This window comes from Paenibacillus sp. CECT 9249 (assembly GCF_918697855.1).
Classification (GTDB): Bacteria; Bacillota; Bacilli; order Paenibacillales; family Paenibacillaceae; genus MSJ-34.
In genome coordinates this window covers 1-57204 of sequence record NZ_CAKKLI010000030.1, presented here as the reverse complement: position 1 = coordinate 57204, position 57204 = coordinate 1, and the positions used below count along the sequence as shown (strand labels likewise).

Genomic DNA, 57204 nt, shown 5'->3' with positions numbered 1-57204 from the left:
TCCACACAGGTTTCCAGTAGACGCCTGTGCTTTCCATGGCGACATGGACACATTCCCGGTCTTGAAGCCAGTCCAACAGGCGAATCAGTTCATCGGTTGTTGTTCCAAATGTTTCGATTTCTTTCGATGGCTTCTTATCCAATGAGCCGTATAGAAAGCAAGCCACGACGTTATCCTGGTGGATATCCAATCCAGCACACCGTTCCAAAATCGCATCCAAAACAAACAGCTCCTTCTGAGGTATTGAAGGGAGATCATGCAACCTTGTACAAATGATACTTTGTACTCGTACTCGTAGTGACAATCGGCGATTCTCGTGGTTGCAGTTGGTCCGATTTGTGTACGGTATTGATACACCAAAAAGCTTTCGACCTATGATCTGCCCATATTAATTACCCCAAAAACGGATACAGTTTGCAACTCTATTTTCATTTATGGCGATGGTCGTCAGGCCATGGGGGATTTGTGTGAAAATCCTCTAAAAGAATTAGCTAGTCCGAATTACGTTGGATTTGTCCTTGGACTTGGCTTTACGCTACTCAAGGAACTCTTTTATCTTGGTGCTCATTTCTCATCTTGTTCTATGAGGAGGGCGCCTATGAGACGAATCACAGAGTCTCGATTTCGAAAAGATGCGAATGACGCGTCCACAATGTCGGATTTCGGCGTTTAAACGTTCTATAGCGTTTGTCGTCCGTGTACGAGTTCTGATCAGATGGAGGGCAAGCACACTGGTAGCGTCTTCAAATGCTTCCTCCAGATGTTCATTACCTTTGGAACTTGTTCTTGAAATTTCTCGATCGTTTGCTTTAATAACGTGCGTGCTGTTTGTGGATTTGCTGCTCCAAAGATTGTACGAACGTGTGCTTGATTTCGCTGCGATTTCCTTTCGAAGAAGTATCCAGTATGTTCTTCATCAAGTGGATTTGACATCTTTGCTAGGTCACGCCTTGAAAATGTTGACGAACAGCACAAGACTAAACCGCCATGGTGGTCGCTTTTAATCTCTACCCTATGTAACCCACGTTGCTTCAGATGGCTGAAGAACTCCCCCCTCAGTTAGATTGTGACTCGGTGTCCCCGATGAAAAGTCCGAGAAGTTCCCGATTCCTTCTAGATTGATACCGGTCGAGATCGCCTCGTGAGCGCACTCACCCGTCTTCACGGGCTTTTGTGTAAAGAGCACCAACGATGACGAAAGGTACTCCCCTCATCGCAAGCACAAGGGCCTGCTCACCTCGTTGATAACGAGCAAACAACTCCGTAGAGAATTTTCCATCTATAAAGACCGGAACATGCAGCGTCAGGTTGCCTACACGAGTCATGAGGGTAAGTTCCATTTCGATAAGCAAGACGTTCTTCCGTACGCTCATAACGTTCCGCTTGAAGTTTTTCTGTTGCCTGTGCTTGTAATATTTGATTGAATACAGATTAAAGTAACGCCCCTACCCCGGTAACTTGAGAATTTTCTAAAAACAATTGATGCAAAAGTTTTGAATCTACGGTAACCCGAATTGAGCCATACTCAATAACTCCTCCCTGGAAAGTAAGGGGGCGATTGGGTCATGCCCCGGAAGGCGGGAACCTCAAGATCGCGCCATGGAGGCAGGCGCTATGAAGCCGCCGTCGCCCGCCATAGCTTCCATGCTTGCGGGGCCTGCTCTCCATCGCGCCGCCAACGAACCGCAACGCGACCACCGCAGCACTGTCACAGGCAACGCCACCCCGGACCGCCGCCTATTCAAAAGCTCGATACCTGCGCCCCGCCAAGCCCGACAGAAGGCGTTTATACCGATGTCGATTCGCGGATGATCAGCTCATGCGGCATGATGAGCGTTTGCATCTCGCTTTTTTTGTTCTTGAGCTTGTTGATCAGAATACGGGCCGCTTCGCAGCCCATTTCGTACATCGGCTGCGCTACCGTCGTTAAGGTCGGATTCATCATGCTGGCGAACGGGATGTTGTCGAAGCCGACTACCGCCACGTCTTCGGGACAGCGGAGGCCCGCATCGCGGATCGCTTTCAGCGCGCCGATCGCGAGCACGTCGCCGACGGCGAATACGGCGGTCGGAGGCACGTCAAGATGAAGCAGCGTTCTCATCGTCTGCAGCCCGTGATCGTAGTTGAGGTCGCTGTAGCAAATATATTGCCGCCGGACCGGTATGCCGGCTTCCTCCAATGCTTGCGTATAGCCTTGGCGGCGGTCGACCGCGTACTTGTATTGTTCGCTCGAGCTGATCAGCGCTATTCGCTCGTGGCCGATCGCGATCAAATATTTGACCGCCTTGTACGCGGCGCTGACATTGTCGATCCCGACAAAAGGAATTCGCTCATCCAGCGTCTTGTCGCCGCATTGTATGACGGGGTAGCTCCGGTCCAACTCCGCAGTCAGAACCTGCTCCACGGTAGGGTCGAGCGAAATGATTCCGTCGGCGATCCGCTGTTTGGCCATGTTTAAATAAAAGCTTTGAATCTCTGAAGACGAGTCTGTCTCGCATACGAGAATGTAGTAATTTTCTTTGCGCGCCGTATCTTCAATTCCTTGCAGCACTTTCGAATAGAACGGATTGGAGATGCTCGGCAAAATGGTCAAGATCATATGGGTGCTGGAAGTCCGTAAATTTCGGCCCAAAATGTTCGGCTCGTAATTCAGTTTGCGGATCGCGTCTTCCACGGCTTTTTTGGCGCGGGCGGAAACGGCCGAATGGCGGTTGATCACGCGCGAGACGGTGGCGACGGAAACCCCGGCTTCCTTAGCGACGTCTTGAATGGTAACCATAGGTACATGCGCCCTTCTTTTTTAAATAATAATATTTTATCAAATTTTGGTTCATTTTTCCTCTGCGCTTATTGCAATTTATCCTCTACGAGCATAGGCGATATTACATTTCCCGGTTGGGATGGTGCCATTAAATACAACGGATTTTTGTACAAAACTTGAAATCTGCGAGAGTGCGCAAAATGTATAGGGAAAATCATACGCTTTGTGCGGCACACGCATCAAATCAGTCGATTTCATTCGAAAATTCGTACACAATGCGCGATTTGAGCCCGGATCCTGTAAAATGTATGCGAAAAATCATACAAAACGAGCGGCACACGCATCGAATCAGTCGATTTCATTCGAAAATTCATACACAAACCGCGATTCGAGTCAGGATCCTGTAATTATGTACGAAAATTCATACATAATGCGCGATCCACGCTTATACCTCATCGACAACCTCATACAGGTCCGTTAGCGAGACGAAAAGTGAAAATTCGGGAAGGCAGGGACAAATTTTGTCCGTTGCTGCTCCCTCCCAGATCGATAGCGCCCTCAAAATCCGTTAACTCGTAATAGCATTCTCGGACAAAATAGGGTCTCCAAAATCCGTTAATCTTGGCAAAATTGTAATCGTTTACGGAATTATATATGAAAAACAAATATGATGTCAAACGAAAGGATAAGCCGGAAACGGGCGTCACGCAAACAATGTAAGAAAATCTGCAATGGGCAGTTGACAGAAAAATGAAATGGTAATAGAATACAAATTAAATTTATAGAAAACGATTACATAAGGTATTTATGACGGAACAGCAGGGTTGATAAAAACGGAAATAAAAAGGCTTAATCAGTACCAGTTTTATTTTATGCGTCGCCAATGCAGAAAAATGTAATGGATTACATTTCAACTTGAAAGGAAGGTTGGCATGAAAAACTTGCTATGCCTCAACAGCAATACGTATCACGGATTTTCGCTGGACGAAGCGATCCGGGGGACGGCGAAGGCCGGTTTCCGTTATATCGAGCTTGCCGCCGTTCGCGGGTATACGGAGCATGTCAGATGGGAGATGAGCGGCGACGAAATCCGGGATGTCAAGGCGAAATTGGCGAATCACGGCCTGGAGTGCATCGCGCTTGGAGCGCACAGCAATTTAAACAGCGCAGAGGGAGTATCCAATTTTGAACAAAGCATTCGTTTGGCGAGCAGGCTTGGGTGCAAATATATCGTGACATCGACAGGCGACGCGCATGACGACCATGATGTCATCGAGGATGAAAGCGAGCTGCTCCGCGTTTTGAAACCGCTTGCCAAGATGTGCGAAAGTGCCGGCATCACCCTAACGATCGAAACGCACGGCAACAACTATGCAACCGGCAAGGCGGTCAAGGCGTTGGTGGAACAATGCGATTCGCGGTTTATCGGGGTCAATTACGATACGGCCAACGTTATTTTCTACGGGCGGACCGTTCCTTACGAAGATTTGCAGCAGTCGTCCGACCGCGTGGAATTCATCCATTTGAAGGATAAAATCGGGTTCGAACAAATTTGGAATTTCCCCGCGATCGGCGAGGGGGATATCGATTTTGCGAAAGTGTTCCGCATTTTGCAAACGACGAACTGCACCGCTCCGCTCAGCGTCGAAATCGAATTTACGTCGGCAGGACCTTCCGGCTTGGAAGAAGTGGATCAAGCGGTCGCGGACTCGTACCGGGCGATTCAAACGGTCATGTTGCAAATGAACCGCTAGCTCCCGCTAGCGTTCAGATAAATCAAATAACAGGAGGATTCACAAGCATGAAAAAGAGAACGTCACAATGGTTGGGGTTATTGCTGGTATTGACGATGTCGATCGCTTTATTCGGCTGCGGCGCAAAAACAGAGAGCAACGAAACGCCGTCCGCCGAAAACAACAAACCGGCGGAAACGTCGCAAGACAAAAAGCTGAAATTCGGCTACATCGCTTACAACATGAAAGATATGTGGAATATGTACGGCGCCGAGGCGTTCGAGTATGCCGGCAAGCAGACTGGGGTCGAGACGGTTATATTGGATGCGGAAAATAATCTGGAAAAATCGGTATCGCTCATGGAAGAATTGATCTCGAAAAAAGTCGACGGCATTTCCATCTATCCGATCTCGCCCGAACAAGCGGCTACGCTGAGCAAAATGGCCAACGACGCGGGCATTCCGGTCACGTTCGAAAACTTGAAGCCGGGCGATAATGCGGGCGACTATATTTCCACGGTTGCCGCGGAATACGATGTGATCGGGGCGAAAGCGATCGAATTCATCGCCGCGACTTGGCCGGGCTCCAAAGTGCTGTTTGTAGCCGGCGCCAAAGGCTCGGGCGTATATGAAACGTACCAGGAAGGCGTCGACCGCGCCTTGCAGGAAGCCGAAGACAAAGTGACGCTTGTGGACGTCGTTCACGGCGATTGGGAAACGGAAAAATCGATGAATGTAACGCAAAACTTTATTCAAACGGGCAAAGAATTCGATGTCGTATTCGCCAACAATGAAATGCAAGCGAAAGGCGTCATGAACGCTTTGAAAGAAGCCGGTTTGCAAGACAAAGTGAAAGTCGTATCCACCGGCGGAGGCCCGGACGGACTGAAAATGATCGAGGACGGCGAATTGACCGCGACGATGTCCGCGCCGGTATCGCTGCAAGGACTCATTACGTTCAAAAACTTGTACCAGCATGCCCACGGCAAAACGCCGGATAAATTCATCACATTGCCGATTATTCCGGTGACGAAGGAATCGTTGCAAAGCGCAATCAGTTGGCAAGTGAACGACTTGGCGGTTGAATATATCGGCGGATTCGAATAAGGTCGATACGGCATGAACAGCATTTACGAAAGCAAGCAACCCTTTATTGAAATGAAGCGTATCGTAAAAAGCTTTTCCGGCGTACGGGCTTTGTCGGACATTACGCTCGACGTCTACGCCGGGGAAGTGCATTGCCTCGTCGGCGAGAACGGCGCAGGCAAATCCACGCTGATGAAGGTGCTGTCGGGAGCGTATATTCCCGACAGCGGCAAGATTGCGGTAGGAGGAGAAGAATATTCGACGTTAACGCCGCAGCTTGCCCGTCAGTGCGGGATCAACATCATTTATCAAGAGAATTTGCTCGTGCCGACGATGAACATCGTGGAGAATATTTTCGTCGGACACGAAAAAACGAATCGGTTCGGTTTCGTCGACCGGAAGGCGATGCTGGCGAAAACGATGGAAGATATGAAGTTTCTTGGCATCGAGCTCGATCCGTATCGGAGAATCGAACATCTCAGCGTGGCGGAGCAGCAGTTCGTGAAAATATTAAAAGCGCTGGTGATGGAGCCGAAGCTGCTTATTATGGACGAACCGACATCCATGTTCAACGTGGAGGATGCGGGCCGCGTGTTGAAGCTGGTCCGGAAAATCGCCGGCAAAGGAATCAGCATTATCTACATCTCCCACTTCCTGAAAGAGGTCGCGCAAATCGCGGACCGCGTTACCGTCATTCGCGACGGCGCCGTAGTCAATACCTACTTCAACGAGAACAAGGACATCGATTTGGGATTAATTACGAAAGATATGGTCGGGCGTCCCGTCGATATGTTCTATTCCAAAGAAGAGCATCCGATCGGCGATGTCGTTCTGGAGGTTAGAGACTTGAAGCTCCGCAAAGATTCTCCGCCCATTCATTTTACGCTAAGGGAAGGGGAAATTTTGGGCATCGCCGGCATGGTCGGTTCGGGACGCACGGAAATCGTGCGCGCTCTTTCGGGTGCGGATAAACATTACAGCGGCGAAATGGTTTTCAAAGGGAAGAAGCTGAGCGTCAAAAATCCGAAAGACGGAATCGAGGCGGGCATCGCGCATATTACGGAGGACCGGCAAAGGCTCGGACTCATGCTCGGCCACAGCATCGTCGAGAATATGACGGTCGTCGGGATGGATAAACGGGTACCGGGATGGTTCGTCAATGTGAAACAGCATGCTCCGCTGATCGAGCCGATCGCCCGGGACTTGAATGTGAAAACATCGTCTTTGTTTAAAGAGGTGAAATATTTAAGCGGCGGCAACCAGCAGAAGGTCGTGCTGGGCAAATGGCTGTTTGCCGGCGCCGACATATTCATTTTCGACGAACCGACACGCGGCATCGACGTCAATTCCAAGACGGAATTCTACAAAGTGATGTCCGCGCTGACCAAAGAGGGGAAATCCATCATAATGATCTCTTCCGATATGCCGGAGCTGATTTCGATGAGCGACCGGATTCTCGTCGTCCGGCAAGGGCGAATCGCGAAGGAATTGACGAAGGACATGATTTCGGAGGAAGCGATCATTAAAAGCGCATTAGAGGTGACTGCAGATGAGTGAGATTCTGGCCGGATTGAAGAGCAAAGAGACGCTGATGAAAAACCAGAAATTTATTTTGCTCTGCGTAATTGTGCTCGTGTCGGCGGCGGTCGGCAGCATTAACAGCAATTTTTTTAGTTTAACGAATATTTTTGCGATTTTTCAGCAAGTTTCGGTACTGGGCATTTTAACGATGGCGATGGCGCTATTGCTTATTTCCGGCGGAATCGATCTGTCGATCGGAAGCATTATGGCTTTGAGCGGAGTCGTCATCTCGAAAATCATGATGAGCGGCGGCTCCGTCGGAGTTGCGGTTGCGGCCGGCCTTGCCGTCGGCTTGGCATGCGGCCTCATCAACGGATTGATCGTCAGCAAGAGCAAAGTGATGCCGCTGATCATTACGCTCGGAATGGGAAGCGTCTATTTCGGCATCGCGCTCATTGTGTCGGAAGGCAAATTCATGAATTTCGGCGGGCAGTTTGAATTTATCGGGCGCACAAAGTTTTTCGGCATTTTCCCGTTCACGCTTGTATTTTTGTTCGTTACGGTTGTGCTCGCTTTCATCTTGCTGAACTATACGAAGTTCGGCCGCAGAATCGTGTCGATCGGGGGCAATGAAGAGAACGCCTACTTGTCCGGCATTCCCGTCGACCGTTATAAAATCGTCACGTACGGCATTAGCGGCGGCATCGCGGGCCTGGCTTCGATCGTGCTCGTTTCCCGCCTCGATTCGATCGTGGCGACTGCGGGACAAGGATACGAGTTGTCCGCTTTGACCGCGGCCATTATCGGCGGAGTTACGTTCGAGGGCGGACGCGGCACGATCGGCGGCGCCTTCCTCGGCGTCGTCATGATCGGCCTGATCTCCAATGCGATGACGATTTTGTCGGTCAACTCTTACCTGCAGACGGCGATTACGGGAGGCATTATCGTCGTGGCGGTCATATTGAGCAATTTGAGCAAATTACGCAAAAAATAGTGCCTCTGATACTCACGGAGGTCCCGTCCGCGTCAGATCGGAGGTGAACATATGTTGAAAGTCGGCATCATCGGCGCGGGGTTTATGGCAAAAACGCATGCCGATGTATACGAACGAATGGCTAACGTTGAAATCGCAGCGTTCGCCGAGGGGAACGAAGCGGCGGGGCAAGAGACGGCGAAACGATACCGGTGCCGGTATTATTCTACAGCGGAAGAAATGTTGCGGGCCGAAGAGATTCAATGGGTCGATATTTGCGTCCCTACGTTTCTGCATGAGAAATTTGCGGTGATGGCCGCTCGAGCGGGAAAACATATCATGTGCGAAAAACCGTTGACATTGACATTGGAAGCGGCCGGCCGAATATACGAAGAGGCCGATAAGGCGGGAGTAAAGCTGCTCGTGGGGCAAGTGCTCCGCTTCTGGCCGGAATATCAAGCGATGAAGCGGATTTGCGACGAAGGACGGATCGGAAACGTCGAGGTTGTTCGAGCGGAACGATTGGCCCAGACGCCGAACTGGAGCGGGTGGTTTCAAGACGTGTCCAAGAGCGGGGGCGCGCTGTTCGATCTCCACTTGCACGACATCGATTTTATGCGGCATTTGCTCGGTCCGGTCGAATCGGTGTATGCGATCGGCCGGCAAAGCGCGAACGGCGCTTGGGATCAGATCGCCACCAGCTTGTCGTTCCGGAACGGCAGCAAGGCAAGTATCGAATGTTCGAACCAAATGGCGGAAGGGTTTCCGTTTACGATGGCGCTGCGTGCCAACGGAACCGGAGGGACGCTCGATTTCCGCTACGCCGCGGGTCATAATCTGGAAACGCGCGACTCCGCCGCTGTCCGATTTATGCTGTATCGCGACGGAAGGGAAACCGAGGTGACCGTGGAACGGCAAGACGCGTTTCAGCTTGAGTTGGAGCATTTTATAGACTGCATCGGCAAGAACCGCATGTCCGAGATCGTACCGCCTGCCGAAGTCCGCGAAGTGCTCGGCATCATGGAGTCCATCCGGACCTCGCTCGAAACGGGTCGGGTGCAGATGCTGTAAGAAAAGAATCGTTCGATTCGAACTTTTTATGCGAAGGATGTGCCGCATCATGATGATGTTGCTGGCGCATCCTTTTGTTTTGCCGCGTTTGCGGCGGCCGAACATCGCGCTATACCGGGATAAAATACCGATTTCCTAATTTAGACATTTATTTATTTTTTGCGGGGCAGAAACTTTTGGCGGGGTTGGAGCGTTTAGATAACAAAGGGAAGAACACATGAAGTTGAATTCAAACAGGAGGATGAAGGTGTGAGAAAAATATTGTCAGCGCTCGTGGCAGTGGCGATGGTGCTTACGCTATCGCTGCAATCGCAAGTACACGCAGCTCAACCGATCAGCATTTATATCGACGGCGTCAAACTGTCGACGGACCAGGCTCCGGTTTCGGTTGGAGGCAGAGTCTTGCTGCCGATGCGAGCCATATTCGAAGCTTTAAATGCTTATGTAGATTGGGAACCGAAGTCGAAGACGGTAACGGCCGTGAAAGACGGAACGACCGTTCAACTGAGAATGGGTTCGAAAACGGCGACCATCAATAATGCGACCGTTTCGCTGGATGTTCCCGCGCAAGCGATCAAAGGAAGAACGATGGTTCCGGTCCGCTTTGTCAGCGAAGCGCTCGGTGAAACTGTCGATTGGAATTCCAGCGCCAAGACCGTATATATTACGACTTCGGGCGATGTCGGCGCAGCTTATAATGTGAATGCGCGCATCGTCGGAGAGAAAGGCGACGGGCGGGATCTGGAAGCCAGCTTCACGAAAGCGTCCAGCGACGCCTATGTCGATCATTACCGCGTCATGGTCGTTAAAGCGGATAGGGTGTCAAACTTTACGCTTGCCAAGGCGCAATCCGTTTCTTCCCGAGATTATACAGTTGTGAAGGGGCAGGGCATTAACCAGACCGTTTCGTTCAATTCGCAAACCCGGGATACGGACGGCGATCTGCTGCGTGCGGACCGCGATTATGCCGTATTCGTCTTGTCGGTCGGCAAAGCGTCGAACAAATACGCGCTTTCCCATCCTTCCCGGACCGTGACGATTTCCGGCGATTCGGCGGTGAAGGCGGCAACGGATATCAAAGTTAGCGATGTGAACGACTACGGCGACGGCCGCGATTTGCGGGTCAGCTTCACGAAGCCGGGCAATGACGCGAATATCGCAAACTATCGGATTATGGTCGTGAAAACGAAGGATGCGAGCGAGTTCACGCTGGCGAAAGCCAACGCGGTGCCGAGCTCTTATTCCACCGTCGTCAACAGAACGGGCTCTTCGACAACGACGTTAAGCTCGTCTTCCAGAGACGTATCGGGCGATCTGATCCGCAACGGCGTGCCGTACACGGTCTTCGTCCTGTCGGTGAGCAGCCAGCCGAATTCGGCTCCAAGCAAGCTGTCGTCAGGATCTTCCTCGATTACGTTGAACAGTTCGATGGCAGTGCCTGTCATTACGAAAGTAGAAGATGTGAGCAACTACGGCGACGGCCGCGATTTGCAAATCAGCTTCACGAAATCGTCCGAAGAATGGAAAGTAGGCTATTACCGCATTTTTGCCGTAAAACTGAAAGACGCTTCCAACTTTAACTTGGAGGCTGCGAATAAAGTATCGTACGGCAGATATTACGATGTATCCAAGACGGGCAACAACATTAGCGTCACGCTGCCTTCTTACGCGAACGACGTAGACGGCCATTCCATCCGCAACGGCGAAACGTACCGCTTGTTCGTCATGGCAGTCTCGAGCGATTCGAAATCGTACGATAACGTACTGTCGGCGCCTTCTCAAGCGATTGCGCTGTCGAACAGCGCGGTTGTCGGCACGGCGACCAACGTCACCGTGAACGATGTCAGCAATTATAATGACGGCCGCGACATGAAAGTAGAGTTTTATCGCGCGTCCGACGAATCCGTGATTCATCATTACCGCGTCATGGTTGTGAAAACGGCAGACGCGCATCGATTCAACTTATCGGCGGCCAACAACGTTTCAAGCTCAAACTATACGTCGGTGAACAAAACGGGAAGAGATCTCAGCTTGACGCTGAGCTCCAGCGCGAGAGACGTGGACGGATCGCTGATTCGCAACGGCACGAGCTATACCGTATTCGTCCTGTCGGTCGGGAACAATTATAACGGCAATGCGTTATCCAGCCCGTCCGCATCGATTACGTTGTCGAACAGCTCTACCGTATATCCCGTCAATTATGTCTCGGCAAGCGATGTCAGCGACTATAACGACGGCCGCGATTTGCTGGTTACGTTCAATAAAGCCGCCGACGAATCGAGCATTAGCCATTATCGCATTATGGTAGTCAAATCGGCGAATGCCGGCCGGTTTAACCTGTCGGCCGCGAATAACGTATCGAGCGCAAACTACACGCTGGTGAACAAAACCGGCTGGAATATTAGCCAAACGCTGTCTTCCGGAGCGAGAGACGTGGACGGATCGGCGATTAAAAACGGAGTCAGCTACCGGATCTTCGTCTTGTCGGTAGGAACAGGAAACAACGGCAATGCGCTTTCGTCTCCGTCGACGGACATTACGCTGACGAGCAATTATGCCGTACCGGCCGTGACCGGACTGAACGCTTATGCGATTCCGAATTACGGCGACGGCCGCGATATCGAAGTCAGCTTTGTGAAAGCTTCCCATGAAGCGAATGTGGCCGAATATCGCATCATGGTCGTTCCTTCGGATCAATCCGGCGGATTCCGTCTCGGAGAGGCGAACGCCGTTGGCTCCGCCAACTATACGAAAGTGGCGAAGCAAGGCAGAGATATTAGCCTGCGATTGTCCGATTCCACCCGCGATGTGAATGGAAACGGCTTGGCGCGCGGCGTGAAGTACAAAGTATTCGTCTTGACCGTGGCGGATGCAAGAAGCGGTTCCGCCAACGCGTTGTCGGCTCCGTCCGTCGATGTGCAGTTGACGGACTTGGCCGTACCGGCCGTCACGAATGTGACCGCCATTGCGGACGGCACCAATATGCAAGTAAGCTTTACGAAAGCAAGCAACGAATCTAGCATTGCGTATTACGCTGTCATGGTCGTACCGTCCGGTTCCGCCGGAAGCTTCAATCTGGCGGAGGCGAACCGCATCGGTTCGTACGGATACAAGTCGGTCGGCACCGGCAACAGCTCCGTCACGTTAACGACTTCCGACACGGATATTACGGGCGCGTCGCTCCGTACGGGCGTCTCGTACCACGTATTCGTCCTTTCCATCGCGGACGGACGGATCGCTACCGTAAACGCGTTGTCCGGCGCTTCGGGCGAGGTCGTTCTGCAGGAGCCTCCCGTTCCTGCGAATAACGGCGTCACACCTCAGGATCAGGTAACGCCGGAGATTTAAGCACAATAATAAACGTATCTGGAAACGACAGGGCTGCCCCGAAATTTTGGGGCAGCCCTTTGTTTGCCACAATATCGAAACCCCTCGATAGAGGTTTTCTCATCGCAGCCTTATTTTTTTGCCGTCCGCGGTCGTCGTATAATCCTCCGGTTTCCGTTCTTCTCTGCTCCGCATATCGATAGATGCGCCCGCTTCGATCAGAAGCTGCAGCATGTCGCGATTGTAGGTGATTTCCGCCAATTGGACCCCGGCGTTCGGGTCGGCTCCTTGTTCCAGCAGATAGGACGCGATCTCGATTTGATCGGACATTACGGCGGATTGCAGCCCTTGATTGGGATCCCCGCCATGCTTGATTAACAGCTTGACGACGTTCAACTCGCCTTTCTCGATCGCCGTCTCCAAAGCCCATCCGTCCTCCTCGGGATTGGCACCTGCGCCGATCAACAAACGGACGAAAGGCTCGGAGTGCCTGTTATGGTTAATCGCCAACGATAACGGATGCATCAGGATTTGTTCCCCGCTTCCGTAATTGGCCGATAGATTGGGATCGGCGCCATGTTCCAACAGCAAGCGAACCATCACCAATTCGCCGTCGCGAATCGCAACGTGAAGCGGATTGAGGGAAACGCCGGCGTTCGGATCGGCGCCCATCTTCAGCAGCCGTTCCGTCTTCCGGTAGTCCTGCGATTTCACGGCGGCGGCCAGCATGAGATCTTTCGGGTACACGAGCAAGACCAACAAGACGATCGTTAAAACGACGGCGATGCCCGATAATGCGATTAAGCTCCAACCTCTGGGTTTCATGTTAAGTTCATCCTATTCGTTATGTAGTAGAGCGCACTTCTCTACTATACAATGGATAGGACAATTATTCCAAGTTATTTTCCGGCCGTTCCGCCCCCATGGCCGCTTGATCGCCGATGATATAAGCTTCCGGTATGCGGATCGTCTCCTCCGGAACGGCTTGATCGTTCCGCCGCATTTCGTTGCGGATCCACGAACGGATCATTTGATTCGTTTTATCCGCCGCTAACGTAGGAAGCCGGTGATTTTCCTCGCGGAACGTAATCAGTTTGAATTTGCGCAGCCCTTTCTGGAGCAGATGGCAATAACGTTTGAAGCTTTTGTCCTTGCCGCCGAACATCAGCAGGATGGGAGCGTCGATTTCATGGAGACGGTTGGTGCAGTTATAGTTCAAGCTGTACTTGTAATATTGGCGAATATTGCGCCAGTCTCCTTTCAAGGCGTCCTTCATCAAGCGGCGAAACGTTGCCATACTGTCCGAGTTGCCCCATGTTACGCCGAGCGTAAGCAGGCGAATGGCTGCTTTCCATGACGATAACCCGATCGCGGCGTGAATTCGGCCCCGCAGGTAGAAATCGCTTGCCTCCGACATCGCGCTGATCAATATGCCGCCGCGAAAGCGGTCGGGATAGGACAGCATCGCTTCCAAGGCGATCGACCCTCCCGTTGAGTAGCCGCATAGGAATGCCTTCTCAATGTTCAGGCGATCCATTAGACGCAAGATGTCTTCGCAAATGAGCGGATAGGTGACCGGCGTTTGGGACGGTTCGCTTCGGCCATGTCCCCGAATATCGAATGTAATCACTTGAAATTCGTCGGATAACTGCATCTGTTGGTAACGAAAATTGGCGCTTGAAATCAGCGGGGGATGAATAAAGACGATCGGGACGCCTTCGCCATACGTTTCATAATACAGCATCGTTCCGTTGATCCGTTCCAGCGGCATAGCTTTCCATCTCCTTCGGTTGTTCTTGCGTTGACGGCAGCGACAGACCATGCCGACTGCGTTATTTTTCCATTAATATCCCCCGGTACTCTATAAAGTATCCCTGTCATATTGTTTTCAGTTGCGTTTTCGCTTTGGCGATGATGTCGCTCACCTTCTGCTCCAGATCGGCGTTTCGCTGCCTCTGGTCAACTAACTGGCGCGATACCGCAACGAGAGAGGAGAGCGAATCGGCCGCGTTTTTCGCCGTTCCTTTCGTCGCTTGATTCGCGTTTTTGACCGCGGAGGCAACGAGTTTCTTAGTCGAGGCGACCTTGCTGCGCTGCGCTTTCAGCTGCACTTTAACCGGATGGACGCCGGCCAACGTATCGTTCATCTTCTTTTTCTTTTTCGCCGCTTGATCTTTGGCGTTTTTGAGCGATTGTTCCTTGTTGCGAATGTCTTGACGGGCCGCTTGAACGGCGATCTTCATAGCATCCGCCTGCGTTCGGAGCAGCGCGTTCAATGTTTTGTTGTTGAGCCGCCTTGCCGCGGCGATTTGCTTGTTCAGGGCGGTATACGAGTCGAACAGCGGTTGGTAGCGGCCTTTGGCTTGTTTGACTTGCTGCTGCAGCTTGTTTACCTTATCGGCGTCGATCTCTTTGATTTGTTTCCGCAATACGACTAATTCTTCCTCGTTCTTGTAATGAATTGCTTTTATTTTCGCGTCCAAGCTTTGATCTTGCTTCCGCAATGACTGAAGATCGCCGTTCAGCTTGGTTAACCGGCTTGCTTGCGTCTTGTCCGCGCCTGCGATTAGTTTGGCGAGATTGGATTTGGCGGTGGCGGACAATTCGAACGATGCGGCCGCAACGGCGGGCGCCAGGGCGGCGAAAGCGAGGGTTAGCGTCGCGAGGAACGCCGTCATTCGTTGAAACAGCATAAGTTGATCCTCCTTTAATATAACGATTCGGAACGGGTACAGCGGCGCAACAACAAAAAAAGCACCTGCAAGAAAGGCGGCTGCCTCTCTTACGGGTGCTTCCCGTTGTTAGAAGATGGAATGTTATTCGTCTTAAGACCAATATATAATGCATCGGCGCAAGTGTCAAGCTTCCTCCGGGCCCTCCTCCAGCAACGCTTTCACTTGATCCAATTGCTCCTGGCTCATCGCCTTGCCTACCGTATTCAACAGGATGAAATACCGGAGCGTCTGCTCCCGCGATAATCCTTTCGGCTCCGCGAAAATGACGGGATAATTAAGGAAATGGTTTCGGTCCCGCGGGCTGAGCTCGCTGAACGTTTTGCCGCGCCATCTGAAACGGTCCTCGTAATAATCGATAATGGCGCGAAGCCTTTGTTTCCCGTCGAGAATTTCGTAACCGAACCCCCGTTTGACCCATGTTTTCGTATCGTATTGAATAAATGCGAATTTGCCGATGTCGATATTGCTGAAGACGGACTCGACAAGCTTGACTTTGTCCTCCGGTTCCCACACGTATCCCCGCTGATATTCGGGATCGAAATTGACTCCGTAATGGTACACTCTATTGATCAGGTCAATCAGCATCCGATAGGAGAACCGCAAATTCAAATCCGTATTTTGGATCATGCTTTCGGGTTGTTCCTCCTGATATTTTCGCACTTGAACCCAGCTGAAATAGCCCTTCTGATGTTCGCGCCGAATCGGATCGCCGTAATTTTGGCTTACTTCCGTATAATCGATCAAATACGTTTTCCCGTCATGCAATACTTCTTCCACTATCGCGTCATGGAAATTGCCTACCTGAACCTTGTCGCCTCGTTTAAAAACATATGCAGGCTCGGAACTGTACCGCAATCTTTCCTCGATTTCGATCAGCTTGCGCTGCATATTGTTTGCGCTGTTGGTCAATTGTACGCACCTCCGCTTGATGTTGAATGGTTTTGTCGTCACCTGGAATCATTGTAACATCCAATATCTTTTGGGTGGGGTGGTAAAATAAGGGTGGATCGCGAAAGAGGGGAAGGCAATGCGCCTGCTTGACTTAAAAATAACCATTGGTTATATTATAGCCGATGGTTACTGATCGAAAGGGGAGGGGGATTCGTTAGAGATGGCGAACAAACAAGAACTGCGTTCCGAGGAAACGAAAAGAGCGATCGTGGCCGCAGCCGGCGCCTTATTCGCCGAACGGGGATTCGATGCGGTGACGATGCGGGAAATTGCCAAACAAGCGGGCTGCTCCCATACGACGATTTATATTTATTTCAAGGATAAAACGGCGCTCCTGCATCAACTGTCCATGCCGCCGTTGGAACAATTGAAAGAGCGGTTCGATAGCATTCTTCAATCGAAGGCGCTTGCCCCGGAGGATAAAGTGAAGGGCATTGGCGAAGAGTTTATTCGGTTTTGTCTGGCGAACCGCAATATGTATCCGATCTTCTTCGTCACCAAGTCGGTGCGGGTGGACGAAGCGGAGCCCGAACTGGAGGTGAACCGGCTTCGCAACGCGCTGTTCGCCCAATTCATGGAGGGCATTCGGCAATGTCTCCGCTTGGAAGAGGAGGACGACCGGCTGCTGGCTTACAGCCGGATTATGGTTTATACGGTGCATGGCATCGTAGCAACGTACAACCAATCGGAGGAGACGGTCGATCAATTAATGGATCGATTGAACGCGACTTTCGCCGAGGCGATCGATGTGCTGCTCCTCGGGTTCCGGCGGAAAATGGAGGAGTAGACGGTCGGCGGACATCCGATTCTTTATTCGCAGCAAAAGCGTAGAAATAAGCCGTACGACGAACGAATAACGGAACCATTGCCCTCCGCCCCAGCGGGAAAGAAAGCCGGGCCATAAAGGGCATTTCGTTTCGAAGGCGATCCGCGCCGCGCGGGCCTACACTCCTTTGTTTAGCGCTAACGAAACTCATAATCCTTATTGGGCTCAAAATGGAGACGTCGTCATTCTAACGAATGTACAAATCGTTATTCATTGGAAATCGGTGGTTTTATCGCTTTTCTCCCGTCATTAGCGTGTTACAGTTTCATTACACGAGCAACAAGGCGATTAACAGGCCATTAGCGTGTTAGAGTTTCGTTAGCGCGTTCGAGGGCCGTCTGCCGCCGGCGGTCTTTTGAAATGTATAGCAATTTCCCGGTGCAACAGCGTAACGTTATGAATTAGGGAGCGAAAGTACCTTGCTACCGCCCTGTTGGAGTCAAGTTACAAATGAAATTGAAGCGCAGAAGGGGAATAAGGAACGGATATCCACGCTCATCCTCACAATCCCGCACTCTCCATGTTACGGCAAAGCTTTGCCTCTGGAGGCGACGTAGAGCGTGTACCACTCTTCGCGCGTCAAGACGATGCGCTCGGCATCTTGGCATGCGCGAATCCGCTCCGGATTGGCCGTCCCGATTACAGGCTGCACGCCTGCAGGATGGGTCATGAGCCAGGCGAGCACGATCGCCTCGCGGGTCGTTTCTTTCTCTACGGCCATCCGCTCTACGAGCCCGGCGGTTTCTTGGACAGCCGCGCTTTGCCCGTCCAAGGCGCGTCCGGAGAAGAGCCCTTGCGCCAGCGGACCCCATGCCTGAATTTGAATATCGTTCAAGCGGCAATATTCCAACGTGCCTTCAGGGAAGACGTCGTTGCGGGCCGCGTCCTGGTTGACATGCACGCCCGTTTCGAGCCAGCCGATTTTCGCCAGGCTCATTTCCAGTTGATTAATGAGAAACGGCTCGCCGCAATACGATTGCAGCAGTTGGATTTGGCCTGCGCTCATATTCGATACGCCGAACCGCCGGACTTTGCCGGACGATTTCAACCGTTGCACCGCTTCCGCGACTTCCTCCGGATCCATGAGCGGATCGGGCCGATGCAGGAGGAGGAAGTCCAAATATTCGATCCCCAATCTGCCCAATATTCCGTCAACGCTCCCCAATAGATGTTCTTTCGAGAAGTCGTATCTGCCCGGCACGCCGTTTTCCGCAAAGCGAATGCCGCATTTCGATTGAATGAAAATGCCCTCCCGCAACTCCGGCCGTTCGGCCAATATTTGCCCGAATACCCGCTCCGCCTTTCCCTGCGTATAAATATCGGCATGATCGAACAGGTTGATCCCGATCGACAAGGACGCTTCGACGGCCTCATGCCCTTGTCTGATATGTTCGCTCGTTACCGGATTTTGATTCCATTCTCCGCCGAATCCCATGCACCCGAGCGCAAGACGGCTGACGGGAATATTCCGCCGATGCAGCGGTAAGTTTGCCATATCCATCACACTCCTTCGATTTCGGTTCTGTCTATTTCACATTATAGAGAAGTTCGGTCCCGATGCCAAAAGGAAGGAGCGCCTCCTGCGAACGTTCGCAACAAATCAAGCCCTTTCCTCGTTTATTACATATAACGCTTCGGAAATGAGGGGAACTAGAATGAACAAAATCAAGCAAAAGGCAAGTATGCTCATCGCGTGCACATTGCTGTTCGGCGCCTTATTGTCGGCATGCGGCACGGGTGCGGAACAGCCGCCGGCCGAACCGCCGGGCATAGGCGACAACTCAGGCGAAGAGCAGCCCGACAACAATACGCCTGAAACGCCGGATGCCGATCCGGACGCCGTCCCTAAGTTCGAACAAGAATTGAATAACGCGAAAGACGCGGCCGGCGCGATCGGCGCGATGGATCAACATATGAAAGGAGCGACGCCGGAGCAAGCAGACGAAATGTTCGTACTGCTCGAAAAGTTCTATGAAACCGATTTGTCCTCCGCCGAGCAGCTGTTGATGGACCCGGCAGCGCAGCAAGCGTTGCTGGAAATAGAGCTTCCGATGACCGGGCAAAAAGCGGCGGAACTGAAAGACGAGAAGCTGCGGACCGCGGTGCAAGGCTTGCTGGCAGGCAAATATAAATTAGAGACGGCGGAAGGCTCCGTATTTCCGGTTGTCGATTATAAAGCGTTGGCGGAGGCTTATCAATCGTACTTCACCGATGCGATCAAAGATTACATTGCGCTCAAAGCGGCCGATTCCGAACAGCCTGTAGCGCGCGATGCCGCTCTGGCCATTACGGCGGACGAATTGGCGGCTCGAGCGCTGGCGGCCGAAAACTATTTGGCGAAATATCCGGATTCGGTTCGATTCGATACCGTGAAAATCGATTATTTGCACAAGTTGACCATGGTGCTATTCGGTTTGAACAATACGCCGACGTTCGATTATAACGATTACCGCCTGACCGGCGAGGCAAAGGCGAATTTGGAGAAGATCGTCGCGGAGCATCCCGATACGGTGACAAGCGGCTTTGTGCAGGAGTTTCTGGATATCGTGAAGCAATCGAACGGGCAAGTCTATGTGAAAAAAGACGGGCAGCAGACGGACGCTCCGGAAATGAAATCGTTCAAAGATTCGATGAGGGAAACGGTTGAAAAACGGATCGCGGAGAAAAAATAATTGCATAGCAGGTATCGAAAAAAGATAGCGGGAGTAAGCTTTCTCTGGTAAGATGGTAACGGGCCATCTTCGCTTTGGCGAATGGCCAGGGTGGGCGAGGGGTTTACAAAAGGTGCAATGACAACATGATCGACAGAAGGTTTCGTTTGCAGGAACATGGAACGAGCTTCCGCCAAGAAGCGATGGCGGGAGCGGTCTCGTTCTTCACCGTCGTATACATTGTTGCCGTAAATGCCGCGATATTGGCTGACGCGGGCGTCCCTTTCGAAGCAGGGGTCATCGCTACGGTGCTGACCGCTGTCACAGGTTGTTTGCTGGTCGGCTTTTGGGCGAACAGCCCGATCGTGCTCGTTCCGGGCATGGGGATTAACGCGCTCTTCTCGTATACGCTTGTGCACGGCATGGGCCTTACATGGCAAGAAGCGCTTGCCGCGGTGCTGATCTCCGGCATTATGGTGACCGTCGTATCGTTCACGCCGCTTTCGCGACTGATCGCAGCCTCGATTCCCGAATCGCTGAAGCATGCGATCACGGCAGGGATCGGCCTGTTTCTCACGTTCATCGGCTTGCAAAAAGGCGGCATCGTCGTTCCCAGCGAAAGCACGCTCGTGGCATTCGGCAACTTGGCGCATGCCAAACCGCTGCTTACCATGGCGACGTTCGCGGTAACGCTCGTACTGTTCGTGCGAAACGTGCGCGGCAACTTGCTGATCGGCATTGCGGCCGGTACGTTATTGGCCGCGCTGTTCGGCGGGACGAAGCTCGGTGAAACAGGCGGCTTCGGTTTTTCCGCGGCGGACTACGCTTCCGTATTCGGCGCGATGTCGTTCGCCAAGGCGACGACGGCGGTATTCTGGATCGCCGTATTCTCATTGGTGCTGGTCATTTTGTTCGAAAGCGTCGGCCTGATCCACGGCCAATTGCAGATGGCGAATCGGCCGGAGAAATTCAAGCGCAGTTTGCAAGCGAGCGCGATGTCCGTCATCGCGTCGGGGCTATTCGGCTCTAGCCCGACCGTTTCCGCGGTGGAGAGCGCAGCGGGCATTGCGTCGGGCGGCAGAACGGGGTTGACGGCCGTAACGACGGGCGTATTGTTTGCCGCTTCCTTGCTATTCCTCCCGGTCATCAAACTGATACCCGACTCGGCGATTGCGCCGGTGCTGATTCTGATCGGCGGATTGATGATTCAAAATGTGCGCAATATTCCGTTCGACGATATGACCGAATGGTTTCCCGCATATTTGATCATCGCGTTTATTCCGCTGACCTCGAGTATCGTTGACGGGATGGCGTTCGGCTTTCTCGCATATCCGCTGCTGAAAATCGCCGCGGGCAAATGGCGGGAAGTCGGTATGGCCGCGTATGTGATCGCCGCCTTGTTTCTGGCCAATTTCGTACTGCATGCGTTGTAGCGGCAATAACGTACACAAAAAAAGCCCGATCCGGACGACTTCCGGATCGGGCTTCGTTTGTGAAGCCTACATGCTTGTATTGTTGGAAAGAACGGGGAGCATTCTCGTGTTTTTCACCATGGCCGAATGGCATATGGGACAAGTCGGAGTTTCCTCGAAAGAGAAATTGTTCCTCATCCAGCATAAGCATCCTTCATCGCTGCACATCCAGACTAGAGTCGGTTCCTCTTGAAGAGGCTCCATGGTTTTTTTGGAAAAATACAAAAGAATCCCTCCTGTAAGTTTTTCTACAATTTCACAACATTATCGGCTTGCGGTCCGCGGTTTCCTTGAACAACATTGAATTGCACGCGTTGTCCTTCGTCCAAAGATTTGAAGCCTTCGCCCGCAATCGCGCTGAAGTGTACGAATACATCATTCCCGCCCTCGATTTCGATAAATCCGAAGCCTTTTTCCGCATTAAACCATTTCACTGTTCCTGTTTCCATCCTACATAACCTCCAAAATTGTTGTACCCGTATATGGTACGAAGAAAAAAATTCACACATTGTAAAGAGCACCATAATATGTGTGATTACTCTTTATAATATGTGAATTTATCACTTCATATATACGAATAACTCATTATAACACATAAAAAAATTTATAACAATAAGCATTTGCGGTTTTCTATTTCGAAAAAAACAGCCTCTCTTCGAAAACGGGAAGAGAGGCGGATGAAACGGCTACATTTGATAATGCTTGAAAACAAACGTCATATCCCGGTAGGAGATCAGCTCTTCCGGCCGCTGCGGAACTTCATTCGGCAGCATGTATTTGCAATCGGCTGCATAAAAGCGGACGTCGTCATTCCGGCCGACCGTGATTCGCAACTCGATGCCGTTCTTGCCGGAACCGATATGCTTGAAGCTGAAGGGATCATCGGCTTCCACCTGTCTCGTCTCGGCAATAAGCGGTTGTCCGTTCACACTTGCCCCGTAAACGGTCATTTTCGCGTTCGTTGTGAACGTCAACTCTTCCGCCTGGCGGAGGGAACGAATCCGGAGCGTTAACGTACGTCTATCGCCGTTTACGGCGTCGTCCATTTTCTCCACTTCCGGCGCCGGTTCATCGTAAACGGGCGCGTCGTTGAAATAGACTTGGCTGACAAACGACTGCAGCCCTCCGGTCAGGAAAGGAAGCTCCCCGCTAATATCGCCGCGGCTCGTTCCTTCCGCCAGCAATGCGGAAGTGTAGTTGTCCGGCGTTTGGCCGCTCGCCCATATCGCCCGGCCCCGGTCCGCATCTTTGAAATAGACGATTTGACTAAGGTTCGGATGCGAAGACGACGGCATGACGTTCCAGGAAGCGGCCGCCGCGATGGCAACGGATACCGCTAGCATGACGAGCGGCGCGACCCATCCTTTCGCCAAAGGAAAGGAGCGAACGGCCGGGATGACCAACGTCATCGCCAGCGCCGTCAACAAGCATAGTGCGCCGGCTAAAGGCAATCCCATCAACATATAAACGATATGAATGATCGGCGCCATGAACAGGATGCCCGGAATGGCGCCGAGAACGGCAGGCCACTCCGTTGTGCCGGTACGAAAGGCGATATTGAGTCCGATCAAGCTGAACAATAACGGCCATACGAATAGATAACTGCCTCCCGGAAGGAGGTAGCTTGTCGCAACCGTTAAAATAAGCCATAACAGCAGCGAACCGGCCCAACCGTTTTCCGTCCGCATTTTCGCGGCAAGGAAGCCGAACACAAGCAGCGTCGCCGCAACCGTCAAGCAGAGGAAGGACCAGAAAAACGGATTGCTGACCGTTGGGTCGCTTTCCAACATCCACCGATATTCGGCAAAGAACCGGCTTAACCCAGACCATGCGGCCGCGGCGATGCCGAATGCGAGAGCGAGGCTTGCCAATGCGGCGGCAAAGCCGCCGATGTATCCTGCCAACGTCAGACTTCTGCTGCGGAAGCCGTGGATCAAGGTCGCGATATAGAAGACGGCGGCGATGGCGGCGAGCGGCACGGCCCAAGATTGAGGATATGTCGCCATCGCCGAACCGAATACATTGAAATAAACGCGGTCGTTCGTTTGTTGCGGCTGCGCCAGATCGCTGTTTCCGAAATGCCGTGTCAGGCTGAGCATATATTCGCCGTGATGCTGCAGGCTGCTTTTGTCGAGCCGATCGACGGTGTCCAGCGTCGTATGATAGGCGTTCATGCCATTGCCGAACGCGAAATTCAAGCCTTGCATGCCCGCTTCTTTAAACGCCGAGAAATCGGTATCGTTCGGCAGCAGCTTATACAGATTGTAAATGAGCGAATATGCAACCGGGGAGGATGCTTGTTTGCTGAATTGTTCAATCAGCCATCCGTTTCGTTCGCTCGTCTCGAACATGAACGAAGGTCCTTGATTGCCGCGCGCTTCGAAATTCAAGACAAGGCGAACCTCTTTCGCCCACGGATGCTCCTTCACGAACGAGCGCGCCCCCAATAAGCCGTTTTCCTCGGCATCGGACAGCAGGACGATCAAGTCGTTGCCGAGCGGTTCCCCCGTTTGCAAAGCGCGAACCGTTTCCAGGATGGCGGCAACGGCCGCGCCGTCGTCCGCCGCCCCCGGTCCGCCGGGCGTGGAATCGTAATGCGCGGCCAGCATGATCGCGCCGCCGCCGGCCTTCCCTTCGATTCGTGCGACAATATTCTCCACATCCGCGGTCGTATGGCCGGAAACGGAAACAGATGTCGTTCGCTGCACTTCAGGCGTCAGCCCTAGTTCGCGCAACCGCTGCAATAAGTAATCGCGCACCTCGTCATGCGCCGCGGAACCGACCGGATGCGCTTCGCGGCTGATCGCTTCCAAATCCGCCAGCGCGCGTTCGGCCGAGAAGCGATGGGGTGCGGCATCCGATGCGACCGGCTGCGGCGCGCGGATTTGCGCAAGGCCGATCGCCGCCGCGCATAGAATAACGATCCATAATAGCAAGGATGCAAGAATGCCGGGTTTGGCCGGCCGTCTATTGATCATGATGGGGGACGGTCTCATGAATTTCATTCCTCCTATTGGCTACAATTTAAATCGATGTGTTGCCGATTGCAGTTCCTCCGCCATGGCGCCGATCTTGGCGGATGTCGAAGAGATGGCCTCCATCGCGGCCAATTGCTCCTCGGTAAAGCTGGAGATGGACTGGGCGGTATCCGCCGTTGCTTTGGACGCCCGTTTCATATCCTGTAACGAGGCTGCAATTTGCTGCGAGCTGGCGGATAATTCTTCCGACGCCGCCGAAGCCTCTTCGATTTGTTCGGCCGTTTGCTTCGTCGCTTCCATAATCCGTTGAAAGGCGTCGCCGGTTTTCGCGACGATCTCCGCGCCGCTTTCTACTTCTTGTTCGCTGCGCTTCATCTCGGCAACGGTATAGGCGATATGCTGCTGAATCGTTTCGATCAGTCCCGACACTTGCCCCGCCGATTGTGCGGAACGTTCCGCCAGCTTGCGGATCTCCGCGGCGACGACGGCAAAGCCTTGGCCGGATTCTCCCGCACGGGCGGCCTCGATCGCCGCGTTCAGCGATAATAGATTCGTTTGGTCGGAAATTTCCGTAATGACTTCCACGATCGATCCGATTTCCTGCGAGCGGTCGGTTAACTGTTCGATAACGGCCGCCAAGTCTTGAACCGTCGTACGAAGCGCCGTCATTCTGGCCGTCGATTCCATGGCGGACAGATTTCCTTGCTGCGCCTCGCGCGCCATATGCTCGGATACGGCCAATGTATCGGACGACGTTGCGGCGATCCGCTGAATGCCCGCCGCCATTTCTTCCATGGCATTGGCGCTTTCCTCCACATGATGCGCTTGCGTATGCGTAAGCTGTGAAATTTCTTGCACCGAAGCGGCGATTTGATTGCTCGCCTGTGCGACTTCATGGACGGAAGCCGTGAGCTGGCTCATATTGTGCGAGACGAGATCGGAATTGTTCCGAATGTGGCGAACCAGTTGCCGCAAGCTCTCTCCCATTTGAGAGAATCGGTTTCCCAATGCGCCGATTTCGTCTTTATTCGTAATCCTCGCATGATGATCGGTTAAATCGCCTTCCGCGATTCGCGCCGTCTGTTTCGCAACCGCGGCGAGCGGTTTGGAAATATGCCGGGCAAACAGCAATGCAAACGCGAGTCCGGCGACAAAACAGGAAATGAGCGTCATCAGTATGATATTTTGAATATTTCGAAGCCCTTGGTTATAGTCTTGTATATAGGAGCCGGCGGAAACGATCCAGCCCCAATCCGGATAAAGGTTGGCATATACGATTTTTGGCGCTTCCTTCTGCGAATTCGGCAGGGGCCAGGAGTAGGTCGTAAAGCCTCCGCCGTTCTTTGCGTTTTGAATCACGTCTTGTATGTAATAAAAGCCTCCGCTCGTCTTTTTATCCCAAATATTTTGCCCCTCCATGGACGGATGGGCGAGGAGCGTTCCTTTTTCGTCCAGTACATAAAAATATCCGTTCTCTCCCAGATCGATTTCTTTGTTTCCTTGCCTTTTGTCCCCGTTTTTCGGCCCGAGCAGCGCGGTTTTGACCCGTTCCTGGGCCTCCTCTTTGGAGATTAATCCTTTTTTGGCGGATTCGTCAAAAGAGGCGATCAGCGTTTTGGCCATCTCAACATTGTTTTGAATATTTTTTTCGATCAGAGCGTTCGTTTCATTGGCTGAGGTCCGATAGCTTACAGCGCCAACGATGAGGATCGGGATCACAAGCAAAATGAAGCAGGAGGCGATCAGCTTGGTGCGGATCGTCAACCTTACTTGAAACGGGGAAGATGTCTTCATGTCAATATACCCTCCAGTGTCTTGAATCAATTCTTTCTATTATACTATGGAGAGGTGGGAATTCCAACCAATTCGAAGTCTTTAAACCGCAAGAATCAACCTTCGGAATCAACCGATTGGTTGATTCTTTTCTTTTGCCCGCACGGTACGATTGTTGCAAAAGGAGTGATTGATATGGCAACGGAAACGCCGATCATTGAGGTGAAGCAGTTGGAGAAGCGCTTTAAACAGCATCAAGCGCTGCAAGGCATTACATTCGACGTATATCCGGGAGAGATTTTATGCTTTCTCGGGCCGAACGGAGCGGGGAAAAGCACGACGATCAACATTTTGTCCACCGCGCTGCGTTACGATCAAGGGGAAATACGTTTCGAAGGGGAGCGAATCGACCGCAATCCGAACCGGTTGAAACGAAATTTGGGCATTGTTCCGCAGGATATCGCCATATACGAGGAAATATCGGCCGAAGCGAATGTGAAGTTTTTTGCCTCGTTATACGGCCTTGCCGGCCGGGAATTACAGCGGCGAACGGACGGGGCGCTTGCCTTCGTCGGTCTGTCCGAACGGAAGAAGGAGAAGCCGAAAACCTTTTCCGGCGGAATGAAAAGAAGGCTGAACATCGCTTGCGCTATTGCGCACGAGCCGAAAGTCATCATTATGGACGAGCCGACGGTCGGCATCGATCCGCAGTCGCGCAATCATATATTGCAATCGATCCGAACGTTGAGGGAGCGGGGCGCCAGCATCATTTATACGACTCATTACATGGAGGAGGTCGAAGAAATTTCGACCCGAATCGTCATTATCGATCACGGCAAGATCATCGCCTGCGGGACGAAGGAGCAGTTGAAGGAGCGGCTAGGGGAAGAAAAGTTGTACGAGGTGGATGTGGAGGATGCCGGACTTCTGCAGGAAGACGAGCTATACCGCATCGACGGGGTAAAGAAGGTATATATTCATGAAAATCGCATTCGTATCGCGACCTTGAAAGGAATCGAAAATTTGGACGCCATCATCTCTTTCCTTGTAGGCAAAGGTTTGAAAATTCAGAACATGACCAGCTCCGTCGCTAGCTTGGAAACCGTATTCCTGAAGCTGACCGGCAGGACGTTGCGGGATTGAGGAGGGACCGCCATGCGGATCTATTTGCGCAGTTTCAACGCCATTCTGACGCGGGATCTTAGAAATCTGATCTTAAATCCCGTCATGATCATGTCCAACTCGGTATTCCCGCTGCTGCTGATCGCGGTTCTGGGTTACATGACCGGCACGGTGTACGGAGGCGGAGAAGTAACTTCTTACGATTATTACGGGGTCACAATATTGATTTTTACAGCTTTGAACGTATCGATGATCGCCGCGAACAGTTTTATGGAGAAGAGCTTGAAGACGAGCAATTTGCGGATTCTGTACTCGCCTATACCTACGTTTTATATTTATGTCTCCAAAATGGCGGCGACCTTTCTCTTTGCGAGCGCGAGCTCCTTCCTGTTGATCGGGTTGACCCGTCTTTTGTTCGGCATTAACTTCGGCGGCGGGAATTGGATTTGCGTAGCGCTGATTCTGACAGGGTTCAATCTTTTCTCTTCGGCCCTGGGCGTCCTGTTGTGCTGCTTGCTGAAAAGCGAAGAATTGAGCAACAAAATTCTCAGTATGATCAACAACGCGTTGGCCCTGGTTGGAGGTTTGTTTTTTCAGTTGGACGGATTGGGGTCCGCGATCGAGACCATATCGTATCTGTCGCCGGTAAAGTGGGTGGCTGAGGCGGTCTTCCGCATCATCTACGATCATGATTTCGGATTGTTTTTGCCGTCCGTCGGATTTTGCATTCTGGGAACGCTCCTGTTACTGTGGGGCTGCAAGCTTACTTTTCGAGCGGAGGATTATGTATGAAGGGTGTCGGATCTGTATTTCGCAACAATATGAACCGTATGAAAAGCCGCAAAAATTACTTGTTCTCAACGCTTGCCATGACGATCGCGGCGATGGCGTTCGCGATTTATTTTACGGCTGCGTTTGATATGAAAGGCAGCATTGCCGTCGTAACCGAAGCGGACGAGATGCCGATCGGCACGAAGGACTTTCGCGTTGAACGGCTGGCGGAGGTCCCGCCGAAGTCTCAATTGGTACGGGGAAAATACGACGCGGTCATTGTCGACCAAGGAAACGGAACCCACAAGATCGAGACGGTGAAAGGCGATGCGTTCAAGGAGAAACTGCAACAGGCGCTCGCGAGTCCCGAACGCCGGCTGTCGGAGGAAGCGAAACGCGGCGTAGGCATGAATATTTTGGGGTTCCTCATTATGTTCGTGCTGTTGGAAGGGATGCTGTTTATGAATTTGTTTGCCGAGGATAAGGCGAACGGCACGTTGCGCCGCGTAATCGTCTCGCCTGCAAGCTTGACGAGCTACATGCTGGCCCAGAGCTTGTTCTGCTTTGTAATCCTGTATGCGCCGACCTATGTATTGCTCGTTGCGGCGCAAACGCTGCTCGGCCTCGATCTCGGGTTTACGCTTCTGCAATATGCCTGGCTGCTCGGCCTATTGGCGGCGTTAGCCACGGCCTTCGCGTTGTTCATGACGGCATGGATCGACAGCCTCGATAACGCGATGATGGCTGCGGCCAGCATCATTGTGCTGACTTCGATATTGTCCGGCAGTTTCTACACGTTCTCCCATGGCGGACTTATGAAGGCCGTCGTGTCTTTGCTGCCGCAAAAGCAGTTTTTGAATCTTGTTCAGGACCTGGAACAGCGCACGGCGACGGCGGCCGGCTCGCAGCAAATCGGTTATTTGCTGGTTTTTACGGCGATCTTGTTTGTTGCGGGCTGGGCGATTTGCCGAAGACGAAGCAAGGAAGGGCGATATTGAATGTGCGGAGCCGGGGGCGCCCGTGTTATAGTAATAGAGGCAGTTCAAACAGAGGTATTTCGCTAAACAACACGGTCGCACACTTCCATTTCGATTCGAATGGGCTGGAAGGAAGGATGGCATGAAACTGATTTCAACCAAGTTGATCGCGCCGGCTCCGCGCAACAATTATATTCGCCGGGAAGAGCTGTTTCGCAAACTGGAACATATGCAGGAATACAAGGTGATCCTCGTGCAAGGCTCCGCCGGGAGCGGCAAGACGACGTTGCTTGCTTCTTTTATGCATGAGTTCGGGTGCGCGGATTTTCGATGGGTCGCGTTGGATGAGGACAATAATGACGTTTTTTCGTTTTGGTACTATGTTCTGGAGGCGCTAAAGGGCGACTTGGGCCGCAAAGTAGACGATCTGCTGTCCATTTTCGAAGCGCTCCCCCAGAAGCGGGATATGGAGAATATGCTGATCTTAATCGTCAATCAATTGCATGATATTAGGGGTCTAACGATCGTTTTGGACGATTTCCATACGGTGGAAGACCCGCAATTGCTGCAGACGATCGAGTTTTTTATGAAGTACAGCCCGGATCATATTCGGCTCGTTATATTAACCCGGGAGACGCCGAAGCTGTATTTGGGGGATTTGATGATATCCGGCAAGTATCTGGAAATCGACGAGAGCGATTTGAGATTTTCCGCCGATGAAGCGGTTCGTTTTCTTCAGGACACTTTGAGGACGGGAATGGACGATGCGACGGCGGGCAAGTTGAACGAACTGGCGGAAGGCTGGGTCGGCGGACTCCAGTTGATGGCACTGGCTCATTCTCATAAGAGGGATATGCCGTTCGGCCCGGCCAAAGGCCTTAACAAATATATGACGAATTATTTATCCAATGAAATCCTCCGATCGTTAAGCGAAGAGGAGACGCGGTTTTTGATTTGCACGTCGGTCTTGTCCTACTTTAACGAATCGCTGTGCAATCAACTGCTCGACGTCGACGATGCAAGAACGCTCATTCACGGTTTTCTCGAGAAAAATATGTTTCTCGTCACGATTGACGAAAAGGCCGGATTGTACCGTTATCATCATTTATTCGGCGAATTTCTGCGGCAGAGGCTGGCGGAGCGCGACGGAGGCGCCAAGCGGAAACTGCATTGCAAGGCGGCGGCGATTTTCGAGCGGTTCGGCGACACGGATGAGAGCGTAAAGCATTACATTCAGGCGGAACAATACCGCGAAGCGCTGCGATTGATTTGCCGCTTGCAGCAGACGGTCAAAGGATGGGCGTACTTGCGGCAAATTCCGCTGGAATTTCTCGTCGATAACCGGGATTTGCTGTTTCAACGGCTGTTCTATCATTTTTGCAATTTGGAGTTCGATCAATGCAGAGCCGTTTTGGACGATCTAAGCGGCAAGTCCGAAGAAGACGTTTTCTGGAAGTTGCTGCAATTCACCCGTTTTTTCATGGATGACGCCGCTGTCGGTCTGGAGATGAATCCAGGCTTGATCGACGAGATCGAGCATATGGGTTTTAGCGATGTGACGAAAGCGATTATTTACGTAACCAGTTCGATGCTGCTGGGTCTCATGGATCAATACGCCGAAGCGGTCGAATGCATCGATAAAGCGGTTATGCTCGAGAGCGGTTTCCTCAATCCGTATATACGCTACTTCGCTTTGACCTGCAAAAGCCAATTGCTCGAGGCGATGGGCGATCTGCAAGAGTGCGAACGCATATACGAATCGTTATCCCGGCTCGTGGAAGAGCATTCCTATTTATCTCCGCTGGCGGCCAACAGTTTGATCGGGATGGGCGGCATTTATATGAAAAGGATGGAGCTCGACCGGGCGGAAGCAATATTCGAGCAGGCGGAACGGAAGCTGCAGAAAGAGAATGTTTCAATGGAAAGAGGATATGTTCATAATAGGATGGAAATCTTTTTATTGCGCGGCGACAAACAAGAAGCTGCCCGGAGAATGAAACAATTAACCTCGTTCCCTGTTTTTTATGAACATCCGTTATACCATTCATCTTTGTTGAAATATCAGCTGTTGATCGATGACGCGGACCCGGAGCTCTTGCGTTCGTTTTTGCATTGGGTCGAAAAAGGCGGGAATCCCAGGCCGTTGCGTTATGAAGATCGATTGGTGCATGCGCGTATCATGTGGTCGCAAGGGGACCGGGCGTTGGCGCTGGCGCAACTGGACGATATTTTGAAGCGCGTAAGGAAGCATAAGGTCAAAACGATTCTCGTCGAGTCCATCTTGTTGAAAATCCGCATATTGGATCAGGACAAGGGCGATCGGCAAAGGGAAATATTAAATTTAATCCGGGAAGCCGTGCACTATAGCTGGGAAAATCAAATCGCCTATTCGTATATATTGGAAGGCGAGGTTGCACGCAGAGCGCTTATGCGGTTGAAACAAGAGAAGGATAGCGATTTGAACGAGAATGAGAAGAAATTTATGAATGGTCTCTTGTCGTTGTGGGAGCGGGAGAAAACCGATGAATTGCTGAGCGCGCGCGAACTGGAAGTGCTGCGTGTGCTTGCGACCGGATTATCGAACAAAGAAATCGGGAGCCGGTTGTGTATCTCCGTCGCGACGGTCAAGACGCATATGATCAATATATACGCCAAGCTGCAGGTTTCCAACCGCATCGAAGCGGTGGAGAAAGCGCGGCAGATCGGCCTGCTGCCTTAGCCGGCCGGGAAAAGCCGGGCGTTCGGGCGGCTCTCAATTTTGAACATTATGAGGCGGCGGGGCGAATGATCAGCGAATCTATTGCGCGAACGACAGGAATGCCCTATATCCATGTCGAAGGCAAATAGGGATTGATGCAGATGTGGGAGGAAGATGTGTGAACGGACAGATGGTGATGACGCTGGCGGTGCTGGCACTGGCGTCGGCGTTGTTTATATCCGGCAAAGTAAGGTCGGATCTTGTGGCGATCGGTTCGCTAATTTTATTAATGTTGTTCGATATATTGACGCCGGCCGAAGCGTTGTCGGGCTTCTCCAATTCGGTTGTCATTATGATGGTCGGCCTGTTCGTCGTAGGGGGCGGGATATTCCAGACGGGCCTGGCGAAAATGGCAAGCAGGAAGCTGCTGCAGCTGGCGGGCGCGAACGAGACGCGGCTGCTGCTGATGGTGATGCTCGTTACGGCGGCAATCGGTACGTTCGTCAGCAATACGGGAACGGTGGCCGTGATGATGCCGATCGTCGTCAGCCTGGCGTTAAGCGCCCGGACCAATCCGGGCAGGCTGTTGATGCCGCTTGCGTTTGCCAGCAGCCTGGGAGGGATGCTGACGCTGATCGGTACGCCGCCCAACCTGGTCATTTCGGATGCGCTGGCTAATAGCGGATACGAGAGGCTGTCGTTCTTCTCCTTTACTCCTGTCGGACTTGTCTGCCTTGCCGTAGGCATCGTTGCGATGCTCTTCCTCAGGCGCTTTCTGCCGCGCAATGAAGAGGAAGGAGGGCAAAGGCGCAACGGGCGCTCGCTCAAGGAACTGACGCGGCAATATCAGCTGTCGCAGAACTTGTACCGCGCCCAGGTGGGGGACGACGCCCCGATCCGCTCGAAGACGCTTCGCGAACTGGACATTCCCGGCCAATTCGGATTGAACATTATTGAGATCCGCCGCAAAACTTCCGCGAAGAACCAGTTCTTCAAAACGATCAATCAGGAGATTGCCGGGCCGGAAACCGTCATTCAGGAGAATGACATTTTATATATTAACGGCCCGTTCGAGCAGGCGCAGAAGTTCGCCGAAACATACGGCCTCGCCTTGCTCGACCGTCGCGTTCCGGAGCGCGAGCGGACTTCAGGCGTAGAGTACTATGCGACCAGCGATGTCGGCATTGCGGAGGTGATGCTGACGCCCAACTCGAGACTGATCGGGCAGCTCGTCAAACGGTCGGGCTTTCGCGAGAAATTCAGGGTGAACATTCTCGGCATTCATCGCAAAGAGCAATATTTGCTCCATAATCTGAAAGAAGAGAAAATGCGCTTCGGCGATGCGCTGCTCGTCCAGGGAACATGGAAGGATATTGCCCTGCTCGCCGAGGAACAGCCCGATGTCGTCGTCGTCGGGCAGCCGATGGAAGAGTCGCGCAAGGTGACGATGGACAATAAAGCGCCGATTGCCGCCGGCATTATGCTGCTGATGGTCGTACTGCTTGTCACCGAATGGATTCCGGCGGTCGCCGCGGTAATGGCCGCCGCCGTATTGATGGTCGTATTCGGCTGCGTCCGCAATATGGAGGAGGCGTATAAGACCGTCAATTGGGAAAGTATTGCGCTGATTGGCGGAATGATCCCGATGTCGATTGCGCTCGAGAAGACCGGGCTGGCGGCGCTGCTGTCCCAGGGGCTGGTCAGTTCCCTCGGAAGCTACGGGCCGATGGCGTTATTGGCCGGCGTATATTTTACGACATCCGTCATGACGATGTTCATCAGCAATACGGCTTGTGCGGTGCTGCTCGCGCCGATTGCGCTGACGGCCGCCGTTCAGCTCGGCGCAAGTCCGTATCCGTTTCTGTTCGCGGTGTCGATCGGCGCGAGCATGTGCTTCGCATCGCCGTTCTCCACGCCGCCCAATGCGCTTGTTATGTCGGCGGGACGCTATACGTTCAGCCATTATATGAAGGTCGGGATTCCGCTCCAGCTTCTGATGGGGATCGTCATGGTGGCGGTGCTTCCACTGTTTTTTCCGTTCTGATTCATAGCCAAATAAAAAAAGGTTACGCTAGTAGAATTCTACTTCCGTAACCCTTTTTTCGTTCATGCCGTTATTATTTAAACACCTTAATTCTTTGCTCCAACGGTTGGAATTCCTTCTCGCCCGGTTGAACCGTCGGTTTGCCGAACGGCAGTTGTGCGATCAGTTTCCAACTGTCGGGAATATTCCATTCTTTTTTCACTTGATCGTCGATCACCGGATTGTAGTGCTGGAGCGAAGCGCCGTAACCTTCGGCTTCCAGTCCCGTCCAAATGACGAATTGCAGCATGCCGGAGGAATGATGGGACCAAATTGGGAAGTTGTCCTTATAGAGCGGGAAATTCGATTGCAATCCTTCGACTACGCTATCGTCTTCGAAGAACAAGACCGTGCCGTAACCGCTGCGGAATGCCCCCATTTTCTCCGCGGTCGAAGCAAATTGCTCGTCGTTGCCGACAATTTTTCGTAACGTTTCTTTCGTGATATCCCAAAATTTATCGTGATGTTCATCTAACAGCAATACGACTCTTGCGCTTTGCGAGTTGAATGCGGAAGGCGTATATTTGACGGCTTCGCGGATCACTTCTTGAATTTTGTCGTCCGATACGACTTGCTCTTTGCTAATGCCGTAAATGGAACGTCTGTTTTTTAACGCAGCATAAAAATCTTTGGACATTATGTTTGTTTCCTCCTTAAGTAAAGTAACATACTTTTTTATTGTACATAATTTTTAGTGTGAATGCAAATCGTCTTGATCGGAAAAAATAGGGTCACTGTTCATTATCGAGAAAGCGAGGGAATATCATGGGCGATTTCGCCGTTAGCGCGAGCGATTGGCAGGCGATCGCGTTTTATTTTATGGTTTATTCTTTCGGAGGCTGGCTGCTGGAGAATACCTATAGTCTCGCGACAACCGGCCGGTTTTTCAAGGAAGGATTCCTAAGAGGTCCGCTCAAGCCGATGTACGGCTTCGCGCCGGTCATTCTGCTGCTCTATGCCGCAAGCGAACCGAGCCTGGGCGGCTTGATGCTGATGTGCCTTCTCGTTCCAAGCGCCGTCGAATACGCGAGCGGGTATTTGCTTCAACGGTTGTTCCATAAACAATGGTGGGACTACAGCGGACACCGGTTTCAACTGCAAGGCCATATCTGTCTGCGGTTTTCCGTCTACTGGCTTGTGCTCTCGTTCGCCGTTATCGAATCGCTTCATCCGTCGGTCGCCGCCCTTTACGCCGCGGCTAAGCCGATTTGGTCGGTCGTCTGCCCGTTGTTTCTGCTATATTTGGCCGTCGACACGACCTACACGGTTCGAACCCGTTTCAAACAAGGCTTGTCCGCATTGCAGAACGAGTAAGCGGACGGCAAATGACTTCGTAACCCGCTCCTTATTATGAGGTGCCGGGTTATGAATTATGCGAAGCGAAGGGGATGAAATGGATCAAAGCGAAACTATTTTGATAGAATAGGAGTATATGAATCTAATGGCTATGACTGAAGATGCTGATGAGGTGATCGAATGAAGAGCATTACGATAAAACAATTGGTAGATCGGTTTCAACTGGAAGTGCTGGCTGGAGCGGAGCAGTTGGGAAGGACGATCGTGAAATCGCGCGTCCATCGGCCTGGGCTTGAATTTTCAGGCTATTTCGATTTTTTTCCGCAAGAACGAGTGCAAATTTTAGGAAAGAAAGAGATTACCTACTTGCATACGCTGTCCGAGAAAGAGCGGGATATTCGCATCGGCAATGTCGTGAAATATCATCCTCCTTGCTTTGTCGTGACCCGGAAATTGGAAGGACTCCAATATTTGATGGAGCACTGCAATAAGGAAGGCATTCCTTTGCTGCGTTCTGCGGACGATACGAGCAAATTCATGACGCTGATCGATATGTATTTGACCCGCATGCTGGCGCCGGAAATACAGGTGCATGGCGTATGCGTGAATGTGGCCGGGATTGGCGTTTTGCTGCGCGGGCAGTCGGGGATCGGCAAGAGCGAGACCGCGCTTACGCTCATCCGGCGCGGACACCGGCTCGTCGCCGACGATGCTGTCGTCCTGAAGAAGATCAATCCGGAGGTTATTGTCGGCACGCATGACGGCAACACGCGGGAGTTTCTCGCGTTGCGCAGCATCGGCCTCATTAACGTGCCGCGCATTTACGGCCGCAGTTCCTTCCAAGACGAAACGCGCATCGTGCTGGACATTGAATTGACGAAATGGAAGGAAAACGAGTTGAACAACGATATTTTGCAGGAGCCGAAATATTCGACGTATATGGATGTCCGGATTCCGCATATTCAAATTCAGCTGCAGCCAGGCCGGGACGTGGCCGGATTGGTAGAGGCGGCGGCCAACAACTGGTATTTGCAAATGCAAGGCTACAGCGCGGCGGAAGAGTTCATCCAGCGGTTGGGGCAATTGTCTTGAGCAGTTGCCGATCAACGTAAGAAACCTATCATATTTGCGAGAGAAGGAGCACATCAAGTGATCGATTTATCCAACATCGAGATTCAGAATATTGTGATTCATAAAGTAGGAAACAAGCTGAAAGACGAAGGCATGGTCGTTTCCAACGAGGTTTGCGACATCGATGGCGACGATTTGAAGGCGGCGCTGCTGAAATATTTTTTATCCGCGTTTAAATTCGATACGTTCTACCGCTTTCATCATGAGGCCGATCTTCAATTGAACGAAGTGTATACGTACGCCAATACGATCTTTAAAGACAATACGGCGTTTTACGAGCAGTCGGTTCATTTGCTGAAACATCTGTACGAACAGCAGGCGCATCCGCAAATTAAGCCGGGCGAATTTTACGTCGTCCATTTCAACAATATGATATACGACAATTTTGAAGTCGACGCCATCGGTCTGTTTAAATCGGAAAATAAAGATATGTACCTCAAAGTGGAAGAAACGGCGGATTCGGCTTTGGATGTCCGGTGCGATGAAGGAATCAACATCCGCAAATTGGACAAAGGATGCCTGATCCTGAACTATAACGCGGCGGGCGGATTCGCCGTCGGCATCGTCGATCCGTTAAACAAAGGGAATGAGGCTGCCTATTGGAAGGACGATTTTCTAAAAATTGAAATATTGAAAGACGAAAGCTTCATGACCGACGCCTACGTTCGGATGTGCGCCGATTTTTACGACGACGTCATCGTCCCGGCGACGGATCAATTCGAGAAGAAAGATAAACTCATGTTTCTAAACCAAACGGTTCAATATTTTGCGCAAAACGAGCAGTTCGAGGAAGAATCGTTCGCCGAGGAGGTGATTCGGGACCCTGAATACATTAACATTTTCAAAACGTATAAAGAATCGTACGAGGAAATGAACGAACTGCCCGCGGTAACGGAGTTCCCTATCTCGCATACGGCGTTGAAACGGGTGAAACGGGAGTTCAAGAACGATATAAAATTGGATACGGATATTGAAATCAAACTAAAGAGCGAAAGCTTCGATTATTTGGAAAGAGGCTACGACGAGGAGCGGAACATGTACTATTATAAAGTCTTTTTTAATAATGAAGCGTAAATATTACGGAACGGGCGCGCTTACGGTCGGTTCCATGACGGTCAATGTATTGAATTCCGCATTCATGTCCACCACCGCCCCGATCGGGAGCGCGGCTTTATAAAGGCCGTGCGCCGTCGCCAGATTCGTCAGCAGCGGCTTCCCGAGAGGGACCAGAAAATCGTCGATCAAATCGTCGTACGATTTGCCGTAAGCGTCTTGGCAGCCGGTGCATTCTCCCATAATAACGCCGATGCAATCGGCGAATTTCCCCGCCAATTTCAAATGATTCATATAACGGTAGACGGTGTTGACCGGTTCATGCGTCTCTTCGAGCAGCAATATTTTGCCCCTCACGTCGATTTCGTAAGGAGTGCCGAGCGTATCGACAAAGGAAGTCAGATTTCCCCCGACCAACGGGCCCGCGGCATGGCCCGGAACCCGGCCGATCAGCGGCATGCCGGGCGGATTCTCAATTCTTCGCGGGGCGTCCAGAGTGGATGTCGCCGCGAAGAACTGATCGAAATTGTATGCCGGCGTTCCGAAGCGAAAGTCGATCAGCAGCAAGCTTTGAAAGGTGACAAGATCCGCGTACTGGTGCAGCACGTTCAATAGAACGGTAATATCGCTGTATCCCGTCACAATTTTCGGATTGCGGCGGATGACCCGGAAATCGAGATAAGGCAGAATGCCGGCGACTCCGACCCCGCCCCGCGACGGCAAGATCAGCTTCACCTCCGGATTGCGGAACATGTCCATCAAGTCCCCCGCCCGCTGTTCGTCCGTCCCTGCCAAAAATCCGTTCTGCGCGTAAACATACCGGCCCAATACGACTTTGAACCCCATTTGTCTTACCGTTTCGATTCTGGCGTCGATCACGCCGGGATCGAGCGGACTGCCCAGCGTAACGATTCCGATCGTGTCTCCCGGCCGCAGCATAGGCGGTTTTATAGCCATCGTTCATCCCTCCCGGAGCGTGGAAGCATCCATCGCTATCTCATTCAATATATGGAAAATCGGAGTAGAACATAACCGCTTCCCTCGACTTAAGTCCGGCAAATGTTTCAACCAAAGTCCAGCCGGGTTCAGGCCCGGAGCCGGTATGAGCAGTTCCGCCCCGCAGTTATAATAATGCAAGTAAGAAAGACTTGTGGAGGGAACGGACATGAACGAGACGGCTGTTTTGCAGCTACGCAACGTAACGAAAAAGATCGGCAGACGCACGATTGTGGATCATTTGTCGTTCGATGTGCCCAGAGGGGAAGTGTTCGGGTTTCTCGGACCGAACGGGGCCGGGAAGACGACGACGATTCGCATGATCGTTGGATTGATAGGGATGAGCGACGGAGAGGTCTATGTGCAAGGCATTCCCGTCAAGAAGGAATTCGAGAACGCGATGCGTCATGTAGGCGCGATCGTTGAAAATCCGGAAATGTATAAATTTTTGACAGGGTACCAAAACTTGGTGCACTATGCGCGCATGCATTCCGGCGTAACGAAACAAAGAATTCAAGAAGTGGTCGAACTGGTCGGTTTGAAGAACCGGATTCATGAAAAGGTGAAAAAATATTCGCTCGGCATGCGGCAGCGGCTCGGCGTTGCGCAGGCGATCTTGCACAAGCCTTCCGTTCTCATTCTCGACGAACCGACGAACGGGCTCGACCCGGCCGGCATTCGCGAACTGCGGGACTATTTGCGCCGTTTGGCGAGGGAAGAGGGGATTGCCATTGTCGTCTCCTCTCATTTATTGTCCGAGATGGAATTGATGTGCGACCGGGTGGCGATTATTCAAAACGGCAAATTGATCGACGTGCAGTCGCTGCATGATGCGAAAACGGTGGAGCAGCGCAGAGTGACGATTGAAACGGACGATCCGCTTCGCGCGAAGGAAACGTTGGAATCCGTCCTGAGCGTAACGGATGTCGCCGTTCGCGAAGGGGAGATCGAATTGCTCGCCGATCGGGAGCAAATTGCGGTTATTACCGAAATGCTGGTGCATGCCGGGAGCAAAATTTACGGCATCCGTTCCGCATCGAAATCGCTGGAGGACCAATTCCTCGAAATGACAGGGAGTGAGCAAATTGTCTAGTTTAGGGGCGCTCGTACAAAATGAAAATATGAAAATATTCCGCCGATTGCGGACATGGATCATGGTCTTGCTGCTGCTCGGCGCGCTCGGCTTAATGACCGGGCTGATCAAATGGAACGACATTCATACCGACCAGACGAATTGGCGGCAGCAGGTGGAGCAATCCCTTCAGAATAACAAGGCGTATTTGGCCAAGATGCCTGACGACGCCTTGCCGGAAGAACGCAAAGAGATCGAAGACGCGATCAAGACGAAAGAATACGCTTTGGAGCATGACATTAATCCGAACGAGCAGACGCTATGGGACATTGTCGGCGCTTCGACCTTTATGATATTGCTGGTGACGATGTTAACGGTCATCGTCGCGGCGGATATGGTCGCGGCCGAGTTCACGTGGGGGACGGTGAAGCTGCTCCTTGTCCGGCCCGCGTCACGAGGAAAAATATTGCTCAGCAAATATATATCGACGCTGATGTTTGCCCTGTTCCTGCTCGTACTGACGTTCGCCGCGTCAGTTCTGTTCGGAGGATTGGCGGAAGGATTCGGCTCCGTCTCCTATCCCGCTCTGTATGTCGGCGCGGACGGAGCGGTGCACGAACAGTCGATGATCATTTCCGTACTGCAGAAATACGGGCTGAATGCCGTGCAGTTGATTATGTACGTCACCTTTGCCTTCATGATTTCGGCGGCGTTCCGCAGTTCGGCCATGGCGATTGCGTTCTCGCTGTTCTTCATGCTCGTGGGCAACACCCTCGTTATGATATTCAGGCAATACGAGTGGGTGAAATATGTGCTGTTCGCCAATATCGATCTGAGCCCATATTTGACCGGAGGCACGCCGATTCGTCCCGAGATGACGCTGCAGTTCTCCGTTATGATGCTTATCGCCTATTTTGCCGTCTTCCATATCGTATCGTGGCTTTTATTTACGAAGCGCGACGTGGCGGCGTAACCATTCATCAAACTTGAATTGACATCGCCTTTTCCCGGGCTTTACGGCTCCGAAGAAAGGCGATTTTTATGTTTTATTTGGAGGTTAGGGGAGGATAATGCCGGATTTTGTAGAATGTAATCATTTGGTTCGTGTTGGTAAATTCGAACTAGGCCTTTAACCACAGTGAGGAGGAATAACGAAAATGGCCGGATCAAAAAAACGTACGAAGAGATGGATGGCGCTGTTGCTAAGCGTTTGTTTGCTGCTCGGAGCGGCGAATATAGCTGCCGCAAGCGGCGCCGCATCGGACCTGGAAGGACATTGGGCCGAGACAACGATGAAAGAATGGATCGGGCGCGGCGATTTGCGCGGCGATGGCGAAGGTTCCTATCGGCCGAACGAAAGCGTCAGCCGGGTTGAATTTGTCGCTTTCGTCAACCGGGCGTTTCAGTTTACGGACCGGACGGATATCGAGTTTACGGATGTGCTTGCGGCAGGGTGGGAGCATGACGAAATCGGCAAAGCGCTGCAGGCGGGATATATCCAAGGATATGCCGATCTTACGTTTCGACCGGATCAAACGATCACCCGCGAAGAAGCGGCCGTCATTCTGGCCAAATTGATTGATGCGCGGAACGATGGAACGGAGGATGTTCTTGCTTCAATGAAAGATGCCGGCCAATTGGCGCCGTGGAGCAAATCGTCCGTCGCGGCCGTTCTTGCCCGCGGTTCCATGAAAGGCTATGAGAACGGCACGTTCGGGCCGAAGCGTAGCATCACCCGCGCCGAAGCGATCGTGGCGATCGACAATGCGTTTCAAGCGAAGAAGCCGGCTGTCCGTACATACGATAAGAGCGGAACATACGGCCCGGAGGAAGGCAGCGAGACCGTTCAAGGAAATGCCGTTATTAACGCAGCGGATACGACGTTGAAAAATATGACGATTTCCGGAGATCTGCTTATTTCCGAAGGAGTAGGCGCCGGAGAGGTTTACTTGAATAACGTGCAAGTTCAAGGTAAGACGATCGTCCAAGGCGGCGGAGAAAATTCCGTTCATTTGAAAGATGCGACGATCGTACAGTTGATTGTTGAGAAAAAAGCGGGTGCCGTACGCGTTGTCGCGGAAGGTTCGACGGAAGTGGGGCATACGATCGTGCTAACGCCGGCGAAACTTCAAGAAGACGCGTTAACGGGAGCGGGTTTCACAAACGTCGAGCTGGCGGAACGATTGCCGGCCGGGTCGAAAGTGACGTTCATCGGACAGTTCGAGGAAGTGAGTCTGTCCGCTGCTCAAATTTCGGTCGATATGCCAAAGGGATCGATCGCGAAGCTTCAAGTGACGGAGCGCGGCGGAAAGGGATCGCTCCAAGTAGGAAAAGAAGCGGTCATCGCGGAATTGGTTCTGCATGCGGTCATGAATGTATCGGGAACGGGGAAAGTTCAGTCCGCTACATTAAACGACGGATCGCAAGGTTCGCAATTTGCGATCAAGCCGGGCAAACTGGAAGGCCCGCAAAAGGACGGTGTGCGCCTTCCGGTGCCGGAGTCTTCCTCGGAGCCGGGTTCGTCCGGCGGTTCGAGCGGCGGCGCGAATAACGGCGGATCGAACGGAGGAGGTTCGAAAGATTCGGCAAACGAATATAAGCTGAAGGTTCTGCCAGGAACGAATATGCAGAAAGAGGAAGCCGACGAACTCCTCGCCACGAATGCCGAATACGTGTTGATCGAGGAAAGCGGCAGCATCGTGGAAGACGAAGCCCGTTTTAACGATGCCGCCTATCTGCAATATAAGCTGCAAACGGTCACAGATGCGGGGAGACCGTACGCGGGCAAGGTGCGCGTAAAGCCGATTAAAGTCGCTTCGTCCTCGGGAGGAACGATGCAATTATTCGCGTACGACAAGGAAGCTTCCCGCTGGAGCGATATCGTTCGAACAGGATTCGGGCCGCAGGAAGGAACGGATATTTCCGCATGGGGCGACCATCACGGAGTGACCGATGTAGTCTATTCGGTTTATGTGAACGGCGAAGCAGGCACATACCAATTCAGAATTGAACTGGAAGACGTCGCAAGCCACAAAACCGTCGCCCAGTCGGATCTGATTACGTACAAAATCGGCAAAGAGCCGGAGATGGCGTTCTCGCTGAGAGACTTGGTTGTGGAAGTAGACGGCCAGCCGTTGACGTTGAAACAGTATGGCAAAGACCAAAACAGCGCGAAAACGATCGGCTTCGGTTTCGATGACAACGTCCGCGATTACGGCGTATATATTCCGAACGACATTACTTCGTTTACATGGACCGCATCGCCGAAACAAGGAGCAATTAGCATCCGATACAGCATTATCGGAGGTTATCCGACGGAGAGAATCGCTTCGGGCACGATGACCGGCGGCACCCCGATGAGCGTCGATCTGAAGCCGGGATTGGGTTTGGATATTTTCCTCGACCGTCCTGGCAGCAAAGATCCGTCGTATGTTTTGCGCGTGAAAAGGATCGATGGGGACGAAGGCATCTTTAACGATAAAGATATTCGAGTGACCGCCCAGAAAGGATTGATTACCGCGTACGACGCCGGAATCAAGAATACCGTTAACGTTTATTCCGAAGATGGAACGCTTCTTGGCAGCGGCGTTTCGGATAATTCCCAGCGGGCCTCCGTATTTCTGGATAAGAGCATTGCACTGCCCGAAACGGGAACGATCTATGTTACCGTCGTTCGCGACGGACAAGAAAGCGAGAAAGTGAAAAAGGTATACGACAGTCGCGAAATCGCGCAACTAGACGACATTCAAAGCGGGATCATTGTCGGGCAATCGGGAGACCAGTCTGTCATTACGTTCGTCCAGGACGATTTGAACGAGAAAATTCGGGATTTCGATTATATGGCTTATCTCAATACTTTCTATGAATCATCGCCGTTCGAATACTTTCATGAGCTGCTTCCGGAGCGGTATACGACATTGATGCCGAGATCGGAGCAAGGCGAGATTGTCTACAAAGTAAAAAGTAACTCGCCGAAGTCGGATTACCGGAGGTTCACGTTCTATAATAAGTACGACGAGCTGCTCGGATGGTACGATATTCAAATCAAATAGAATGGCCTTTAGGAGGGGACGTTTGGTCTCCTCTTTTTTATATACGGCGATAGGGCGGATAAATATTTTTTGCCAAATTAGGGGAGGATACCTTCGATGAAGGATTTCGCTAATTTGGAGGGAATGATGAGATTTCTTTTTGCCGCTACCGGATTGCTGCTTGTCTTCGTTTTGGGATTTCTTGTTAGCCATAACCGCAGAGGAATCAAAATACGGCCGATTGCCGCCATGTTGGCAGCACAGCTTGTATTGGCGTTTCTCATTATGAATACCGAAGCGGGCATCGCGGTCATCGGGTTCATCGCAGGCCTGTTCAGCAAGCTGATGGAGTTCGGAATCAGCGGCGTCCGATTTGTGTTCGGCGGGCTGGAGAACGAGGGGGCTTCGGTCTTTTTCATGAATGTTCTGCTGCCGATTATTTTTATATCGATACTGATCGGAATTCTTAACTTTTTTCGTATATTGCCCTTAATCATCAAATATGTCGGATGGATATTAAGCAAATTGAACGGGATGGGCAAGCTCGAAAATTACGTTGCCGTCTCCTCGGCTTTTCTCGGCCAATCGGAAGTATTCCTGACGACGAAGAGCCAGTTGGATATCGTATCGAGAAGGCGTCTCTACACCTTATGCACGTCGGCCATGAGCGCGGTCAGCATCTCGATCGTCGGTTCGTATATGACGATGCTGGCGCCGAAATATGTGGTCGTGGCGATTGTGTTTAATATTTTCTCCGCCTTGATCGTCGCCAACCTGATCAACCCGTATCCGGTCGAGGAAGAAGAGGACGTTGCCGTTGAAGAGGAAAGAGGCCGCAAAGTCAGTTTTTTTCAAATGATCAGCGACAGCATTATGGACGGTTTCAAGATAGCGGTCATCGTGAGCGCGATGCTGATCGGTTTCATCGCTTTGATGGAAATGATCAATTATATATTCAACCTCATTTTCCAAATATCGTTTCAATCGGCGCTAGGATACTTATTCGCCCCGATCGCTTTTCTGATGGGCGTGCCTTGGAACGAGACGGTTCAAGCGGGCGGGATTATGGCTACCAAATTGGTAACGAACGAGTTCGTCGCTATGCTCAGCTTCAAAGACATCGCAGCGAATTTATCCGAGCGGACGGCAGGGATCGTGTCCGTGTTCCTGGTCAGCTTCGCCAATTTCAGCTCGGTAGGCATCATTACCGGATCCGTGAAGGCGTTGAACGATAAGCAAGGGGATCATGTCGCCCAATTTGGAATGAAACTGTTATACGGCTCCACGCTCGCTTCCATCTTGTCGGCTACACTTGTCGGCTTGTTTATAAAATAAGGAGGGATTGGACATGGATAGGCAGGAACTCGCAAAAATGATCGATCATACGTTGTTAAAGGCTGACGCTGCCATGGAGGCGATCGTCAAGTTGGCGGAAGAGGCGAAGGAGCATCGGTTCGCATCGGTGTGCGTAAATCCGGCTTGGGTGAAAACAGCCTATGAAATATTGCACGATACGCCCGACGTTAAAGTATGCACTGTGATCGGGTTTCCGCTAGGGGCGTCGACGCCGGAAACGAAAGCTTACGAAACGGCTAACGCCATCGCAAACGGGGCGGGAGAGGTCGATATGGTGCTCAATATCGGCCTGCTGAAAAGCAAGCGCGACGATCTGGCGCAGGAGGACATCGTCGCCGTCGTTGCCGCGGCGAAAGGAAAAGCGCTCGTCAAAGTCATTATCGAAACGTCGCTATTGACGGATGAGGAGAAGGTACGCGCATGCAAGCTAGCCGTCGCGGCGGGCGCCGATTTCGTGAAAACGTCGACCGGATTTTCGACCGGCGGGGCGACGATTGAAGACGTTGCGCTTATGCGCCGCACCGTCGGGCCGGATATGGGCGTGAAAGCTTCCGGAGGCGTCCGCAGCAGGCAGGACGTGCTCGCGATGATCGAAGCGGGGGCCAACCGGATCGGCACAAGCTCGGGCGTTGCCATCGCAACCGGGGGCGAATCGAACGCGCAATATTGATTTCCTCAAATTGGATCGGAATGAAATCAAATTGCATATTGTTTTTCCACACCAATCCGTTGTATAATATAAAACGTGACATTTCTCAGCTGTCACTCGCTGGTGTAGCTCAGGGGTAGAGCAACGCACTCGTAATGCGTAGGTCGGGGGTTCAATTCCCTTCACCAGCACCATGATTATGATCATAACGCGCGGTTCCGGGGATTCGGGGCCGCGTTTTTGTTGTTGAGATCGGCTAGTTCGGATATCATCTTACATTTGGTTAGGACGGCCCAAAGAATCCATGATCGTTACAAAGTAAAAGCCTAGCGCCAAAACAAAAAGTGGCGTTTGGAAACGGTGCCAAACGCCGCGACGAGTCATTTTTTACTTTTTCAGAACGTTTAAAGCAGCTCTTAATTTCCTTGCAAATACGATCGGATTTTCAACCGATTCGATATGCAAATATATCAATCTAGGCTTTTCGAATAACCAATGGTTGTGGACTGCGGTTACCTTTAAATTGCGCTTTCGAACCGCATTAATAAAGCGTTGAACCTCAGACTGCAGTAATGTAATTTCACCGGTGTTTAAAGTCGTTCCATTTTTAAGCGACTGAATCGTTACTTCATGTTCGGTTTCATATTTTCTTCCAAGAATTCTTGCATTGAGTTTTCTTTCGATCATAATAGAGCAACTCTTGCCGTTAGACATGCCTGTACCGCCCAAAATAGCGGCCAGCCGATTGCAAAGCGCTGTGGAAATTTTCATGTGATCGGCTCCCTTCATACTACTTTCGTAACATTACAAAATATGAAATTGGGGGGCTCACGGAATACGTTAATAACTATCTTTTCATAAAAGGGGCTGAAGTAGGTAAATTTCGGGAGGGACAGGATAAGGGGGGACCAATTATTACCGCCTATTTTTGGGGTAATAGATGGCGGCCCATGGAGATTCTAGGTGAGTATCTATTCCCTATGATCATGAGCCTCATACCATACAATGTAATGAAATGGGATTGGAGGTGTCCTGGTCTGAAATGGTCCAAAACCGTTAAATTAGTGCGTGCGCACAATCGAAAACCTGGAAAAATTAGTTGGCAATTCTCCGTTGAGTTTAGGGGTGAACCTTTTAACAAACGCGATCTATGTAGCGAGCTTCGGAGACAACAATGTGGCGGTGATCGATGGAAATACCAATGCCATCGTAGACACGATTCCCGTCGGGAACGGACCTAACAGCATAGGGATAAACCCTTAAGGGCCGGATTTGGCTCCGAACGAATAATAGGTTCGCACTCGAAGCATAGGAATTAGGTGAAAAGACCCGCGAACAATACGATGAGTCCCATGATAAATGCTAAGACTCCGCCGATTCTTGTGAGGGTTAAGTAGGCATCGCTCGGCTCGGAATCGCCGTCTACCTTCCAACCTTCTTTTAAATACCATGCGAACGACGGTTTTAGAATATTAAGCAAACCGATTGCCATGATGAATAGCCCGAGAAAGATCATGAAATCACTCCTTCATAATATATGACGCAGAAAACAAAATTTTGTTACCGGAAAGATTCGCCGGATTCGGGAGGACTGGACCCTATTGAGCGCAGCATTGTATTCCCGTGTGTTATGCAATATTGAAAAAGGAGCCGGTCGCAGCCGGCTCCCAGTACAATAGCCGCTTCAGGAGCGGTCGGCTTAAATATAACCAATTAAAGAAATGGACCGTTTACCTTTTCCTGGGGCGGTCTGTTTTTTTGTGTTATTATACCAAATAGACAGATACGTGTCCCTATGGAAACAATTATATTGTATGATGTGACGTGTCTCCCAAAAATGGCAGATTCCAGAGAAAGACCTCCAAGAGGCCTTTCTCTGAAATCTGCCAATTAACGGATTATGGAGGCCTTATTTGATCCAATAACGCTGTTTTGGCGGAGTTAGCGGATTTTGAGGTCTCTATTTTTGTCGAAACTTCACAAAACCAAGGATTCTCCGGCCGATCGCGACATGTTAACGGTTCGAAAATCCGTTAATTCCAGAGATCGACTGGAATTTCAAAAAATAAGACCTTGGAAATCCGTTATAATTCCATGGCGCCGCATCCCAGCTAGAAGATTTCATGCAACGCTAGCGCTTTTTCGCGAGACTATGCTGCAGCAACCGATCAAAACGGGGTAGAAAGATGCACAATTAGTCAATTTCAAAATACCGCTGGCGGTTGACGCTCCTTCGGGCGAGCTAACGAAACGTGTACACGCTAATAGCCTGTGAAATCACCTTGTTGCTCGTGTAACGAATCTGAAACACGCTAATGAGGGGAAAAAGGCGCTAAAACCGGCGATTTCCAATGAATAAGGATTTGTACATTCGTTAGAATGACGACGTCTCCATTTTGAGCCCAATAAGGATTATGAGTTTCGTTAGCGCTAAACAAAGGAGCCTAAGTCCGCGCGAATCGCCTTCGAAACGGAGAAGTCCTGCGCAATAAAGCCAGTTTCATCTATGGTTACGAATGATGAAATTGAATCCAATTGCAGGTTTTCCGAATGAAAGATCCTTCATTGCCTGGCTTGCCATCCTGCCGAAGATAGGCGTTAGTCGCTTATCAATTGATGAGTCCTTTTTCCATGGCTTTTACCGCTTGATCGGCCATGAACGCCTGCAAACGGGTCAAATCCAAGGCCGCCTCCTGCTGCGTTAAAGTAAATCCGTATTTGTTGAAGTCATAACGCGAAACGAAACCGTTTTTGTAACGGACTTCCATGTTGGCATAATCGACCTGCGTATCGGTCAAATCCTCGGCGGCGTTTTGATAAGCCTTGTAGGCTGTTTCGGCATCGCTGTAGGTTTTGCTGATTTTTTTGCTTAATTCTAAGCTGGTTTGCTCCGCCTGTACGTTGGCGATACGGGTCATCGTGTACAGGTAATTTTCTTCATCCTCGTTGGGAGCATTCGTATGAATTTCCTGATTGTTGGCAAGGAAGACGGCGTTCCATTGATGTTTCATGTCATAAGAGTTTGCCAGAATTTTCGTGGTATCCTTACGCGTGACCGGCTCCGGGTTATAGGAAATTTCCTGGAGCGTGATTTCCGGATCATACGCCAGTCCGAGATCGAAGCATAGCTGAACCAAGGCCAGCTTGTAGTTGTCTCTCAGCGTATCCAATTGCTTCTCTTGGTCGCGAACCAGCCTTTGTGCCGCCCTTATGTCTTCGGCGCTGCCGATCGCTTCTTGCTTCAGCGTAACGGCCCGATCGTAATCTCCGATCAACACCTTAAGGTATCGCTCGTTCAGGTCGATCTGTTTATCCAACGACAGAAGTTGAACGTATTGCGATGTAATCTGCAGTTGTGCTCCGGTTCTCGCTTTTTCCATATCGATCAGCGTATCCGATTGCTCCGTTTCCATCTGATCGAGCGCCAGTTTAACCTGTTCGCGCTGGCTGGCGATTTGCTGATTCAGTGCGGCGGCGATGCCGCTCATCCCCTGCATGACCTGATTTACGGCTTGGTTTGTATGGGAGACCGGACCGAGCCATAGCTCAGTTTCCCCATCGTCTTCAATTCCGTACACTGCCTTCAGTTCCTCCGGGGTTGCAGGCAATGAACCCGAACCGATTGGGATCGTTGAATCATCCAACTTGTCTTTCTGCTTCTGCAAGCTGCGTTCTTTTTGACTCAGAGCGGTCAGCTTCATTCCCAACAACCGCAAGTTATAAGAATTATGAAGGGCTAGATCCAATACCTTATCCAAATCCAAGCGCTTCAAAGGCAAAAGTTGGTTTCCCGATCCGACAAACGAACTTCCTAGCTGTTCGCCGGTCGTTGCCGTATAGCCCGATCGCGTGACGTTGTCGTCATCCGCGGCAAAAGAGGATGCCGGGCCGCCGGCAAGCAGAGCAAACGATAAAATGCACGCAGCGACTTCCTTTCTCATGGAAATGTTCCTCCCCAATCCGATTTGTTCACCCACATGCTAACACACTATGGCTCACGAAATCAAACACCGGGTCGTCGCTTGACAACCGCATTACTGCCGGGTTACTTTAGAGTTAAAAAAAATACTGGCTAGTATAACGGGAGGAGAATTTCCTGATGAAAGGACGTTGCTTATCGGTACTGATAGCGGCGATGTTCGCGCTGTCTTTAACCGCATGTTCTTCGGGAAACGATGGAGAAACCGCTGCAGCGAACGCCGATTCGACAGCCGTCGAGGTCATCCGGGTGAAACAAGAACCTTTGAACACGGTGTATGACCTGTCGGGCACGCTGCAATCCGCCGATTCGGCGACAGTTTCGTTTCAGGCATCCGGAGAAATCAAACAGATATTGGTGGAAGTGGGCGACCAGGTCAAGGAAGGGGATGTCCTGGCTGTGCTGGATGATGAGCAGGCCCGGCTTCAATTGGATCAGGCCAAAAGCGGCGTAGCCCAGGCCGAGGGGCAAGTCGGCGCAGCGAATGCGGGACTCGCTTCGATCGAAGCGCAAATCAAGAGCGCCGAGGCGAATCTGTCCGCGGTGAAGAAGGGGGCGTCGGAGCAGAAGCTGGCCCAGGCGGAAAATCAGGTGAAGCAAGCGGAAGATGCTTATACCAAAGTAAAGGCCGATGCCGATCGTTATCAAAAATTATATGCCGAAGGACTGATATCGCTTAATGAATACGAGCAATCGCAACTTCAGCTTAAAAATGCGGAGAATTCGCTGGACAGCGCGAAGAAGCAGTTGGAGGAAGTGACCAACGGCGCGACAGACGAACAGATCAAAGCCGCAGAGGCTGCGCTTGAACAAGCCCAGTCCGGCAAGCTATCGGCCTCGGCATCCAAAGCGCAGGCCGAGGCGGGGTATCAGAACGCGCTGGCCACTCGGAAGCAGGCCGAGTTGGCCCTGTCCAAAACGAAATTGACGGCTACCGTATCCGGCACGGTGCTGGATAAGTTTGTTGTCGCCGGCCAGGCTGCCGGCGCGGGAACCCCGGCTTTTGTCATCGGTTCCACCACTCAACTGAAAATTCTGCTTCCGGTTCCGGACAGCGAAATTTCCGCCTGGAAGGCGGGACAGAACGTTGACGTGGCGTTGGGGAGCGAGACCCGGACCGGAACCGTTGCCCGGGTTTATCCGCAGACCAATATGGGGACGGGCACGATTTCCGTGGAAGTGAGCGTTCCTAACCCGAACAAGGATTGGTTCCCGGGGCAGGTCGTCAAGGCGGGGCTTCAGGTTTCCGACAAAAAAGGGATTCTCGTCCCCGCCGAAGCCGTGATCAGCAACGGGCAGGAGCCCTACGTGTTCCGTGCCGTGGACGGGAAAGCGGTGAAAACGACCGTCGAACTGGGGGATGAAATCATTGAAAACCGCTTCCGGATTTTGTCCGGTTTGCAGGAGGGCGATGTCGTTGTAACCGCCGGAGCCGAAGGGTTGTTTGACGGCTACTCCATTGTAACGGCGGAGGACGAGGCAGATGATTAACTATCTGGTCAAGAAACGCAAAATCACCCTGTTGTTTTTCATCATGCTTATTATGATCGGCGTGTACAGCTTTATGGGGCTGCCCCGTCAGGAGATGCCGGATGCGTTGGTGAAGACCGCGCTGGTAACGACGGTATACCCGGGAGCGACGCCGGAGAAAGTGGAGCAGGCCGTTACCAAGGTGCTGGAACAGGCGATCAAGAAAGTGGATAGCGTTGAAAACATCCTCTCGACTTCGGGAAGCGGGTATTCCAGCATCACGGTAGAGGCTTATGCGGATGCGGACGCCGAAGCGGCCTGGGACGAGCTGCGCAAAAACGTCCAGGATGCCGCCGCCGATCTGCCGGACGATGCGATGCAGCCGATCGTCAACGATAATCTGGCTTCCGCTTTTGTAGGCTCTTATGTGATTTACGCAGATACCAGGGAAGAACTGTACGCGCTGAACGATACGATGATTGGGTGGCGCGATCAGATTCAGACCGTAAAAGGCGTAGCCGGCGTGCAAATTGATGGAATTCCCGGTCAGGAAGTCGCCGTGCAAATTGATACGCAGAAATTGCAGCAATACGGAATACCGTGGGAAATGGTCGTTCAGTCCGTGCAAAAGATGAACACTCGCATACCGCTGGGGGACCTGAATTACGATAACCGCAATTATCAGTTGCTCGTCAAAAGCTTGGATGACGTCAAAAAATTGAATGACGTCCTGATCATGACGACGCAAGACGGATTCCCGGTTCATTTAAAAGATGTCGGCGAAGCCAAACTGGCGCATGGCGACCCGGAATATTCGCCGTATTATAACGGGAAGCCCGCCATCCTGATCAAAGTCAATGCGCAGACGGGTTCGGATGTGCCATCCATGGATAAAGCCATCTCGATGAAACTTAGCGATTTGGCCCAACATCTGCCGAAAAACGTGACGTTTAAGACGGCGTTTGCCCAACTTGAAGTTGTGGACAAAATGTTTAGCGAGTTAACCCGGGAGATGCTGATCGCAATCGTGGCGGTCATCATCGTTTGCATGCTCGGCCTGAATTTGCTGACAGCGGCTTTTGTCGCCTTGGCTATTCCGATCTCGATCGCGCTGGGGCTCATCGTCTTGCCGATGACCGGGGTAACCTTGAATGAAATTACGATCGTCGGCCTGATCATCGTGCTGGGGATCTTGGTGGATGACGCCGTGGTTGTTAACGATAACATCGAGCGGCGGCTCAGCGAACTCGGGGAAAATCCGACCGACGCTTCCGTAAAAGGAGCGAAGGAGGTTTCCATTTCGATCCTGACGGCGACGTTGTCCACCATATTCGCCTTTATGCCGCTGCTGTTTCTGACGGGAGACGTCGGCTCCTTCATCAAGCCGCTTCCGATCGTGATATCCGCCTCCATGTTAGCGTCCATGGCGATGTCGCTGACTATCATTCCGATTTTCCGCGAATGGCACGAGAAGCGAAGAATCCATCGTCAAGCGAAGGAAGGCGGAGTGAAGCCGCCCGGTTTACTAGGCAAGCAAATTCAAGCCGCAACGCAGTGGTATTCGGGCAAAATGATTCCGAAGGTGCTGAAGCGGCCTCTGCTTACCGCGCTGACCGGACTGTTGATCGGCACGGCCTCGTTCGGCTTCGCGCTGCTGACGCCGATCGATCTGTTTCCGCAGGCGGAAGATCCGAACGTGAACATCAATGTGGAAATGCCCGTCGGAACATCGTTTCAAGAAACGGACCGGATGGTGTCGAGCATCGCCGAGTGGGTGCGGAAGCAGCCGGAAGCGGAGAGGGTCAGTTACGGAGTTGGCGGGAAGGCGCCGGAGTTGTATTCCGACATCACAAACTTCGTTAGTTCTTCGCCGACGGTCGGTCAGGTTGCGGTTAACGGCAAAAAGGGAACGCTTGACTGGGAAAAAACGGTGGCAACATGGCAGAAGAAACTGGAGAAATTATATCCCGCCGCCAACATCGCAACAAGCATTCCGCGGCTCGGAATTCCGGTCGGAGCTGCCGTATCCGTGCGAATTTCGGGCGAGGATTTGGGCGAGCTCCAAAGCCTGTCCCAGCAGGTGAAGGAGAAAATCGCGCAGGTGGACGGCACGACGGGAATTAAAGACAACTTCGGAAACCAAAGCTATACGCTGGAGTTTGCCGTGAACGAAGAGGCCATGAAACAGCATCAGGTGACTTACCAGACATTGACCCAAACGCTCCGGCTGATGGGCGACGGGCTGGATATCGGCGATTTTGATACGGGGAATCAAATCATCGATATTAATTTGTATATGAACAACAAGAATGGCAATCCAAACGATATATTCCAGCAAATGAACGTGACCAACGAGCAAGGCATGCAGGTGCCATTATCGCAGTTGGCGGAATTAAAGCCGACGTTTTCCATTCAGAAAATTCAGCACTACAATCTGGTACGCACCGTTACGGTTGAGGCGAATGCGACGGGCGGCAGAACGGCTACCGAGCTTAATACGGAAATTAGCGCCCTGCTGGGCGGCTTGCATTTTCCGGAAGGATACACCTGGACGCTTGGCGGGGAAACGTCGGACCAGGCCGAAATCTTCTCGGATTTGGGCAGTTTGTTCGTCATCGTCATCTTCCTGATTCTGCTGCTGATTACGGTACAGTTCTACTCGCTGTCGGCGCCGATTATCATTATGACGACGGTATATCTGGCCGCCGCAGGCGGAGTCATCGGCATCTTTATTTCCGGTTCGTCGATCGGCTTCATGAGCATCATGGGGATTATCTCTCTGGCGGGGATCGTCGTGCGGAACGGGATCGTGCTCATCGAGTTTATCGAGGATGCGCGCCGCGAGGGCGTAGAGCTTAAAGAAGCGATTATCGGAGCGACCTCGGCACGTTTCCGGCCGATTTTGCTTACTTCGCTGACCGCCATCTTCGGCTTGCTGCCGCTGGCTATTACGGGGAGCGTCTTGTTCCGTCCGATGGCGTATACGATTATTGTCGGGCTGATGTTCTCCACGCTGCTGACCTTGATCGTCGTTCCATCCTTATACATGGTCGTAGCCCTGTATAAAGAGAAACGCCGGGAGCGCAAAGCCAACCGGGATGCCGGGCAGACGAAACCTTCGGGCCATCTTCCGGAAGACCCGAATAACCCGCTGACCATGTAGGCAACGTTCATTTGCCGGAGAGTCGTTCGGAACACGTTTTTTTGCTTGTGAATGCATGAGGAAAGGATCATTTGGTGTGAATAAAAAAACAGAGATTATTGAGGCTGCGCTTCAACTCTTTGGGGAGAAAGGGTTCGCTTTAACGACGATTGATGAAATTGCCAAGGCAAGCGGAATGACCAAACCGTCGTTTTACAAGTATTTTCCTGGTAAAGAGGATCTGCTGCAGGAACTGCTGGCGACTTTTTCGGACGAACTCGAGGAGAAAGTTTACCGGCTCTACCACAACGCGGAGTTAAAGAAAAACGATCGGATTATCGAATTGGTCATGATATACTTGGAAGATATTTTTAAACATCGCGCATATATCTACTTTTTCATGGATCCCTCGCAGCCTTTTTATGAAAACGAACGGATACAAAATGCGGTGATGGCGCTTGAACGCAAATTGTTTTCATGGTTTCAGGAGAGCGTTGTCGATTTGTACGGGGGGCAAATTGATGAATTTGCCGTGGATGTGACTTTTATTTCGCTAAGCGTCTTGCTCGAGTATACACGGGTGGTCGGTCCGAGCCTGTCCCATGACCATTGCCGTAAATTGGCCGTCTATGTTGAATATTTGGTCGGTGTTTTGGTGGAAGGGTTAAAGTTCAAAAAACCGGATATGCCGTTGCTGTTCGAGACGCCTTCCTGGGTCTTGAATTGTTGGCCGGAGGACATTACCCCGATTGTGAGATCGCGTCAGTTGCACCGGTTATACCGTAAAATGGAGACGATCGTCAAAGGTCATGCTTCCCTGAGCGAATCCGAAAAGAAAGACTACCTTGAGGCTATTAACCAAATCAAAACGGAGTCAAAGGACTCCGTGCACCCTAACGTCGTCGTCAAAGCGTTGCTGTTTTATTTGGAGCAGCTCGATGAACTGCGCGGCGAATGCGAGCAGTTAAGGCTGATTATTGAGCCGGAGGCAAGCTCCTGAACAAAATTTTTCGCGTTATGGCCCGGATATCGAAGCCGGGCCTCTCATTTTCCGATCTTTGCCGGATCCGCCATAAACCATGAAATATACGAGCATCGTTGGCAAACGAGAATCGCAGCGTTTTTATTGGCCCAATCCAAGTTGAAAAAGGTCGCTCCTCTGGAATTCAATTGCCGATAGTCTTTGTCAAACGTGTCGTTACCGCAACATGGGCATGTAATGGGAATCCCTCTTACTTCGTATTTCATAAGAATCTTTCCTTCCCGGAAATAACGTTATACATAGTAATACGGTTTCATGCGCGTCCCGTTCCTTAAAAAGCATTCTCCGACCCGAATAACCGCCAAAGTCTGTTCTGCAACAGGAAGGCGCCTATAGTGGCGACGGATTTTGCAGTTGGGCATGCAAAGCCTCGACGTGATTTTGGTCGGCATCCAAAATACGTTTCACCATTGCAAGGCTCTCGGGATCGAGATCGCCTTTCACGACTTCCTTGCCTATTTTGATGCCTACTTCTTCTCCCTTTGCCGCATCCTGAAGAATCGAGAACGTATCGTCGCTTGCCCCTTGCAATTTTTTCATCAATTCTATCGCAGCGCCTTTCAATCCGACGCCGTCTACAGGCACGCCGCCTAAATTTTGTATTCTTTCAGCCAATAGGATGGCATGCCGTTTATGCTCCTGTTGGATACGCTGGAATAGCTTCTTGGCGTCGCCGTCTTTCACGCGTTGAATATATTCCTCATAGGCATGGATGGCCATATGGTTGCCTTTCAGAAACTCGTTCAATTTATCAATAACCTGATCCATTCGTCTCACCTCGTACTTATCGTTTTCCATTAGGTACCGTAATATTCGGCACGAACCATCTGTTCATGAGGCGATAACGTACGTTCAGTTGGATTTCATCCAATGGAATCTTGCTGTTCCGTAGCTGGAATGTCATTTGATTGGATTTCATCCAATGAAATTCGACTCAGACGAGGAAAATCGGGAGAAAAAAAGCTTTCCGTTGGATGAATTCCAATGGAAAGCGGTTTCTCAGGGGGTGGTGCGGATTTTCATTGGACAAAATCCAATGGCAGTCCACTAGCGTTGCATCAATTTTCAAACGGGCTAGGATGACGAAGCAGTGCAGTCATCTGTGCAACCATTCCGCCCCAGTCAGTTGGAAAGAAAAGCCAGGCATGAAGCGCCTTTCATTCAGAAAGCCTGCAATTGTGCATCTAGCGCTAACGAAACTCATAATCCTTATTGGGCCCAAAATGGAGACGTCGTCATTTTAACGAATGTACAAATCGTTATTGATTGGAAATTGGCGGTTTTACCGTCTGTTTGCCCTCATTAGCGTGTTTCAGTTTCGTTACACCTGCAACAAGGCGATTTACAGACGATCAGCGTGTATACGTTTCGTTCGCCCGCCCGACGTGTTGTCAGTCGCCAGCGGTATCATGAACTCAACTCTTTTTACAGCAATTGGCATTTTCGCCGCTATAAGTTGTCGGCCCATCGCGCATGACAACTTGCATGAACTCGAATCCGCCGCTTTTGTCAATGCAGCGCCAACGCCAGTGGCGGCAGCGGCAAACTGCTATTTGCCCCACTTGTTTTCTTGCTGCGGCCGCTTGAAATGCAATAAGCTTTCGACCAATTCCGCGGGACGTTCCTCCATCACGAATAAGTCCATATTCGACTGCCGGGCGAACCCGGCTTGTATCGCATGCGATATCAAAGCGGACAGTGGGGTGTAGAATTGGTTGACGTTCAATAATCCGACCGGCTTTTGATGGATGCCCAGTTGGGACCAGCTAAGCGCCTCGAACAGTTCCTCGAATGTCCCAAGCCCGCCGGGCAAGGAGATGAATGCATCGGACAGCTCGGTCATTAACGCCTTGCGCTGATGCATATCGTCCACTTCGTGCAACTCGGTTAGCCCGCCGTGAACCATTTCGCCGGCAAACAAGCCTTTCGGCATAACGCCGATCGCTTTGCCGCCGCTTTCCATCACCGTATTGGCGACGATACCCATAAGCCCCATTTTCGAGCCGCCATACACCAACTCTATATTTCGGGCAGCCAGTTCTTGACCCAGCTTCTGCGCGGCTTGCGCATATTCGGGCGCACTCCCCGCGTTGGAACCGGCAAATACGCATATACGTTTCATAAGTAAAACCTCCGTTCTATTGAAATTCTATTATTACAGACGAGTATAGTGAAGTATACTACAACAACCGAGAGATTTGAATCGGATATGAAAAACGGCATTAACCTCGCATCGAATGTAAACGGAACGACCAGTTGTAGGTAAAATTTGCAATACCATATAGACCGGTCGGGCTTTCGTTTTCACGCCAGGTGCGACAACCTTCCCTCGGACCGCCTCAAGCGCCACACGTTTGTACGAAAATAAACTATTTAACATTAAAGCGCTAAAGTCCCTTGGACCGAAAAGGTTTCCTAAGCAACATTAATATCCATAAAGTTACAGTTATGCTGGGACTATCTCACGTAGCTCTACTTC

General features: G+C 51.5%; 45 protein-coding genes, 1 tRNA gene and 2 pseudogenes. 28 read left to right on the top strand and 20 right to left on the bottom strand.

Translation table 11 applies throughout. The features are described 5' to 3' along the window. From LQ229_RS18805 to LQ229_RS27340, 3 genes and pseudogenes are all read right to left on the bottom strand, one after another. A partial coding sequence (locus LQ229_RS18805) for an IS110 family transposase (protein WP_230192546.1) occupies positions 1 to 220 on the bottom strand: 220 nt, incomplete at its 3' end. A gap of 351 nt (positions 221 to 571) precedes the next feature. Further along, positions 572 to 1005, bottom strand: a pseudogene (locus LQ229_RS27345) (transposase). Positions 1006 to 1151: 146 nt separating this feature from the next. Then, positions 1152 to 1416, bottom strand: a pseudogene (locus tag LQ229_RS27340) (transposase). Positions 1417 to 1614: 198 nt separating this feature from the next. Here LQ229_RS27340 and LQ229_RS18795 point away from each other — a divergent pair. Beyond that, positions 1615 to 1812, top strand: a complete 198-nt coding sequence (locus LQ229_RS18795) for a hypothetical protein (protein WP_230192545.1) — start codon at positions 1615 to 1617, stop codon at positions 1810 to 1812. On the opposite strand, the gene LQ229_RS18790 is transcribed toward LQ229_RS18795, so the two are convergent. Next, positions 1787 to 2779, bottom strand: coding sequence for a LacI family DNA-binding transcriptional regulator (locus LQ229_RS18790; RefSeq protein ID WP_216540736.1), 993 nt, complete (start codon positions 2777 to 2779; stop codon positions 1787 to 1789). The two genes, LQ229_RS18795 and LQ229_RS18790, sit on opposite strands and share 26 nt — an antisense overlap. Before the next feature lie 914 nt (positions 2780 to 3693). Between LQ229_RS18790 and LQ229_RS18785 the strand changes: the two genes are divergently transcribed. The 6 genes from LQ229_RS18785 to LQ229_RS18760 all read left to right on the top strand — a co-directional run bounded on the left by LQ229_RS18785 (position 3694) and on the right by LQ229_RS18760 (position 12492). Further along, entirely contained in the window at positions 3694 to 4515 is an 822-nt protein-coding gene (locus tag LQ229_RS18785; protein ID WP_230192544.1) for a sugar phosphate isomerase/epimerase family protein, read from the top strand. 47 nt (positions 4516 to 4562) lie between these two features. Next, positions 4563 to 5600: a sugar ABC transporter substrate-binding protein gene (locus LQ229_RS18780; RefSeq protein WP_230192543.1), complete on the top strand. Its 1038-nt coding sequence runs from the start codon at positions 4563 to 4565 to the stop codon at positions 5598 to 5600. A 51-nt stretch (positions 5601 to 5651) separates the two neighbouring features. Beyond that, positions 5652 to 7136, top strand: coding sequence for a sugar ABC transporter ATP-binding protein (locus LQ229_RS18775; protein ID WP_230192542.1), 1485 nt, complete (start codon positions 5652 to 5654; stop codon positions 7134 to 7136). Then, positions 7129 to 8094, top strand: a complete 966-nt coding sequence (locus LQ229_RS18770; RefSeq protein WP_216540731.1) for an ABC transporter permease — start codon at positions 7129 to 7131, stop codon at positions 8092 to 8094. Before LQ229_RS18775 ends, LQ229_RS18770 begins: the two co-directional genes overlap by 8 nt. A gap of 51 nt (positions 8095 to 8145) precedes the next feature. After that, complete coding sequence (locus LQ229_RS18765) at positions 8146 to 9144, top strand: Gfo/Idh/MocA family oxidoreductase (RefSeq protein ID WP_230192541.1); 999 nt, start codon at positions 8146 to 8148, stop codon at positions 9142 to 9144. A gap of 249 nt (positions 9145 to 9393) precedes the next feature. Beyond that, positions 9394 to 12492, top strand: coding sequence for a copper amine oxidase N-terminal domain-containing protein (locus LQ229_RS18760; RefSeq protein WP_230192540.1), 3099 nt, complete (start codon positions 9394 to 9396; stop codon positions 12490 to 12492). Positions 12493 to 12591: 99 nt separating this feature from the next. Here LQ229_RS18760 and LQ229_RS18755 read toward each other — a convergent pair whose 3' ends face one another. From LQ229_RS18755 to LQ229_RS18740, 4 genes are all read right to left on the bottom strand, one after another. Beyond that, positions 12592 to 13296: an ankyrin repeat domain-containing protein gene (locus LQ229_RS18755; RefSeq protein ID WP_216540728.1), complete on the bottom strand. Its 705-nt coding sequence runs from the start codon at positions 13294 to 13296 to the stop codon at positions 12592 to 12594. 64 nt (positions 13297 to 13360) lie between these two features. After that, a complete protein-coding gene (locus LQ229_RS18750; RefSeq protein ID WP_216540727.1) occupies positions 13361 to 14242 on the bottom strand; it encodes an alpha/beta hydrolase in 882 nt (293 codons plus the stop codon). Positions 14243 to 14348: 106 nt separating this feature from the next. Then, positions 14349 to 15164 (bottom strand): hypothetical protein, encoded by an 816-nt coding sequence (locus LQ229_RS18745; protein WP_230192539.1) that lies wholly within the window; start codon positions 15162 to 15164, stop codon positions 14349 to 14351. A 165-nt stretch (positions 15165 to 15329) separates the two neighbouring features. Next, positions 15330 to 16115: a DUF262 domain-containing protein gene (locus LQ229_RS18740; RefSeq protein ID WP_230192538.1), complete on the bottom strand. Its 786-nt coding sequence runs from the start codon at positions 16113 to 16115 to the stop codon at positions 15330 to 15332. A gap of 202 nt (positions 16116 to 16317) precedes the next feature. Here LQ229_RS18740 and LQ229_RS18735 point away from each other — a divergent pair, with 202 nt between their 5' ends. Then, on the top strand, positions 16318 to 16944 hold the full coding sequence (locus LQ229_RS18735; protein ID WP_216538058.1) for a TetR/AcrR family transcriptional regulator: 627 nt from the start codon (positions 16318 to 16320) through the stop codon (positions 16942 to 16944). Positions 16945 to 17506: 562 nt separating this feature from the next. On the opposite strand, the gene LQ229_RS18730 is transcribed toward LQ229_RS18735, so the two are convergent. Further along, positions 17507 to 18478 carry an aldo/keto reductase gene (locus LQ229_RS18730; RefSeq protein WP_216538057.1) on the bottom strand — a complete coding sequence of 324 codons (972 nt, stop codon included), beginning with the start codon at positions 18476 to 18478 and terminating at the stop codon, positions 17507 to 17509. A 160-nt stretch (positions 18479 to 18638) separates the two neighbouring features. On the opposite strand from LQ229_RS18730, the gene LQ229_RS18725 reads away from it, so the two are divergent. Next, positions 18639 to 19655, top strand: coding sequence for a hypothetical protein (locus tag LQ229_RS18725; protein ID WP_230192537.1), 1017 nt, complete (start codon positions 18639 to 18641; stop codon positions 19653 to 19655). Between the two features lie 125 nt (positions 19656 to 19780). Beyond that, positions 19781 to 21067, top strand: coding sequence for an NCS2 family permease (locus LQ229_RS18720; RefSeq protein WP_230192536.1), 1287 nt, complete (start codon positions 19781 to 19783; stop codon positions 21065 to 21067). Positions 21068 to 21133: 66 nt separating this feature from the next. Here LQ229_RS18720 and LQ229_RS18715 read toward each other — a convergent pair whose 3' ends face one another. From LQ229_RS18715 to LQ229_RS18700, 4 genes are all read right to left on the bottom strand, one after another. Then, the gene (locus LQ229_RS18715; RefSeq protein ID WP_216538054.1) at positions 21134 to 21331 is read right to left on the bottom strand and encodes a cold-shock protein; all 198 of its coding nucleotides are present in this window, start codon (positions 21329 to 21331) and stop codon (positions 21134 to 21136) included. Between the two features lie 23 nt (positions 21332 to 21354). Beyond that, positions 21355 to 21555 (bottom strand): cold-shock protein, encoded by a 201-nt coding sequence (locus tag LQ229_RS18710; RefSeq protein WP_216538053.1) that lies wholly within the window; start codon positions 21553 to 21555, stop codon positions 21355 to 21357. Between the two features lie 237 nt (positions 21556 to 21792). Further along, positions 21793 to 24102: a M28 family peptidase gene (locus LQ229_RS18705; RefSeq protein ID WP_230192535.1), complete on the bottom strand. Its 2310-nt coding sequence runs from the start codon at positions 24100 to 24102 to the stop codon at positions 21793 to 21795. Positions 24103 to 24123: 21 nt separating this feature from the next. Further along, complete coding sequence (locus LQ229_RS18700; protein ID WP_230192534.1) at positions 24124 to 25878, bottom strand: methyl-accepting chemotaxis protein; 1755 nt, start codon at positions 25876 to 25878, stop codon at positions 24124 to 24126. Positions 25879 to 26052: 174 nt separating this feature from the next. On the opposite strand from LQ229_RS18700, the gene LQ229_RS18695 reads away from it, so the two are divergent. From LQ229_RS18695 to LQ229_RS18675, 5 genes are all read left to right on the top strand, one after another. After that, complete coding sequence (locus LQ229_RS18695; protein ID WP_216538050.1) at positions 26053 to 27000, top strand: ABC transporter ATP-binding protein; 948 nt, start codon at positions 26053 to 26055, stop codon at positions 26998 to 27000. A 12-nt stretch (positions 27001 to 27012) separates the two neighbouring features. Continuing rightward, the gene (locus LQ229_RS18690; protein WP_216538049.1) at positions 27013 to 27771 is read left to right on the top strand and encodes an ABC transporter permease; all 759 of its coding nucleotides are present in this window, start codon (positions 27013 to 27015) and stop codon (positions 27769 to 27771) included. Further along, positions 27768 to 28748, top strand: a complete 981-nt coding sequence (locus LQ229_RS18685) for an ABC transporter permease (protein ID WP_230192533.1) — start codon at positions 27768 to 27770, stop codon at positions 28746 to 28748. The genes LQ229_RS18690 and LQ229_RS18685 overlap by 4 nt, the downstream gene beginning before the upstream one ends. Before the next feature lie 121 nt (positions 28749 to 28869). Further along, positions 28870 to 31446 carry a LuxR C-terminal-related transcriptional regulator gene (locus LQ229_RS18680; protein ID WP_230192532.1) on the top strand — a complete coding sequence of 859 codons (2577 nt, stop codon included), beginning with the start codon at positions 28870 to 28872 and terminating at the stop codon, positions 31444 to 31446. 157 nt (positions 31447 to 31603) lie between these two features. Continuing rightward, positions 31604 to 33469 carry an SLC13 family permease gene (locus LQ229_RS18675; protein WP_216538046.1) on the top strand — a complete coding sequence of 622 codons (1866 nt, stop codon included), beginning with the start codon at positions 31604 to 31606 and terminating at the stop codon, positions 33467 to 33469. A gap of 73 nt (positions 33470 to 33542) precedes the next feature. Here LQ229_RS18675 and LQ229_RS18670 read toward each other — a convergent pair whose 3' ends face one another. Further along, on the bottom strand, positions 33543 to 34145 hold the full coding sequence (locus LQ229_RS18670) for a nitroreductase family protein (RefSeq protein ID WP_216538045.1): 603 nt from the start codon (positions 34143 to 34145) through the stop codon (positions 33543 to 33545). Between the two features lie 128 nt (positions 34146 to 34273). Here LQ229_RS18670 and LQ229_RS18665 point away from each other — a divergent pair, with 128 nt between their 5' ends. The 3 genes from LQ229_RS18665 to LQ229_RS18655 all read left to right on the top strand — a co-directional run bounded on the left by LQ229_RS18665 (position 34274) and on the right by LQ229_RS18655 (position 37009). Continuing rightward, positions 34274 to 34822 carry a putative ABC transporter permease gene (locus tag LQ229_RS18665; protein WP_216538044.1) on the top strand — a complete coding sequence of 183 codons (549 nt, stop codon included), beginning with the start codon at positions 34274 to 34276 and terminating at the stop codon, positions 34820 to 34822. Between the two features lie 162 nt (positions 34823 to 34984). Next, complete coding sequence (gene hprK, locus LQ229_RS18660) at positions 34985 to 35896, top strand: HPr(Ser) kinase/phosphatase (RefSeq protein WP_216538043.1); 912 nt, start codon at positions 34985 to 34987, stop codon at positions 35894 to 35896. Between the two features lie 57 nt (positions 35897 to 35953). Beyond that, positions 35954 to 37009: a nucleoid-associated protein gene (locus tag LQ229_RS18655; protein ID WP_216538042.1), complete on the top strand. Its 1056-nt coding sequence runs from the start codon at positions 35954 to 35956 to the stop codon at positions 37007 to 37009. A 3-nt stretch (positions 37010 to 37012) separates the two neighbouring features. Here the strand turns inward: LQ229_RS18655 and LQ229_RS18650 are convergent, their stop codons facing one another. After that, positions 37013 to 37945 (bottom strand): LD-carboxypeptidase, encoded by a 933-nt coding sequence (locus LQ229_RS18650; protein ID WP_230192531.1) that lies wholly within the window; start codon positions 37943 to 37945, stop codon positions 37013 to 37015. A 208-nt stretch (positions 37946 to 38153) separates the two neighbouring features. Here LQ229_RS18650 and LQ229_RS18645 point away from each other — a divergent pair, with 208 nt between their 5' ends. From LQ229_RS18645 to LQ229_RS18620, 6 genes are all read left to right on the top strand, one after another. Further along, the gene (locus tag LQ229_RS18645) at positions 38154 to 39077 is read left to right on the top strand and encodes an ABC transporter ATP-binding protein (RefSeq protein WP_216538040.1); all 924 of its coding nucleotides are present in this window, start codon (positions 38154 to 38156) and stop codon (positions 39075 to 39077) included. Then, the gene (locus tag LQ229_RS18640) at positions 39070 to 40029 is read left to right on the top strand and encodes an ABC transporter permease (protein WP_230192530.1); all 960 of its coding nucleotides are present in this window, start codon (positions 39070 to 39072) and stop codon (positions 40027 to 40029) included. Before LQ229_RS18645 ends, LQ229_RS18640 begins: the two co-directional genes overlap by 8 nt. Positions 40030 to 40213: 184 nt before the next feature. Next, positions 40214 to 43108 carry an S-layer homology domain-containing protein gene (locus tag LQ229_RS18635; RefSeq protein WP_230192529.1) on the top strand — a complete coding sequence of 965 codons (2895 nt, stop codon included), beginning with the start codon at positions 40214 to 40216 and terminating at the stop codon, positions 43106 to 43108. Positions 43109 to 43234: 126 nt separating this feature from the next. Beyond that, on the top strand, positions 43235 to 44422 hold the full coding sequence (locus LQ229_RS18630; protein ID WP_230192548.1) for a nucleoside transporter C-terminal domain-containing protein: 1188 nt from the start codon (positions 43235 to 43237) through the stop codon (positions 44420 to 44422). 13 nt (positions 44423 to 44435) lie between these two features. Beyond that, complete coding sequence (gene deoC / locus LQ229_RS18625; RefSeq protein ID WP_216538037.1) at positions 44436 to 45113, top strand: deoxyribose-phosphate aldolase; 678 nt, start codon at positions 44436 to 44438, stop codon at positions 45111 to 45113. Between the two features lie 98 nt (positions 45114 to 45211). Next, positions 45212 to 45286 (top strand) — tRNA-Thr (locus LQ229_RS18620). A 193-nt stretch (positions 45287 to 45479) separates the two neighbouring features. On the opposite strand, the gene LQ229_RS18615 is transcribed toward LQ229_RS18620, so the two are convergent. Next, positions 45480 to 45863, bottom strand: coding sequence for a DUF1259 domain-containing protein (locus LQ229_RS18615; protein WP_216538036.1), 384 nt, complete (start codon positions 45861 to 45863; stop codon positions 45480 to 45482). Positions 45864 to 46160: 297 nt separating this feature from the next. On the opposite strand from LQ229_RS18615, the gene LQ229_RS27160 reads away from it, so the two are divergent. Continuing rightward, on the top strand, positions 46161 to 46355 hold the full coding sequence (locus LQ229_RS27160; protein WP_216538035.1) for a hypothetical protein: 195 nt from the start codon (positions 46161 to 46163) through the stop codon (positions 46353 to 46355). Between the two features lie 52 nt (positions 46356 to 46407). Here the strand turns inward: LQ229_RS27160 and LQ229_RS18605 are convergent, their stop codons facing one another. Further along, a complete protein-coding gene (locus tag LQ229_RS18605; protein ID WP_216538034.1) occupies positions 46408 to 46608 on the bottom strand; it encodes a DUF6199 family natural product biosynthesis protein in 201 nt (66 codons plus the stop codon). 1093 nt (positions 46609 to 47701) lie between these two features. Beyond that, positions 47702 to 49033 carry a TolC family protein gene (locus LQ229_RS18600; protein ID WP_216538033.1) on the bottom strand — a complete coding sequence of 444 codons (1332 nt, stop codon included), beginning with the start codon at positions 49031 to 49033 and terminating at the stop codon, positions 47702 to 47704. 158 nt (positions 49034 to 49191) lie between these two features. On the opposite strand from LQ229_RS18600, the gene LQ229_RS18595 reads away from it, so the two are divergent. The 3 genes from LQ229_RS18595 to LQ229_RS18585 all read left to right on the top strand — a co-directional run bounded on the left by LQ229_RS18595 (position 49192) and on the right by LQ229_RS18585 (position 54683). Continuing rightward, on the top strand, positions 49192 to 50562 hold the full coding sequence (locus tag LQ229_RS18595; protein WP_230192528.1) for an efflux RND transporter periplasmic adaptor subunit: 1371 nt from the start codon (positions 49192 to 49194) through the stop codon (positions 50560 to 50562). Beyond that, positions 50555 to 53704: an efflux RND transporter permease subunit gene (locus LQ229_RS18590; protein WP_230192527.1), complete on the top strand. Its 3150-nt coding sequence runs from the start codon at positions 50555 to 50557 to the stop codon at positions 53702 to 53704. The genes LQ229_RS18595 and LQ229_RS18590 overlap by 8 nt, the downstream gene beginning before the upstream one ends. 76 nt (positions 53705 to 53780) lie before the next feature. After that, positions 53781 to 54683: a TetR/AcrR family transcriptional regulator gene (locus LQ229_RS18585; protein ID WP_216538030.1), complete on the top strand. Its 903-nt coding sequence runs from the start codon at positions 53781 to 53783 to the stop codon at positions 54681 to 54683. A gap of 372 nt (positions 54684 to 55055) precedes the next feature. Here LQ229_RS18585 and LQ229_RS18580 read toward each other — a convergent pair whose 3' ends face one another. Continuing rightward, positions 55056 to 55493 (bottom strand): DUF2383 domain-containing protein, encoded by a 438-nt coding sequence (locus LQ229_RS18580; RefSeq protein ID WP_216538029.1) that lies wholly within the window; start codon positions 55491 to 55493, stop codon positions 55056 to 55058. 781 nt (positions 55494 to 56274) lie between these two features. Beyond that, positions 56275 to 56847, bottom strand: coding sequence for a TIGR00730 family Rossman fold protein (locus tag LQ229_RS18575; protein ID WP_230192526.1), 573 nt, complete (start codon positions 56845 to 56847; stop codon positions 56275 to 56277). Positions 56848 to 57204 lie beyond the last annotated feature (357 nt).

Bases quoted from the DNA above. Each gene is read 5' to 3' on its own strand.
- LQ229_RS18730 (WP_216538057.1), bottom strand. From the start codon at position 18,478: ATGGCAAACTTACCGCTGCATCGGCGGAATATTCCCGTCAGCCGTCTT.
- LQ229_RS18775 (WP_230192542.1), top strand. From the start codon at position 5,652: ATGAAGCGTATCGTAAAAAGCTTTTCCGGCGTACGGGCTTTGTCGGAC.
- LQ229_RS18780 (WP_230192543.1), top strand. From the start codon at position 4,563: ATGAAAAAGAGAACGTCACAATGGTTGGGGTTATTGCTGGTATTGACG.
- LQ229_RS18580 (WP_216538029.1), bottom strand. From the start codon at position 55,493: ATGGATCAGGTTATTGATAAATTGAACGAGTTTCTGAAAGGCAACCAT.
- LQ229_RS18680 (WP_230192532.1), top strand. From the start codon at position 28,870: ATGAAACTGATTTCAACCAAGTTGATCGCGCCGGCTCCGCGCAACAAT.
- LQ229_RS18710 (WP_216538053.1), bottom strand. From the start codon at position 21,555: ATGGAAACAGGAACAGTGAAATGGTTTAATGCGGAAAAAGGCTTCGGA.
- LQ229_RS18755 (WP_216540728.1), bottom strand. From the start codon at position 13,296: ATGAAACCCAGAGGTTGGAGCTTAATCGCATTATCGGGCATCGCCGTC.
- LQ229_RS18635 (WP_230192529.1), top strand. From the start codon at position 40,214: ATGGCCGGATCAAAAAAACGTACGAAGAGATGGATGGCGCTGTTGCTA.
- LQ229_RS18695 (WP_216538050.1), top strand. From the start codon at position 26,053: ATGGCAACGGAAACGCCGATCATTGAGGTGAAGCAGTTGGAGAAGCGC.
- LQ229_RS18750 (WP_216540727.1), bottom strand. From the start codon at position 14,242: ATGCCGCTGGAACGGATCAACGGAACGATGCTGTATTATGAAACGTAT.
- LQ229_RS18575 (WP_230192526.1), bottom strand. From the start codon at position 56,847: ATGAAACGTATATGCGTATTTGCCGGTTCCAACGCGGGGAGTGCGCCC.
- LQ229_RS18690 (WP_216538049.1), top strand. From the start codon at position 27,013: ATGCGGATCTATTTGCGCAGTTTCAACGCCATTCTGACGCGGGATCTT.
- LQ229_RS18590 (WP_230192527.1), top strand. From the start codon at position 50,555: ATGATTAACTATCTGGTCAAGAAACGCAAAATCACCCTGTTGTTTTTC.
- LQ229_RS18745 (WP_230192539.1), bottom strand. From the start codon at position 15,164: ATGCTGTTTCAACGAATGACGGCGTTCCTCGCGACGCTAACCCTCGCT.
- deoC (WP_216538037.1), top strand. From the start codon at position 44,436: ATGGATAGGCAGGAACTCGCAAAAATGATCGATCATACGTTGTTAAAG.
- LQ229_RS18735 (WP_216538058.1), top strand. From the start codon at position 16,318: ATGGCGAACAAACAAGAACTGCGTTCCGAGGAAACGAAAAGAGCGATC.
- LQ229_RS18615 (WP_216538036.1), bottom strand. From the start codon at position 45,863: ATGAAAATTTCCACAGCGCTTTGCAATCGGCTGGCCGCTATTTTGGGC.
- LQ229_RS18605 (WP_216538034.1), bottom strand. From the start codon at position 46,608: ATGATCTTTCTCGGGCTATTCATCATGGCAATCGGTTTGCTTAATATT.
- LQ229_RS18670 (WP_216538045.1), bottom strand. From the start codon at position 34,145: ATGTCCAAAGATTTTTATGCTGCGTTAAAAAACAGACGTTCCATTTAC.
- LQ229_RS18685 (WP_230192533.1), top strand. From the start codon at position 27,768: ATGAAGGGTGTCGGATCTGTATTTCGCAACAATATGAACCGTATGAAA.
- LQ229_RS18665 (WP_216538044.1), top strand. From the start codon at position 34,274: ATGGGCGATTTCGCCGTTAGCGCGAGCGATTGGCAGGCGATCGCGTTT.
- LQ229_RS18790 (WP_216540736.1), bottom strand. From the start codon at position 2,779: ATGGTTACCATTCAAGACGTCGCTAAGGAAGCCGGGGTTTCCGTCGCC.
- LQ229_RS18595 (WP_230192528.1), top strand. From the start codon at position 49,192: ATGAAAGGACGTTGCTTATCGGTACTGATAGCGGCGATGTTCGCGCTG.
- LQ229_RS18725 (WP_230192537.1), top strand. From the start codon at position 18,639: ATGAACAAAATCAAGCAAAAGGCAAGTATGCTCATCGCGTGCACATTG.
- LQ229_RS18705 (WP_230192535.1), bottom strand. From the start codon at position 24,102: ATGAGACCGTCCCCCATCATGATCAATAGACGGCCGGCCAAACCCGGC.
- LQ229_RS18700 (WP_230192534.1), bottom strand. From the start codon at position 25,878: ATGAAGACATCTTCCCCGTTTCAAGTAAGGTTGACGATCCGCACCAAG.
- LQ229_RS18720 (WP_230192536.1), top strand. From the start codon at position 19,781: ATGATCGACAGAAGGTTTCGTTTGCAGGAACATGGAACGAGCTTCCGC.
- LQ229_RS18650 (WP_230192531.1), bottom strand. From the start codon at position 37,945: ATGGCTATAAAACCGCCTATGCTGCGGCCGGGAGACACGATCGGAATC.
- LQ229_RS18630 (WP_230192548.1), top strand. From the start codon at position 43,235: ATGAGATTTCTTTTTGCCGCTACCGGATTGCTGCTTGTCTTCGTTTTG.
- LQ229_RS18785 (WP_230192544.1), top strand. From the start codon at position 3,694: ATGAAAAACTTGCTATGCCTCAACAGCAATACGTATCACGGATTTTCG.
- LQ229_RS18645 (WP_216538040.1), top strand. From the start codon at position 38,154: ATGAACGAGACGGCTGTTTTGCAGCTACGCAACGTAACGAAAAAGATC.
- LQ229_RS18600 (WP_216538033.1), bottom strand. From the start codon at position 49,033: ATGAGAAAGGAAGTCGCTGCGTGCATTTTATCGTTTGCTCTGCTTGCC.
- hprK (WP_216538043.1), top strand. From the start codon at position 34,985: ATGAAGAGCATTACGATAAAACAATTGGTAGATCGGTTTCAACTGGAA.
- LQ229_RS18795 (WP_230192545.1), top strand. From the start codon at position 1,615: ATGAAGCCGCCGTCGCCCGCCATAGCTTCCATGCTTGCGGGGCCTGCT.
- LQ229_RS18770 (WP_216540731.1), top strand. From the start codon at position 7,129: ATGAGTGAGATTCTGGCCGGATTGAAGAGCAAAGAGACGCTGATGAAA.
- LQ229_RS18765 (WP_230192541.1), top strand. From the start codon at position 8,146: ATGTTGAAAGTCGGCATCATCGGCGCGGGGTTTATGGCAAAAACGCAT.